The organism is Actinomadura violacea (assembly GCF_017573465.1).
Classification (GTDB): Bacteria; Actinomycetota; Actinomycetes; order Streptosporangiales; family Streptosporangiaceae; genus Spirillospora; species Spirillospora violacea.
This window is the reverse complement of the sequence record NZ_JAGEPF010000028.1, coordinates 56,708-112,734: the sequence shown is the minus strand read 5'-3', so window position 1 is coordinate 112,734 and position 56,027 is coordinate 56,708. Positions and strand designations below refer to the sequence as shown.

52 protein-coding genes and 1 pseudogene (2 of these 53 running past the window's edge) are annotated in these 56,027 nt (G+C 72.3%); 25 read left to right on the top strand and 28 right to left on the bottom strand.

The features are described from left to right. Positions 1–166, bottom strand: partial view of an MBL fold metallo-hydrolase gene (locus J4709_RS38970; RefSeq protein ID WP_208249061.1) — the 5' end (the start) only. It extends 767 nt beyond the left edge of the window; the window shows 166 of its 933 coding nt (coding positions 1–166); the start codon lies at positions 164–166; its stop codon lies off the left edge, out of view. A 42-nt stretch (positions 167–208) separates the two neighbouring features. After that, on the bottom strand, positions 209–895 hold the full coding sequence (locus tag J4709_RS38965) for a TetR/AcrR family transcriptional regulator (protein WP_208249059.1): 687 nt from the start codon (positions 893–895) through the stop codon (positions 209–211). 125 nt (positions 896–1,020) lie between these two features. Here J4709_RS38965 and J4709_RS54000 point away from each other — a divergent pair. From J4709_RS54000 to J4709_RS38940, 6 genes and pseudogenes are all read left to right on the top strand, one after another. Further along, positions 1,021–2,166: pseudogene (locus J4709_RS54000) on the top strand (MMPL family transporter); the annotation flags it as partial. Between the two features lie 289 nt (positions 2,167–2,455). Further along, positions 2,456–3,343, top strand: a complete 888-nt coding sequence (locus J4709_RS53995; protein WP_307801940.1) for an MMPL family transporter — start codon at positions 2,456–2,458, stop codon at positions 3,341–3,343. 7 nt (positions 3,344–3,350) lie between these two features. Beyond that, positions 3,351–4,628, top strand: a complete 1,278-nt coding sequence (locus J4709_RS38955; protein WP_208249057.1) for a sensor histidine kinase — start codon at positions 3,351–3,353, stop codon at positions 4,626–4,628. Continuing rightward, complete coding sequence (locus J4709_RS38950) at positions 4,625–5,311, top strand: response regulator transcription factor (protein ID WP_208249054.1); 687 nt, start codon at positions 4,625–4,627, stop codon at positions 5,309–5,311. Before J4709_RS38955 ends, J4709_RS38950 begins: the two co-directional genes overlap by 4 nt. A gap of 122 nt (positions 5,312–5,433) precedes the next feature. Then, positions 5,434–7,269: a bifunctional sugar phosphate isomerase/epimerase/4-hydroxyphenylpyruvate dioxygenase family protein gene (locus J4709_RS38945; RefSeq protein WP_208249051.1), complete on the top strand. Its 1,836-nt coding sequence runs from the start codon at positions 5,434–5,436 to the stop codon at positions 7,267–7,269. 102 nt (positions 7,270–7,371) lie between these two features. Then, a complete protein-coding gene (locus J4709_RS38940; protein ID WP_208249048.1) occupies positions 7,372–8,046 on the top strand; it encodes a TetR/AcrR family transcriptional regulator in 675 nt (224 codons plus the stop codon). A 17-nt stretch (positions 8,047–8,063) separates the two neighbouring features. Here the strand turns inward: J4709_RS38940 and pqqE are convergent, their stop codons facing one another. The 6 genes from pqqE to J4709_RS38910 all read right to left on the bottom strand — a co-directional run bounded on the left by pqqE (position 8,064) and on the right by J4709_RS38910 (position 13,659). Continuing rightward, complete coding sequence (gene pqqE, locus J4709_RS38935; RefSeq protein WP_208249045.1) at positions 8,064–9,182, bottom strand: pyrroloquinoline quinone biosynthesis protein PqqE; 1,119 nt, start codon at positions 9,180–9,182, stop codon at positions 8,064–8,066. Beyond that, a complete protein-coding gene (pqqD, locus tag J4709_RS38930) occupies positions 9,179–9,463 on the bottom strand; it encodes a pyrroloquinoline quinone biosynthesis peptide chaperone PqqD (RefSeq protein WP_208249042.1) in 285 nt (94 codons plus the stop codon). Before pqqD ends, pqqE begins: the two co-directional genes overlap by 4 nt. Then, a complete protein-coding gene (gene pqqC, locus J4709_RS38925) occupies positions 9,453–10,226 on the bottom strand; it encodes a pyrroloquinoline-quinone synthase PqqC (RefSeq protein ID WP_208249039.1) in 774 nt (257 codons plus the stop codon). The genes pqqD and pqqC overlap by 11 nt, the downstream gene beginning before the upstream one ends. Further along, positions 10,223–11,125, bottom strand: coding sequence for a pyrroloquinoline quinone biosynthesis protein PqqB (gene pqqB / locus J4709_RS38920; protein ID WP_208249036.1), 903 nt, complete (start codon positions 11,123–11,125; stop codon positions 10,223–10,225). Before pqqB ends, pqqC begins: the two co-directional genes overlap by 4 nt. Before the next feature lie 10 nt (positions 11,126–11,135). Beyond that, positions 11,136–11,291 (bottom strand): pyrroloquinoline quinone precursor peptide PqqA, encoded by a 156-nt coding sequence (pqqA, locus tag J4709_RS38915; RefSeq protein WP_208249033.1) that lies wholly within the window; start codon positions 11,289–11,291, stop codon positions 11,136–11,138. 67 nt (positions 11,292–11,358) lie between these two features. Beyond that, positions 11,359–13,659: an outer membrane protein assembly factor BamB family protein gene (locus tag J4709_RS38910; RefSeq protein ID WP_504740147.1), complete on the bottom strand. Its 2,301-nt coding sequence runs from the start codon at positions 13,657–13,659 to the stop codon at positions 11,359–11,361. A gap of 152 nt (positions 13,660–13,811) precedes the next feature. Between J4709_RS38910 and J4709_RS38905 the strand changes: the two genes are divergently transcribed. Continuing rightward, the gene (locus tag J4709_RS38905; RefSeq protein WP_208249020.1) at positions 13,812–14,801 is read left to right on the top strand and encodes a ThuA domain-containing protein; all 990 of its coding nucleotides are present in this window, start codon (positions 13,812–13,814) and stop codon (positions 14,799–14,801) included. A gap of 197 nt (positions 14,802–14,998) precedes the next feature. Here J4709_RS38905 and J4709_RS38900 read toward each other — a convergent pair whose 3' ends face one another. The 7 genes from J4709_RS38900 to J4709_RS38870 all read right to left on the bottom strand — a co-directional run bounded on the left by J4709_RS38900 (position 14,999) and on the right by J4709_RS38870 (position 24,095). After that, complete coding sequence (locus J4709_RS38900; RefSeq protein WP_208249017.1) at positions 14,999–15,766, bottom strand: ABC transporter ATP-binding protein; 768 nt, start codon at positions 15,764–15,766, stop codon at positions 14,999–15,001. Then, complete coding sequence (locus tag J4709_RS38895) at positions 15,763–17,622, bottom strand: branched-chain amino acid ABC transporter ATP-binding protein/permease (protein ID WP_208249015.1); 1,860 nt, start codon at positions 17,620–17,622, stop codon at positions 15,763–15,765. The genes J4709_RS38900 and J4709_RS38895 overlap by 4 nt, the downstream gene beginning before the upstream one ends. Next, positions 17,619–18,488, bottom strand: a complete 870-nt coding sequence (locus J4709_RS38890; protein WP_208249012.1) for a branched-chain amino acid ABC transporter permease — start codon at positions 18,486–18,488, stop codon at positions 17,619–17,621. Before J4709_RS38890 ends, J4709_RS38895 begins: the two co-directional genes overlap by 4 nt. 100 nt (positions 18,489–18,588) lie before the next feature. Further along, complete coding sequence (locus tag J4709_RS38885; protein WP_208249010.1) at positions 18,589–19,746, bottom strand: ABC transporter substrate-binding protein; 1,158 nt, start codon at positions 19,744–19,746, stop codon at positions 18,589–18,591. A 55-nt stretch (positions 19,747–19,801) separates the two neighbouring features. Beyond that, the gene (locus J4709_RS38880) at positions 19,802–21,622 is read right to left on the bottom strand and encodes a thiamine pyrophosphate-binding protein (RefSeq protein WP_208249007.1); all 1,821 of its coding nucleotides are present in this window, start codon (positions 21,620–21,622) and stop codon (positions 19,802–19,804) included. After that, positions 21,619–22,620 carry a zinc-dependent alcohol dehydrogenase gene (locus tag J4709_RS38875; protein ID WP_208249005.1) on the bottom strand — a complete coding sequence of 334 codons (1,002 nt, stop codon included), beginning with the start codon at positions 22,618–22,620 and terminating at the stop codon, positions 21,619–21,621. The genes J4709_RS38880 and J4709_RS38875 overlap by 4 nt, the downstream gene beginning before the upstream one ends. Then, positions 22,617–24,095, bottom strand: coding sequence for an aldehyde dehydrogenase family protein (locus tag J4709_RS38870; protein WP_208249004.1), 1,479 nt, complete (start codon positions 24,093–24,095; stop codon positions 22,617–22,619). Before J4709_RS38870 ends, J4709_RS38875 begins: the two co-directional genes overlap by 4 nt. A gap of 420 nt (positions 24,096–24,515) precedes the next feature. Between J4709_RS38870 and J4709_RS38865 the strand changes: the two genes are divergently transcribed. The 3 genes from J4709_RS38865 to J4709_RS38855 are packed head-to-tail and all read left to right on the top strand — an operon-like array spanning position 24,516 to position 27,362. Beyond that, a complete protein-coding gene (locus J4709_RS38865) occupies positions 24,516–25,307 on the top strand; it encodes an IclR family transcriptional regulator (RefSeq protein ID WP_307801937.1) in 792 nt (263 codons plus the stop codon). A gap of 43 nt (positions 25,308–25,350) precedes the next feature. After that, a complete protein-coding gene (locus J4709_RS38860) occupies positions 25,351–26,547 on the top strand; it encodes a CaiB/BaiF CoA transferase family protein (protein WP_232384710.1) in 1,197 nt (398 codons plus the stop codon). A gap of 26 nt (positions 26,548–26,573) precedes the next feature. Next, positions 26,574–27,362 carry a citryl-CoA lyase gene (locus tag J4709_RS38855; protein ID WP_208249000.1) on the top strand — a complete coding sequence of 263 codons (789 nt, stop codon included), beginning with the start codon at positions 26,574–26,576 and terminating at the stop codon, positions 27,360–27,362. A 212-nt stretch (positions 27,363–27,574) separates the two neighbouring features. Here the strand turns inward: J4709_RS38855 and J4709_RS38850 are convergent, their stop codons facing one another. After that, the gene (locus tag J4709_RS38850; RefSeq protein ID WP_208248998.1) at positions 27,575–28,843 is read right to left on the bottom strand and encodes an alpha/beta hydrolase family protein; all 1,269 of its coding nucleotides are present in this window, start codon (positions 28,841–28,843) and stop codon (positions 27,575–27,577) included. Positions 28,844–29,029: 186 nt separating this feature from the next. Here J4709_RS38850 and J4709_RS38845 point away from each other — a divergent pair, with 186 nt between their 5' ends. Continuing rightward, positions 29,030–29,980 carry an alpha/beta hydrolase gene (locus J4709_RS38845; protein WP_208248996.1) on the top strand — a complete coding sequence of 317 codons (951 nt, stop codon included), beginning with the start codon at positions 29,030–29,032 and terminating at the stop codon, positions 29,978–29,980. A 35-nt stretch (positions 29,981–30,015) separates the two neighbouring features. Here J4709_RS38845 and J4709_RS38840 read toward each other — a convergent pair whose 3' ends face one another. From J4709_RS38840 to J4709_RS38810, 7 genes are read right to left on the bottom strand one after another with little or no spacing between them, the layout of a single operon-like run. Beyond that, positions 30,016–30,702, bottom strand: a complete 687-nt coding sequence (locus J4709_RS38840) for a putative N-acetylmannosamine-6-phosphate 2-epimerase (RefSeq protein WP_208248994.1) — start codon at positions 30,700–30,702, stop codon at positions 30,016–30,018. Continuing rightward, positions 30,699–31,559 (bottom strand): ROK family protein, encoded by an 861-nt coding sequence (locus J4709_RS38835; RefSeq protein ID WP_208248992.1) that lies wholly within the window; start codon positions 31,557–31,559, stop codon positions 30,699–30,701. The genes J4709_RS38840 and J4709_RS38835 overlap by 4 nt, the downstream gene beginning before the upstream one ends. Further along, on the bottom strand, positions 31,556–32,497 hold the full coding sequence (locus J4709_RS38830) for a dihydrodipicolinate synthase family protein (RefSeq protein WP_208249229.1): 942 nt from the start codon (positions 32,495–32,497) through the stop codon (positions 31,556–31,558). The genes J4709_RS38835 and J4709_RS38830 overlap by 4 nt, the downstream gene beginning before the upstream one ends. Next, positions 32,494–33,510 (bottom strand): oligopeptide/dipeptide ABC transporter ATP-binding protein, encoded by a 1,017-nt coding sequence (locus J4709_RS38825; protein WP_208248990.1) that lies wholly within the window; start codon positions 33,508–33,510, stop codon positions 32,494–32,496. Before J4709_RS38825 ends, J4709_RS38830 begins: the two co-directional genes overlap by 4 nt. Next, on the bottom strand, positions 33,507–35,471 hold the full coding sequence (locus J4709_RS38820; protein WP_208248988.1) for a dipeptide/oligopeptide/nickel ABC transporter permease/ATP-binding protein: 1,965 nt from the start codon (positions 35,469–35,471) through the stop codon (positions 33,507–33,509). The genes J4709_RS38825 and J4709_RS38820 overlap by 4 nt, the downstream gene beginning before the upstream one ends. Further along, positions 35,468–36,427, bottom strand: a complete 960-nt coding sequence (locus tag J4709_RS38815; RefSeq protein WP_208248985.1) for an ABC transporter permease — start codon at positions 36,425–36,427, stop codon at positions 35,468–35,470. Before J4709_RS38815 ends, J4709_RS38820 begins: the two co-directional genes overlap by 4 nt. A 30-nt stretch (positions 36,428–36,457) precedes the next feature. Then, positions 36,458–38,053, bottom strand: coding sequence for an ABC transporter substrate-binding protein (locus tag J4709_RS38810; protein ID WP_307801935.1), 1,596 nt, complete (start codon positions 38,051–38,053; stop codon positions 36,458–36,460). A gap of 165 nt (positions 38,054–38,218) precedes the next feature. Here J4709_RS38810 and J4709_RS38805 point away from each other — a divergent pair, with 165 nt between their 5' ends. From J4709_RS38805 to J4709_RS38785, 5 genes are all read left to right on the top strand, one after another. Next, positions 38,219–38,956 (top strand): FadR/GntR family transcriptional regulator, encoded by a 738-nt coding sequence (locus J4709_RS38805; protein ID WP_208248980.1) that lies wholly within the window; start codon positions 38,219–38,221, stop codon positions 38,954–38,956. Between the two features lie 124 nt (positions 38,957–39,080). Then, positions 39,081–39,557, top strand: coding sequence for a hypothetical protein (locus J4709_RS38800; protein ID WP_208248978.1), 477 nt, complete (start codon positions 39,081–39,083; stop codon positions 39,555–39,557). Positions 39,558–39,646: 89 nt separating this feature from the next. Then, positions 39,647–39,901 (top strand): hypothetical protein, encoded by a 255-nt coding sequence (locus J4709_RS38795; RefSeq protein ID WP_208248976.1) that lies wholly within the window; start codon positions 39,647–39,649, stop codon positions 39,899–39,901. Continuing rightward, positions 39,894–40,883: a polyprenyl synthetase family protein gene (locus tag J4709_RS38790; RefSeq protein WP_307801934.1), complete on the top strand. Its 990-nt coding sequence runs from the start codon at positions 39,894–39,896 to the stop codon at positions 40,881–40,883. Before J4709_RS38795 ends, J4709_RS38790 begins: the two co-directional genes overlap by 8 nt. After that, positions 40,876–42,024 carry an oxygenase MpaB family protein gene (locus J4709_RS38785; protein WP_208248972.1) on the top strand — a complete coding sequence of 383 codons (1,149 nt, stop codon included), beginning with the start codon at positions 40,876–40,878 and terminating at the stop codon, positions 42,022–42,024. The genes J4709_RS38790 and J4709_RS38785 overlap by 8 nt, the downstream gene beginning before the upstream one ends. Before the next feature lie 78 nt (positions 42,025–42,102). On the opposite strand, the gene J4709_RS38780 is transcribed toward J4709_RS38785, so the two are convergent. Beyond that, a complete protein-coding gene (locus tag J4709_RS38780; RefSeq protein WP_208248970.1) occupies positions 42,103–43,257 on the bottom strand; it encodes an epoxide hydrolase family protein in 1,155 nt (384 codons plus the stop codon). 298 nt (positions 43,258–43,555) lie between these two features. Here J4709_RS38780 and hsaA point away from each other — a divergent pair, with 298 nt between their 5' ends. Both hsaA and hsaB read left to right on the top strand, forming a co-directional pair. Beyond that, the gene (gene hsaA, locus J4709_RS38775; RefSeq protein ID WP_208248952.1) at positions 43,556–44,719 is read left to right on the top strand and encodes a 3-hydroxy-9,10-secoandrosta-1,3,5(10)-triene-9,17-dione monooxygenase oxygenase subunit; all 1,164 of its coding nucleotides are present in this window, start codon (positions 43,556–43,558) and stop codon (positions 44,717–44,719) included. Positions 44,720–44,747: 28 nt separating this feature from the next. Then, positions 44,748–45,314 carry a 3-hydroxy-9,10-secoandrosta-1,3,5(10)-triene-9,17-dione monooxygenase reductase subunit gene (gene hsaB / locus J4709_RS38770; RefSeq protein WP_208248941.1) on the top strand — a complete coding sequence of 189 codons (567 nt, stop codon included), beginning with the start codon at positions 44,748–44,750 and terminating at the stop codon, positions 45,312–45,314. A gap of 118 nt (positions 45,315–45,432) precedes the next feature. Here hsaB and J4709_RS38765 read toward each other — a convergent pair whose 3' ends face one another. Continuing rightward, positions 45,433–46,053, bottom strand: coding sequence for a fasciclin domain-containing protein (locus J4709_RS38765; RefSeq protein ID WP_208248939.1), 621 nt, complete (start codon positions 46,051–46,053; stop codon positions 45,433–45,435). A gap of 52 nt (positions 46,054–46,105) precedes the next feature. After that, complete coding sequence (locus J4709_RS38760) at positions 46,106–47,722, bottom strand: molybdopterin-dependent oxidoreductase (RefSeq protein WP_307801932.1); 1,617 nt, start codon at positions 47,720–47,722, stop codon at positions 46,106–46,108. A 135-nt stretch (positions 47,723–47,857) separates the two neighbouring features. Here J4709_RS38760 and sigK point away from each other — a divergent pair, with 135 nt between their 5' ends. The 3 genes from sigK (at position 47,858) to J4709_RS38745 (ending at position 49,993) form a co-directional block, all read left to right on the top strand. Further along, a complete protein-coding gene (sigK, locus tag J4709_RS38755; protein WP_208248934.1) occupies positions 47,858–48,454 on the top strand; it encodes an ECF RNA polymerase sigma factor SigK in 597 nt (198 codons plus the stop codon). After that, positions 48,451–49,161: an anti-sigma factor gene (locus J4709_RS38750; protein ID WP_208248932.1), complete on the top strand. Its 711-nt coding sequence runs from the start codon at positions 48,451–48,453 to the stop codon at positions 49,159–49,161. Before sigK ends, J4709_RS38750 begins: the two co-directional genes overlap by 4 nt. 160 nt (positions 49,162–49,321) lie before the next feature. Then, entirely contained in the window at positions 49,322–49,993 is a 672-nt protein-coding gene (locus tag J4709_RS38745; RefSeq protein WP_208248929.1) for a GntR family transcriptional regulator, read from the top strand. A 22-nt stretch (positions 49,994–50,015) separates the two neighbouring features. On the opposite strand, the gene J4709_RS38740 is transcribed toward J4709_RS38745, so the two are convergent. Then, on the bottom strand, positions 50,016–50,831 hold the full coding sequence (locus J4709_RS38740; protein ID WP_208248927.1) for an ATP-binding protein: 816 nt from the start codon (positions 50,829–50,831) through the stop codon (positions 50,016–50,018). A 61-nt stretch (positions 50,832–50,892) separates the two neighbouring features. On the opposite strand from J4709_RS38740, the gene J4709_RS38735 reads away from it, so the two are divergent. Together J4709_RS38735 and J4709_RS38730 are read left to right on the top strand one after the other, a co-directional pair. After that, positions 50,893–51,849: a LysR family transcriptional regulator gene (locus J4709_RS38735; protein ID WP_208248924.1), complete on the top strand. Its 957-nt coding sequence runs from the start codon at positions 50,893–50,895 to the stop codon at positions 51,847–51,849. A gap of 82 nt (positions 51,850–51,931) precedes the next feature. Then, the gene (locus tag J4709_RS38730) at positions 51,932–52,600 is read left to right on the top strand and encodes a GntR family transcriptional regulator (protein ID WP_208248921.1); all 669 of its coding nucleotides are present in this window, start codon (positions 51,932–51,934) and stop codon (positions 52,598–52,600) included. Between the two features lie 33 nt (positions 52,601–52,633). Here J4709_RS38730 and J4709_RS38725 read toward each other — a convergent pair whose 3' ends face one another. Then, complete coding sequence (locus tag J4709_RS38725; RefSeq protein ID WP_208248919.1) at positions 52,634–54,058, bottom strand: aminopeptidase P family protein; 1,425 nt, start codon at positions 54,056–54,058, stop codon at positions 52,634–52,636. Between the two features lie 97 nt (positions 54,059–54,155). On the opposite strand from J4709_RS38725, the gene J4709_RS38720 reads away from it, so the two are divergent. Continuing rightward, positions 54,156–55,847 carry an ABC transporter substrate-binding protein gene (locus J4709_RS38720; RefSeq protein WP_208248916.1) on the top strand — a complete coding sequence of 564 codons (1,692 nt, stop codon included), beginning with the start codon at positions 54,156–54,158 and terminating at the stop codon, positions 55,845–55,847. After that, positions 55,844–56,027, top strand: the 5' portion of a protein-coding gene (locus J4709_RS38715) for an ABC transporter permease (RefSeq protein WP_208248914.1). 764 nt of this gene lie beyond the right edge of the window; only the first 184 of its 948 coding nucleotides appear in the window; the start codon lies at positions 55,844–55,846; the stop codon falls past the right edge of the window. Before J4709_RS38720 ends, J4709_RS38715 begins: the two co-directional genes overlap by 4 nt.

Genomic DNA, 56,027 nt, shown 5'->3' with positions numbered 1-56,027 from the left:
CGTCATCCGCGGGGGTCCAGAAGTCCGGGGCCAGCCACTCCTGGTTGTCGCGCCAGATTTCCTCGCTGCTGTCGGGGATGATGAAGCGCGCGGTGCGGATGGGGCCGGACCACTCGACAACGCGGGTGATCTCGACATCGCCGAGCGAAATGGTGTCTGCGGGCATGACGGATACTCCGAAGAGAGCCGGGTGCGGAATACGGGCGGCTCAGGCAGGCGGCGCCGGTTCGTGGGACGCAGGGGCGTAGCGGGCCAGGAAGCCGAGTACGGCTTCCTCGATCACCACCTCCGCGGAGGGCTGAACGGCCACCTCTTCCTCGAAGGCCATGACTCCCGGCCAGACGAGGAACTCCTGCACGAGGCCCATGAACTGGCGCGCCGCGAGGTAGGTGTCCGGGCACCGCAGGCGGCCGCTGCTGACCAGACCGTCGAGGCAGCCGACGAACGCGGTCACGACGGGTCCCTTGCCGATCCGGTAGAACTCGTCCGCGATCCACGGCTGGCGCCCTGACTCGGCCACCACGAGACGGGCGAAACGGATCTGGTCGGTCTCGGTCGCGAAGCGTTGGAGTGACCGGGCGAAGCCACGGAGAACCTCCTCGGCGCTCGCGCCGGCGTCGCAATCGACGAGGCTCCGGTCCGGGCCGGCGAACGCCGACCAGTGGTGGCGCACCATCTCTCGGAAGACCGTCTCCTTCGAGCCGAAACGGTTGTAGACGGTCTGCCGTGAGACTCCGGCGCGCTCGGCGATCCGTTCCAGGGTGACCCCGTCGTAGCGGTCGGCCAGGAAGAGTTCCTTCGCCGCTGCGAGGATCTTCTCGTCGGAGGCCGACCTACGGCGTCCGGGCTCCCTCCGCCGCACCCCCGGCTGGTCCGTGCTCGACCGTTCGATCACGTCACTCCGCTCCCTCAAAGTTAGACTTTACAGTACAGTCTAACTTAATCCGGGCTAGTGCGCAGGCACTAGGAGACCTGGGCGGCTGGTCCGGGTGCACCAGGGGAAGACGGCGGCAGGGGACGATGCCCCGCCAGGGCGCCGGAGGGAAGCGTTGGAGGCGCGCAAATCCCGCGCATTTCCCAAGCGGTGTCTGGAGTGATCGACAGGTGGCGACATTTCTCTACCGGGTCGGACGGTGGGCCTTCCGGCGGCGCCGGCTCGTGGTGGCCCTGTGGCTGGGCGTCCTGGTGCTCGCCGGGGTAGCCGCCGCCACGGCGCCGGCCGGGCAGGACGAGGACCTCTCCATGCCCGGCACCGAGTCGCAGAAGGCGTTCGATCTGCTGGACGAGCGCTTTCCCCAGAGCAACGCCCAGGGCGCCGAGGCCCGCCTGGTGTTCCAGGCCCCGGACGGGCAGCGGGTGACGGCCGGCACGAACAAGACGGCCGTCGAGGAGGCGCTCGGCTCGCTGAAGGACGGCGATCAGGTCGCGTCGGCAACGGACCCCTACGAGACCGGTGCCGTCAGCAAGGACGGCACCGTCGCCTACTCCACGATCACCTACACCGCGGACGCCGTCGACCTGACCGAGCCGACGAAGAGCGCCCTTGAGGACGCGGCGGGCAGGGCCCGGGACGCGGGGCTGACGGTGGAGATCGGCGGTTCGGCCCTGGACGCGGAAGAGGCTCCCGGTGGTACGACCGAGATCATCGGCGTGGTGGTGGCGGCGGTGGTGCTGGTCCTCGCCCTCGGGTCGCTGGTCGCGGCCGGGCTGTCGCTGCTGACCGCCTTCTGGGGCGTGGCCATCGCGTTCGGCCTGGTCACCGCGCTGGCCGTTCCGCTGGGCCTGACGTCCACCGTCGCCATCCTGGCGCTGATGCTGGGGCTGGCGGTCGGGATCGACTACGCGCTGTTCATCACCTCCCGCTTCCGCGACGAGCGCGCCCGGGGCGGCGAGCCGGGGGAGGCCGCCGGCCGGGCGGTGGGCACGGCCGGGTCCGCCGTCGTCTTCGCCGGGGCGACCGTCTTCATCGCCCTGGTCGGGCTGGGGGTCGTCGGGATCCCCGAACTGACGAAGATGGGCATGGCCGGGGCGGGCGCCGTGGCTCTCGCCGTCCTCGTCGCGCTGACCCTGGTCCCCGCGCTGTTCGGCTTCTTCGGAAGGCGGGTGCTGTCGCGCGCCGTCCGCAAGGCCGCCCCGGCGGGGAGCGGGCGGCCGGCGTCCGCCGCGGCCGGCCGGCCCGGGCTCGGTACCCGCTGGGCGCGGCTCGTGCTGCGTCGGCCGGTGACGGTGCTGCTGGTCGGCGGGCTCGGTCTCGGCGCCGTGGCCGTGCCCGCGCTGAGCCTCGAACTGGGGCTGCCCGGAGACGAGTCCAAGTCGGTGGAGACCACCCAGCGCCGCGCCTACGACCTGCTGTCGGAAGGCTTCGGCCCGGGCTTCAACGGCCCGTTGACCGTGGTCGTGGACATGTCGAGGTCCGCGGGACCCGCGGGCCGCCATCGACCAGGTCGTCAAGACGGTGCGGGGCCTGGACGGGGTCGCGTCGGTCGACCGTCCGGTTCTGAACCGGGCCGAGGACACGGCCGTCCTCACCGCCGTCCCGCGGACCGCGCCGGCCAGTGGCAGGACCAAGGACCTGGTGCACGCCATCCGGACGGCGGTCTCCGGCGTCGAGGCCCGGACGGGCACCGACATCCTGGTGACCGGCACCACCGCGCTGAACATCGACATCTCCGAAGCGATGTCCGACGCCCTGCTCCCCTATCTGACCGTGGTCATCGGCCTGGCCGTGCTCCTGCTGATGGTGGTCTTCCGGTCGGTCCTGGTCCCGGTCAAGGCCGCGCTCGGCTTCCTGCTGTCGGTCGGCGCCGCCTTCGGCGTCCTCGTCGCGGTCTTCCAGTGGGGGTGGGCGGCGGACCTGATCGGCATCGAGCAGACCGGGCCGGTCATGTCGCTGATGCCGATTCTCATCATCGGGATCGTGTTCGGGCTCGCGATGGATTACGAGGTCTTCCTCCTCACCCGGATGCGGGAGGCCTACGTCCACGGCGCGTCCCCCGGCGAGGCGATCGTCAGCGGTTTCCGGCACAGCGGGCGTGTGGTGGCCGCGGCGGCGATCATCATGATCAGCGTGTTCACCGGATTCGTCGGGATGAGCAACCCGACCATCCAGACGATGGGCCTCGGCCTGGCCTCCGCCGTCGCCTTCGACGCCTTCGTGGTCCGGATGGCGATCGCGCCCGCGGTCCTGGCGCTGCTCGGCCACCGGGCGTGGTGGCTGCCGCGTAGCCTGAAGCGCGTGCTGCCGAATGTCGACATCGAGGGCGAGGCGCTGAGCAGGCGTGCCCCGGCCGCCGCGACCGCACCGGACGCGGTGGTGCCGTCGATCTCCGTCGACGGGCGCTGAGCCGGCCATGACGAAGCCGGGCGACGGTGGCCCGCGGCCACGCGGCATGTGGTGGCGGGAGGGCGCGATCACGGCGGTCGCGTTCGCACTCTGCCTCCTCGGCGGCGCGCTGGCGGTCGACGACAAGTCGCTGACACCGCCGCCCGTCGCCGCCTATCTCATCGCCGTGGTGTGCTGTGCCGTGCTGCCGGCGCGGCACAGGACACCCCTGGCCGCGATGGCGGCCACGACCGCATGCGGCATGCTGGTGGCGCCTTTGGACCTTCTGCTGAGCCCGCCCATCGTGGCCCCCGCCGTGATCGTCGCCTACTCGCTCGCCGTGCGCACCGAACGGCGAGCGGCGGGCGCGGCGCTGCTCACCTCGGCGGCACTGCTGGTCGCCTCCAATCTCGTGGTCACGTTCGGAACGCTCTCCTGGCAGGACGCGAGCAGGATTGCGACGGTGGCGGCGTTCCCGCTGGTGGCGGGCATCCTCGGACACTCGACGCAGAACCGGCGGGCCTATCTGGCGGCGATGGAGGAGCGGGCCAGGCGGGCCGAGGAGACCCGGGAGAGCGAGGCGCGCCGGAGCGTGGCAGAGGAACGGTTGCGCATCGCCCGGGAACTGCACGATCTCGTGGCCCACCAGATCACCCTGGCCAACGCGCAGGCCACGGTCGCCGCCCACCTCTTCGACACCCGCCCGGAGCAGACCCGCACGAGCCTGAAGGAACTCGTCGAGACCACCGCCGACGCGCTCGACGAACTGCGGGCCACGGTCGGCCTGCTGCGCCAGACCGGGGACGCGGCCGCGCCCGCCGAACCGGCGCCCGGGCTGTCCCGGCTTCCCACGCTCCTCGAATCCTTCCGCCGCGCGGGACTGGAGGTGGCGGTGCATCAAGACGGCACGTCCAGGCCGCTGCCGCCGGGTCTGGACCTCACCGCCTACCGCATCGTCCAGGAGGCCCTGACCAACGTGACCAAGCACGCCGGCACCGGCAGCGCCCGAGTGCGCTTCACCTGGAACCACGACCGCGTGACCATCACCGTCACCGACGACGGACGGGGCGCCCGTACATCGCCGACTGGGGCGCCGGACCGTCCACCCGGTTACGGCCTGATCGGGATGCGCGAGCGTGCCACCGCCGTCGGCGGGCACCTCACCGCGGGCAGGCGTCCCGAGGGCGGCTTCCTCGTGTCAACCGAGCTGCCCCTCCCGCCCGCCAAGGACACGACGCGGAGGGCCGGCGGAACGGTGGCGGTCGAAGGGCGGACGGCCACCGCAGAGGCTGGGGACGCGCCGTGACGCTCCGAGTCCTGCTCGCCGACGACCAGGCCCTGCTGCGCGGTGCCTTCCGGATGCTCCTCGACACCGCCGACGACATCACCGTGGTCGGCGAGGCAGCCGACGGCGAGGAGGCGGTGAGACTCACCAGGGACCTGCGCCCGGACGTCGTGATCATGGACATCCGCATGCCCGACGTCGACGGTCTCACCGCCACCGCGGAGATCTGCGCGGACCCGGACCTGCGCGCGACCCGCATCCTGATCCTCACCACCTACGAGACCGACGAGTACGTCGCGCAGGCGCTGCGCGCGGGGGCCGGCGGCTTCATCGGCAAGGGCATCGGGGCCGAGGACCTGCTGGACGCCGTGCGGACGATCGCCGACGGCGACACCCTCCTGTCCCCCGCCGCGACCCGCTCCCTGGTCGCCCGCTTCCTGGCCACACCGGACGTCGCCCCGCCGCGCCACGCCGAACGGCTCGCCGCGCTCACCCCGCGCGAACGCGAGATGGTGGCCCTGGTCGCGACCGGCCTGTCCAACCAGGAGATCGCCGAGCGGGAGTTCCTCAGCCCCTTCACCGTCCGCGCCCACGTGCAGCGCGCCATGACGAAGCTGGAGGCCCGCGACCGGGCGCAACTCGTCGTCATCGCCTACCGGACGGGCCTGGTCCACGCCGCCCCCGGCGACGACCACCTGCCGTAGTCCGGTGACGGCGCCGCGGGCATGCCGCTGAGCATCCCGGCGGCGCCTGACCATGCCGTGGATCACATCGCGAATGTAAGCTAACGTACTAGTTCGTCCATAACGAAGGAGCACATCGCGGTATGCGCAGGTCAATCGCGACCGTGTCGCTCAGCGGCTCGCTGGCGGACAAGCTGACGGCCATCGGCGGGGCCGGCTTCGACGGGGTGGAGATCTTCGAGAACGATCTGCTGGTCAGCGGCCTGAGCCCCGAGGACGTACGGCGGCGTGCGGCGGATCTCGGGTTGGCCATCGAGCTGTACCAGCCGTTCCGCGACTTCGAGGCGGTGCCGCCCGACACGCTGGCGGACGGGCTGCGGCGCGCCGAGCACAAGTTCGCCGTGATGGAGCGGCTCGGCGTCACGCGGATGCTGGTGTGCTCAAGCGTGTCCCGCGCCGCGATCGACGATGACGCGCTCGCCGCCGAGCAGCTCTGGCTGCTGGCGGAGCGCGCCGCGGAACATGGAATCCGGATCGCTTACGAGGCGCTCGCGTGGGGACGGCACGTCAGCGACTACTTCCACGCCTGGAAAATCGTCCGGATGGCGGACCACCCCAATCTGGGGGTGTGCCTGGATAGTTTTCACATTCTGGCCCGTGATGTCGATCCGTACGCCATCCGCACGATCCCTGGCGAGAAGATCTTCTTTCTCCAGCTTGCCGACGCTCCGTCCCTGCCGATGGACGTCCTTTACTGGAGCCGCCATTACCGCTGCTTTCCGGGACAGGGCGACCTGGACGTGGCGGGGCTCGTCGCCCATGTGCTGCGGACCGGATACGACGGTCCGTTGTCACTGGAGGTGTTCAACGACATCTTCCGGCAGGCGGCCTCCATGCGTACCGCGCAGGATGCCATGCGCTCGCTCATCGCCCTGGAGGAGCAGGTGGGCCTGCGCATGGGGAGAACGGTGACGAGCCTGTCGTCCCCGCCGCCTCCCGTTGTGCCGACCGGCTTCGCATTCGCCGAAGTGGCGGCACCTTCCATGGGCGCGCTCGGGACCCTGCTGGACGCTCTGGGCTTCGCGCGGACGGGCGCGCACTCCGGTAAACCGGTGGAACTGTGGGAGCAGGGAGCGGCTCGTGTGCTGGTGAACAGCGGGAGCACGGAGAGCCCCGACGGTCCCGCGCTCGGCGCGATCGGGCTGGAATCACCGGACCCGGCCGCTTCGGTCAAGCGGGCCGAGGCGCTGCTGTCCCCCGTGCTGCCGCGCATGCGAGGGCCGCATGACGCTCCGCTGGACGCCGTCGCCGCGCCGGACGGGACCGAGGTGTTCTTCTGCCGGACGGCGCGTCCCGACCATCCGAGCTGGATCGATGATTTCTCGGAGGATCGCCGGAGCGCCGGCTCGGCCGGCGAGATCACTCATATCGACCATGTGGCGCTGACGCAGCCGTGGCATCATTTCGATGAGGCATCACTGTTCTACCGGAGCGTTCTGGGGCTTCGCCCTCACGAAAGCCTCGAATTGCCCGACCCGTACGGCCTCATGCGGAGCCGGGCCGTGTCCACCGAGGACGGCGCGGTACGCGTGGCGCTCAATGTCGCCAATGTCAGCGCGTACGACGGGTCGCACGACCTGGCCTGGCAGCACATCGCCTTCGCCAGCCGGGACATCGTGGCGACCGCCCGGCGGTTCCGGGCGGCGGGTGCCTCGATGCTCTCCATTCCGGAGAACTACTACGATGATCTCGTGGCGCGTTACGACCTCGGCCCGGAAAGGCATCGGCTCCTCCGCGAACTGAATCTCCTTTACGACCGGGACGAGCAGGGCGAGTTCCTGCATTTCTATACCGGGACGACCGGGCGCGTGTTCTTCGAGATCGTCCAGCGCATCGGCGGCTACCGTGGATATGGCGCCGTCAACGCGCCGGTCCGGCTGGCGGCGCAGCACGTCCGGCCGCGCCACCGGTCCGATTGAACCGGGGGCCGCCGCCCTGGGACCACTGCTGGTCAGCGCGCGGAGGCCGAGTCCGGGTCGCCATAGGATGTGTCCTCGTCCGCAACCGTCTCATGGAGTCACATGTCGCCGCAGTCCGTCACCCCCGCTTCGGGCGAGCGCCGGCGTGACGCCGACCGCACCCGCGCGGAGATCCTCGAGGTCGCGCAGCGGGAGTTCGCGCGGCACGGGTACGCCGGCGCGCGGGTGGACGAGATGGCGGCGCTCATGCGCACCACCAAGCGGATGATCTACTACTACTTCGGCGGCAAGGAGAAGCTGTACCTCGCGGTGCTGGAGAAGGCCTACAGCGAGGTGCGGAAACTGGAGTCGACCATCGACGTCCAGCATCTGGCGCCGGTGGAGGCCATCCGCACGCTGGCCGAGTTGACGTTCGACCACCACGAGGCGCATCCGGACTTCATCAAGCTCGTCAGCATCGAGAACATCCACGAGGCCGAGCACCTGCGCAAATCGGAGGCGCTGGAGAACCTCAGCGGCCCCGTGGCGGAACTGATCTCGCAGATCCTCGACGCCGGGCGCGCCGCCGGCGACTTCGTGGCCGAGGCGGACGCCATCGACGTGCACATGATGATCAGCTCGTTCTGTTTCTTCCGGATCGCCAATCAGCACACTTTTGGTGCGCTGTTCGGGCGGAACATGACCGCTCCGGAGCATCGGGAGCGTCACCGGGAGATGATCGGGGAAATGGTCGTCGCGTATCTCACGGGTGCCGGCCGCCGAGCCGCCCGCCCCTGATCGCCTGCCGACGTGCGTCAACCCTCCTGGTCCGCGGTGGCGCGCCGGGCGCCACCGGGTCTCCGGTAGACGAAGTCCGGCGCAGTTCCCGCCTCGCCGCCGGCCAGGGCGGCACGGTCACGGACCAGGTGGTGGTCGGGCGACAGTGCGCAGGCCGGGTCCGTACGGGAGGCGTCGCCGGTGAGGGCGAACGCCTGGCACCGGCATCCGCCGAAGTCGGTCTCGCGGCGCGGGCATTCACTGCACGGTCCGCTCATCCATTCGGTTCCGCGGTAGGCGTCGAAGGCCTCGGACCGCTGCCAGATCCACGCCAGTGAATGGTCGCGCACGTTCGGCGGACGCAGGTCCGTCATGGCGTAGGCGGCGGGGCACGGCAGGGCGGTGCCGTCGGGCGCCACGGTGATGGAGCGGGCGCCCCAGCCGCCCATGCACGGTTTCGGCACTCCTTCGTAGTAGTCGGGAAGGACCCACACGAGTTCCGGGCCCCGGGACTTCGCGCGGTGGTCGGCCACCGTCCGCTTGGCGCGGTCGAGTTGCTCTTTGCTGGGGAGCAGCGCTTCCCGGTTGCGGAGGGCCCATCCGTAGAACTGGGTATTGGCCAGTTCGATCCGGTCGGCTCCCCAGCTTTCTCCGAGTTCGATGATCTGGGCCAGCCGGTCGAGGTTGTGCCGGTGCAGGACGACGTTGAGCCCGAAAGGCAGTCCTGTGGCGCGAATGATCCCTGCGGCCCGTTCCTTGGCCGCGAACGAAGTGCGTCCCGCGATGAGATCCGAGTTCTTCCGGTCGGCGTCCTGTACCGAGAGCTGCACGCTGTTGAGTCCCGCGCCGACCAACGCGCCGAGCCGGTCGGCGGTGAGCGCGAGGCCGCTGGTGACGAGCTGGGTGTAGACGCCGGCATGGTGCGCCGCCGCGACGATCTGCTCCAGGTCGGAACGCAGGAGCGGCTCGCCGCCGGAGATGTGCGCCTGGACGATCCCGAGGTCGGCGGCCTCGGTGAAGACACGCGCCCACTCGTCCGCCGCCAGTTCGGTGCTCCGGCGGACCAGTTCGAGGGGGTTGGAGCAGTAGGGACAGTGCAGGGGGCATGCATGGGTCAGCTCGGCGAGCAGCGCCCACGGTGCGGCGGGTCCGGTCATCGCAGCCACCCTTCGGCGCGGACTCTGTCGATGAACTCGGGCACGTCCCGTTCCAGTGGGGCGTGCGGATGGTCGACGGCGAGAGCGGCGATGATGTCCGCGATCGTGCGGTGGCCGTCGCACAGGCGCAGGATGCGGCCCGCTTCCGGGCTGAGCAGGACGGCGCGCTCGGGCATCAGCAGCAGGTCAGCGCGGCGGACCCGGTCATAGCGGAGCATGACCGCGGGGACGAGCGCCGGCCGGCCGGTCGCCGCCATCGGTGGAGCGGGCTCAGTGCGCATCCGCGGATCCAGGGTTCAGGGCGACCGCGTGCTCGACCGCGTCCAGCAGGGACCAGAGCACATCGCATTTGAACGCGAAGGCGGCCAGCACCCGTTCCTGGTCGGCGCGCGTCTCCGCCCACCGGTGCACCAGCGCGAGGGCTTCGTCGGCGTCGCGGCGGCCCTGCCGCACGCGGACCTGGAAGTAGCGCAGCCCGTCCGGTTCGATCCATGGATAGTGGCGTTCCCAGGCGCCGATTCTCGTGACCATCAGGTCGGGCGCGAAGAGCTCGGTCAGGGACGAGGCGATCGCCTCCAGCGGTGTGCCGAGGCGGCAGAAGTTCACATAGCCCTCGACGGCGAGGCGCACGCCCGGCAGGACGCCCTCTCCCGACAGCAGCAGGACCCGGTCCAGGCCGACCGCTTCGCCGAGGCGCAGCCACCGCTCGATCCCGCCGGCGTCGCCCGGACCGTTCGCGTCTGCGTCCCGGCCGTCGTGGTCGTGGATGCGCCGGATCCAGTCGCGCCGCAGCTCCCGGTCGTCGAGCTTGGCGAGGATGAGGGCGTCCTTGATCGGGATGTGCCGCTGGTAGTGGAAGCGGTTCAGCGCCCAGCAGCGCAGCTCCTCCGGCGAGAGCAGGCCGTCGTGCATGCGCAGGTTGAACGGGTGCCGGTGGTGGTAGCGCTCGGCGGCGAGCCCGCGCAGCCGGTGCTCCAGCTCGTCGGGCGTCCAGGGCCGGGGGCGGGTGCTCCGGTGCGGGGCGTGCGCCGATGCCGCGTTCACAGTTCGATCACCAGGCCTTCCGATGCGACCTCGATGCCCATCCCGGCGAGGGTGCGGTGGCCGTCGTGGCCGGGGTCGACGAGGGGGTTGGTGTTGTTCAGGTGGGTGTACAGGCGCCGCGCGGCGGGGAGCTTCCGGAGCCGTTCCGCCGTGCCGTCCGGGCCGCTGATCGGCAGGTGTCCCATGCCGGTGGCGGTCCGCTCGGTGAACCCGGAGCGGCGCGGTTCGTCGTCGTCCCAGAACGTCCCGTCGACGATGACGCAGTCCGCGGCCGCGAGCGCGCGGTCGAGTGCGGGCGGCCAGCCGGCGACCGCCGGTGCGTAGACGAGGCTCTTGCCGCTGCGCCGGTCGGTGATGTGCAAGGCCACCGACCAGGCACCGTCGCCCATCGCGAGGTCGGCCGCATAGCGGGGGCGCTTGCCCGAGACTCCGACGGCCCGGAACTCCACGTGTTCGCGGTCGTCGAGTAGAACGGGGCCTTCCTCCGTGAGGTCCGTCCAGGTGAGCCCGGCGTACGGGGCCAGCACGCGGTCCAGGCGCAGTCCGCGTGCCAGTGCGTCGCGGACGGTGGCGGTCGCGATGGCGTGCAGGCTCGGCGCCTCCCGCAGCCGCGGCAATCCGAGCGTGTGGTCGAGTTCGGCGTCGGTCAGGACCACTCCCGCCACCGGGCTCTGCCTCAGGCCCGGTCCCGGGCGCAGTTCCGTGCTCGTCTCGATCTGCTCGGCGATGTCCGGCGTCGCGTTCACCACGTACCAGCGTCCCTCGGACGCCTCGACCGCGATCGAGGCGTGGAGGCGGCGCCGGGACGGGTGCGCGCGGGCGGCGGCGCATCCCTCGCATGCGCAGTTCCACTGGGGAACGCCGCCGCCCGCGGCGGTGCCGAGTATCCGCACCCTCATCGGCGTGGGATCAGATCTCGGCGCCGAAGTAGGCGGTGACCTCCAGCGAGGTCTCCACCACCTGGTAGTCGGGTGTGGTCCAGGAGGCGGTCCGCTGAGCGGCCGCGTCCTGCGCCTCGGGGACTTCGGTGTGCGCGGTCTCGGCGTCGGGGATGTGCAGGGTCATCTCTGCTCCTTCCGTGGGGGGACTGCCGCGGGAACCGGCAGGGCCCGGGGCTCACCGGCCCCGGGGGTCATTGGACGACGATCTTTCCGGTGCTCTGCGGGAAGACCGGGTCGTTGTAGAAGTACTCGCCGCGCTTGGTGAAGGTGTGCCGGTAGGACTCGCCCGGCTTGAGCCGCCCGGAGTTGAACACGTGCTCGAAGAACGACGCGGCGCCGTGCGAGTGCTCGTTGCCGGACGGGTTGACGAAGGTGACCTCGGTGCCCACGGGAACGGTCATGTTCTGCGGCGACATCGCGTTCTGCGCGACGGTGTTCTCCGCGTCGCCGGGGGCGCCGGCGGCGGAGTTCCAGATCCGGCCGAGGGTGATCGTGTTGTTCGCGTCCGCGCCGGCGACGGCCGCGGTGCGGATCTGGTTGCGCTTGGACGGCGGGGTGGGCGCGGGCGCCGGGGCGACCTTGCCGTGCAGCTTGAACGCCCACAGGTGGTCGCCCTTGGGGATGTCGGGGTAGGGCAGCCAGCTGCCGCCGGCGAAGACCGCGACGTACTGCTCGCCGTCGATCTCGTAGCTGATCGGGCTGGTGTGGACGCCGGCCCCGCACTGCCAGCTCCACAGGTCGCGGCCGGTCGCGTCGTCCATCGCGTGCAGCACCCCGTCCGGCCCACCCTGGAACATGACGCGTCCGGCCGTGGTGAGGATCCCGTTGCCGTGGGCGAGCGACCACTCGCCCTCCTTGCGCCAGACGGGCTTGTTCGTGCGCGGGTCGACGGCGACGATGCCGCCGGAGAAGTACTCGCCGAGTGGGCGCGCGGTGTTGACGCGGCCGCCGTTGGTGTTGGAGTAGGAGGAGTTGACGAGCCCGTATCCGACGTAGACGAATCCCGTGTGCGGGCTGAACGACATGTACGACCAGTCGGCGCCGCCGCCGGCGCCGGGGAACAGGATCGTCGCGTCGTCCCAGAAGGGCGTGAAGATCTCGCCGGTCGGGTAGTACGGGACGGGCCGGGTGGTGTCGTGGAAGCTCGGCGACTGGTGGACGAACGGCTCACCGCCCGGGAACGGCTGCGTCGGCCAGGTCTTTTGCCGCGGCTCCTGCGGGACGGGCCGCTCGGTGATGCCGTGCACGCCCTTCCCGGTCTCCCGGTCCAGGATGTAGAACATCCCGACCTTGCTGCCGTATACGACGACCTTGCGCTTGCGGTGCCCGATCTTCAGGTCGATCAGCACCGGTGCCATGACGTTGTCGAAGTCCCAGATGTCGTGGTGGACGGACTGGAAGTGCCAGCGCCGCTCGCCGGTCTTGGCGTCGATGGCGACCAGGCAGTTGGCGAACAGGTTCGTCCCGCCGCGGGTGGAGCCGTTCGTGCGGGGATAGGGGTTGCCGAACGTCCAGTAGACGAGGCCGAGCTCGGGGTCGATCGCCGGATGGATCCAGCAGACGACGCCGCCGGTCTTCCAGGTGTCGCCCTCCCAGGTGTCGTTGCCGTACTCGCCGGGTCCGGGTGGGCCCCAGAACGTCCAGGCGATCTCGCCGGTGCGGGCGTTGAGGGCGTAGGCGCGGCCCCGGGCGCCGGCGGTGCTGCCCTCGGTGCCGACGTAGATGAGGCCGTCGAAGTAGACGATGGCGCCGGCGAGGCCGCCGCGGTTGCCGCCGCACTGCCCTTCCTGCGGGTCGCAGTTCGGGTCGCCCTCACCGGCGACGAGCAGTTCGCGCTGCCACACGACGGCGCCGGTCTTCTGGTCCAGGGCGTAGACGATGTTGGAGCCGGAGGTGGTGAAGACCAGCCCCTCCCCCAGTCCGACGCCGCGCATGTTGGTCTGCTGTGAGCCGACGTTGGTCTTCCACTTGGCCTCGCCGGTGCGGCCGTCGACGGCGAAGACGTTCTGCTGGGCGGTCTGGACGTAGAGCACGCCGTCCTGGGCGACGATCGTGCTCTGCTGCGAGCGCCCGGAGGTGCTGCCGCCTTCGAGGTTGACGTGCCATGCGCCGCCGAGGTGCCTGACGTTGCCGCGGTCGATCGTCCGTTGCGTCGAGTGGTTCTGGTTGCCGAGGTTCCCGCAGACCTTGGGGAAGTCGCGCCCAGTGGCACCGAAGGCGGTCGGCTGCGGCGGGACGGGCAGGGCGAGGCGGGACGAGGCGGCGTCGGCGTTGGCCGCCGGGGCGCGCAGCGGCGTGAAGGCCACGGTGCCGCCGACGACCGCGGCCGCCCCGGTCAGGAAGTTCCGTCGATCCATGCTCTCTCCCATTCCGTGGTCCACTAGACGGACTCTATGGTCCGATCGACGGACGACACGGTAAGCCGCTCGCAGCGCCCTGGCAATAGCCTGCGCCTCGAACGGCTTCCGCACATCGGTAATTTCACCAGTCATGACGGGGAGCATCTCCGCGACTCCGCACCATCGGGTGATGTCCGGGTATTGCCGACGGCAGATCGGCGTGAGATCGTCCAAGAACCTCTAGACGGTTCTTTTGGTCCACTAGATGGACCAGCACTGGAGAATGCCGGAAAGGAACCCACCCCATGAGAAGAATCCCGTTCCCTGTGCGCACCGCGATCGGCACGGCGATCGGCACGGCGGCCGTACTGGCCGCCGCGACGCTGTCCACCGGACTGCCGGCCACGGCCCGCCCGATCGCCCAGCCGAAGAACACCGGCGCCCAGGAACTCGGCGACCCGGTCTACGGCGTCTGCCGGGGCACGAACCCCCGCTGCTACCACGACTGGGGCAACTTCGACCCCGCCAAGGGCTACAAGATCCTCGTCTACAGCCGCACCGCCGGCCCCCGGCACGCCAACCTCGGCCCGGCGCTCGGCGCGGGCATGAACCCGCCGCTCAGCGACGCCAACGTGGCCCAGAAGGCCCTGGTGAAGATGGGGCAGGACAACGGGTTCGGCGTCGACTGGACCGAGGACGTGTCGCAGCTCGCCTCGCCGTCGACGCTGTTGCGCTACAACGCCGTCGTCTTCATGAGCACAACCCGCGACACCCTCGACGACGCGGCGCAGACGTCGCTGCGCCAGTACGTCCGCGGCGGCGGCGGGTTCGTCGGCATCCACAACGCCTTCGGCACCGAGTACAACTGGCCGTGGTACGAGGGCCTGCTCGGCGGCGCCAACTTCTACGACCACGGGCGCGCGCAGCCCGGGACCGTCCAGACCGTCGACCGCAAGGACGTCTCCACCGCCGGGCTGCCGGGCCGGTGGAACTTCAGCGACGAGTGGTACAACCTCGTTCCGTTCCCGAGCGAGGTGCGGTTCCTGGCCACCGTGGACGAGAAGACCCTCACCCAGGGCGTCGCGGGCAACATGAACCACCCCGGACACGGCTCGTTCCACCCGGTGGCCTGGTGCCAGTACTACGACGGCGGCCGCGCCTGGCTGACCACGCTCGGGCACGACGCCAAGGCCTTCACCGACGACGGCACGGGCTTCGCCGGGGCGAAGCAGTTCCAGAGCCTGGTGCTGAACGGCATCGAGTCCGCGGCGGGGATGAAGCCCTTCTGCCGCTGACCCGCACCCCTCGGGCGCCCGCATCCTCCGCCCGCCGGCCGGCCGGGACGTCCCCGGCCGCCGGCGGGCTTTCGCATGACCACCCGATCGGCGTCCGCGCCTGTACGACGGCCCGAACAGGGCACCGCACACCGCCGACGGGACGAGGGGGCCGCGCCTCATCGGCGCACGGCGCGGCCCCTGGACCGCGCCGCCACCTAGAGCCCCAGGTAGATGCGCCGGACCTGGACGTCGTCGCGCAGTTCGCGGGAGGTGCCGGTCATCGCGACCTCCCCGTTCTCCATCACCACGCAGTCGCTGGTCGCCTCGAACGTCAGCTTCGCGTTCTGCTCGACCAGCAGCAGGCTCAACCCCTCCTCCCGCAGCCGCACCAGCACGGCGAGGATGTCCTCGACGAGCTTGGGCGACAGCCCCATGGACGGCTCGTCCAGCAGGATCAGCCGCGGCCGGGCCATCAGCGCCCGGCCGACGGCGAGCATCTGCTGCTGCCCGCCGGACAGCGCGCCGGCGAGCCGCGACCGCATCTCCCCGAGCACCGGGAACAGCTCGTAGACCTCGGCGAGCGACCCCTTCGTCTCAGTGCTGCGCCACGGACGGGCGTAGGCTCCGAGCATCAGGTTCTTCTCTACGGTGAGGCCGGGGAAGACGTGCCGGCCCTCGGGAACGTAGCCGATGCCGTGCCGGACGATGTCGCGCGGCTTGACCCTGGTCAGGTCCGTGCCGCCGAAGACGATCCTTCCCGCGCTGCGCGGGACCAGCCCCATCAGGGCCTTGAGCGTCGAGGTCTTGCCCGCACCGTTCGCCCCGATGATCCCGACCGACCGGCCGGGCTCCACCGTGAAGCCGATCGAGTTGACCGCGCAGACCCCGCCGTAGTGGACGGAGAGGTTCTCCACGGTCAGGGTCGCCGAGGCCGCGCCGGACTCGGTCCTCTCGCCGCTCCCGGCGGTCGTGTCGGCGTTCATGAGCTCACCTCGGTGCTGTTCGGAAGCGGCATGCCGGCCATCGCGGAGTCCCCGAGGTAGGCCTCGATCACCGCGTGGTCCGCGACGACCTCCGCGGGCGTCCCCTCGGCGATCACCGACCCGCCGGCCAGGACGGTCACCCGCTCGCACAGCGACATCACCAGGCCCATGTTGTGCTCGATGAGCACGACCGTGACGCCGCTGTCGCGGATGGACCGCACGATCTCCGAGAGCTGGCGCACCTCCTCGCCGTTGAGGCCGGCGGCGGGCTCGTCGAGCAGCAGCAGGCGCGGCGACCCGGCCATCGCGCGGGCGATCTCGATCCGGCGCTGGATGCCGTAGGGCAGGGAGCCGGGCGCCGCCGCGGCGAACTCGGCCAGCCCGAAGCGGCGAAGCAGGTCGTCGGCCTGCCGGTGCAGGCGGCGCTCCTGCCGCCAGACGCCGACGGGCCACAGCGCGTACCGCCAGATCGCATGCGTCCGGGACCGGTCGAGGGCGACCAGCAGGTTGTCCCGGACGGTCAGCTCCCCGAACAGCCGCAGGTTCTGGAAGGTGCGGGCCAGACCGTGCCGCGAAAGCCGGTACGGCCGGACCCCGGAGACGGTCTGCCCGTCCATCAGCACCCGCCCGCCGGAGGGCCGGTAGAAGCCGCTGATGACGTTGAACAGCGTGGTCTTCCCCGAACCGTTCGGGCCGACGATGCCGCGGATCTCGCCGCGCTCGACCGTGAGCGACACGTCCTTGAGCGCCTTGAGGCCGCGGAACTGCTTGGCGATGTCGCTGATCTCGAGCATGGGGCGCGAGCCGCCGGCCGCCGGATCGCCGGCCTCCCGGGTACCGACCGCGGCGGGCTCGTAGGGTTCGAACGGCCGCAGGACGGACCGTTCCGCGGTCCTGCCGAGGCGGCGGTCCAGAAGCGCCTTGGCGCGGGCGGGGATTCCCGCGAGCCCGGTGGGCGCGAACACCACCATGACGACCACGACGATGCCGAAGCCGAGCTGCGCGTAGGTGGGATGGTCCACCAGCTGCTCGCGGATCAGGGTCAGGCCGACGGCGCCGACGACGCAGCCGACGAGGCTCTGCCGGCCGCCGATCACGACCATCGCCAGCAGCAGGAACATGTTGGAGATGTTGAAGGTGTCGGGTGCGATGTAGCGGATGAGGCCCGCGTACAGCACGCCGGCGAGGCCGCCGAACACGCTCGACAGCATGAACGCCGTCATCCGCAGCAGCGGGATCTCCGCGCCGACCGCGCCGGCGGCGAGCGGGTCGTCGCGCATCGCCATCAGCCGGCGGCCAAGACCGGTGCGGACCACGAACAGCCCGAAGGCCAGGGCGAGCGCGAACACGACCACTTCGAGGTAGTAGTACAGGTACTCGCTGGACAGGTCGACGCCGAACATCGGCGGGACGGGGATCGCCGAGATGCCCTCGGCGCCGCCCGCCACCTCGGCGTTGGTCGTCCAGTTGATGAAGCCCAGGGCGAGCCCGAGCGTGACGATCCCGAGGTAGTGCGACTGCATCCGCAGCGCCGGGACGCCGACCAGCAGCCCGATCAGCGCGGACGCGATTAGCGCCAGCACGGCGGCGGGCCAGAACCCGAGCCCGTTGTGGGTGGTGAGGATCGCGGTCGCGTAGGCGCTCACGCCGAAGAAGGCGATCTGCGCCAGGTTGATCTGCCCGGCGATGCCCATGGCCAGGCCCATGCCGATCGCCAGCAGCGCGAACACCAGCGCGATGTCGACGACGTGGATGGCATAACTGCCGACCGTGTAGGGCAGCAGCCACGCGATGACGACGAACACCGCCAGCGTCCCGAGCTTCGGGGCCCTGCGGTTCCTGAGGAGAGCGTTCATGCCCGGCTCACCGTCGTCTCGCCGAACAGGCCCGTCGGGCGGATCATGATGGCCACGGTGAAGACCAGGAACACCACCAGTTCGGAGTAGCCCTGGAAGTGGCCGGCGGCGAAGGAGTCCAGCACCCCGATCGCGAAGCCGCCGACGATGGCCCCCGGGATGTTGCCGCAGCCGCCGAGCATCGCCGCCGCGAAGCCCTTGATGCCGATGGTGCCGCCCATCGTCGGGTTCACGTACAGCAGCGGGCCGACGAGCCCGCCCGCGAGCGCGGCGAGCCCGGCTCCGATCGCGAACGCGATCGCGTTGCTGCGGCCGACGTGGATGCCGACCGCGGTGGCCGCCTCGTGGTCCATCGCGACCGCCTGCATCGCGGCGCCCATCTTGGTCCGCTGCAGGAACGCGACCAGGAGGAACACCGCCACCGCGGCGATGGCCAGCACGACCAGGTCGTAGGTGCGGACGCGGAGCCCGAAGAACTCCAGCGGCGCGCCGCCGACCGGGGTCCGGACGGCCCGTCCGGTCGCGCCCCAGATCAGCACGGCCACGGCCTGCAGCACCATCCCGAACCCGATCGTGCCGATCAGCATCAGGGTGAAGTCCTTGTTCTCCAGCGGGCGCAGCACCCGCTCGATGAACAGCCCGATGAGCCCGGTCACCGCGATGGCCAGCACCATCGCCAGGGCGAAGGGCAGCTTGGTCGACATGTAGAAGGTGGACGCGGCGTACGCGCCGATCATGAGCACGTCGGCGTGCGCGAAGTTGACCAGGCCCATCGTGCGGTAGACGAGGGAGAACCCCATCGCCACCAGGGCGTAGATCGCGCCGAGGCTCAGCCCGCCTATCAGCGTCTGAAGGAAGACCTGCATGGTTCTCTTTCTGCGCGGCCGGCCCGCGGACCGGCGGGGACGAGGGCGGGCGGCCGGGCGCGGGGCCCGGCCGCCGTCGGTCGTCCGGGGCGTCCGCCGGTCAGCCGCCGGCCTTGACGACGGTCCCGTTCTTCATGATCCCGATGGAGGTCGCCTTGATCCCGACCCCGGTCTCGTCGTAGTGGAAGTCGCCGAGCAGCCCCTGGTACTGCACGGCGCGGATCGCCTCGGCCAGCTTCTTGCCCGTCGCGACGCCGCTGTTCTTCAGCGCGGTGAGCAGGATCGAGGTTCCGTCGTAGGCCTTGGCGCCGTGCAGTTCGGCGTCCTCGCCATAGGCGGCCTTGTAGGCGGCGGCGAACTTCTTGGACGCGTCGCTGACGTCGTTGCTGAGGTAGGGCGAGCTGACGATGGTGCCCTCGACGTTCTTCACGCCCGCGGTGTCGCGGTAGACGGGGGTGCCCTGCGGGGCGGCGCCGGCGAACGGCGCGTCGATGCCGAGGTCGCGGGCCTGCTTGACGATGAGGCCGGACTCGACCTCCTCCGAGCCGATGAAGACGACGTCCGGCGACTTCTGCCGGATCTTGGTCAGCTGGGCGCTGAAGTCCTTCTGGTCGGTGGTGACGGTCTCGTCGGCGACCGGCTTGATGCCGCGGTCGGTCAGCGCCTTGAGGAACGCGTCGTGCTCCCCCTTCCCGTAGGAGCCGTTGTTGCTGATCATCGCGATCTTCTTCATCTTCCTGGTGTCCACGACGTACTTGGCGAGCGTCTCGTCGTAGGTCGTGGACGTGGGCCCGTTGAGGAACAGGAACGGGCTCTTGAGCGCCACCATCCCGTTGGACTGCCCCGAGGCGATGTTCGGGATCCCCTCCTGGCGCAGGGTCGGCGCCATCGCGATGGTGACGGCGCTCTCCGCGGTGCCGATCATCGCGATGTAGTGCTGGCTGCCGATCTTGCGGGCGATGTTCGTGCCGACGGTCGGGTCGCCCTGGTCGTCGAAGACGTCGAGTTTGACGGTGCGGCCGTTGATGCCGCCGGCCTTGTTCCATTCGTCGACGGCGAGCTTGGCGCCCTTGTACTCCCACTTGCCGAGCGAGCTGAGCTGCCCGCTCTGCGCGTCGACCACTGCGATCTTGATGGGGCCGCTGCCGCCGGAGCCGGAGTCCTTCGACTCACCGGGGGCGCCGCAGGCCGCGGTCAGGCCCGCAGCGAGGACTCCGGCGGCCAGGGCGGAGACACGGAGTCGGGGGGTGGTGCGCATGGATTCACCTCGGTGGGTGGGGATGTCGGGGTGGATGGGTGCCCGGAAGGCGGGCTCAGGCGGTGGACGGCGAGGGGTGGCCGCTGTCGTCGGGGAAGACACCCTGGTAGATGTCGTTGATGTTCCAGTGCCCGGGTGTGGGCACGGGCTCGTTGACCATCGGGACGTCCAGGACGGCCGGGCGGCGTGCGGCGATGGCAGCGCGCAACGCCGGCAGCAGGGCGTCCGTTGCGGTGATCCGGTGTCCGTCGGCTCCGCACGCCTCGGCGTAGGCGGCGAAGTCGGGGCTGTAGGGGCGGCCTTCGGGATCGCGGAACTCGCAGCCGTGGCTCGCACCGAAGTTGGCGGCCTGCAGGTCGGCGATCGTGCCGTGGGCGCGGTTGTTCATCACCACGAAGATCACCGGCAGTCCCTGCTCGACCGCCATGGGGACCGCGGGGAGCTGCGCGCTCATCCCGCCGTCACCGACGAGCGCGACCACGACGCGGTCCGGGGCGCCGATCTGCACACCGACCGCCGCCGCCGGGCCGAAGCCCATCGTGGACGCGCCGCCGGGCGTGATGAAGCGGCCCTCGGCGGGCAGCTCGTAGCACTGGGCGACGCCGTTCTTGTTCCAGCCGACGTCGGTGACCAGCACCGCGTCGGACGGCAGCGCATCGCGGAGGTCGGCGAGGATGCGTTCGGGGCGGAGCGGGAAGTCGGCGGCGCGGCCCCGCTCCCGGCTCTGCTCGAACAGCTCGGTGCGGGCGATGCGGATCCGTTCGCGCAACTGGGGGCGGTCGACGGGGTCGGGGTGGACGTCCAGCATGGCCTTGCCGATCGCCTCGACCGCGAGAGTCACGTCGGCGACGGCGCCGATCTCGACCGGGTAGTTGCGCCCGATCTCCGCGGCGTCGATGTCGATCTGGATGAGCCGGCCCGACGGCTCCGGGGAGTCCAGGCCGCCGATGTTCCAGGTGTAGCGGTCGTCCCAGGAGCTGGCGTCGGTCTCGGCGAACCTGGTCGCGAGGGCCAGGACGACGTCGGCGTCGCGCGCGTAGTCGTTGGTGGTCCGCAGTCCCCAGAAGCCCGGCATGCCGAGCAGCAGCGGGTGGTCGTCGGGGACGGCGCCCTTGCCCATCAGCGAATGGACGATCGGAACGTCCAGATGCTCGGCGAGGGACAGCAGCGCGCGACGGCCCGTCTCACCCCGCAGCCCGCCGCCGAGGTAGATCAGCGGACGCTCGGCCTCGGCGAGGCGCGCCGCGATGCGCTCGGCGGTCGAGGCCGGCAGGTCGGGGATGGACTCGTACGCGGGGAGCGGATGGTCCGCAGGGGTGACCGGGCGGGAGAACAGGTCCATGGGGACGTTCAGCAGAACCGCCCCGGGACGTCCGGAGGTGGCGGTCCAGAACGCCCGCTCGGTGAACCGCCCGAGGTCCTCGGCGCGGTGCACATGCCAGGCGCGCTTGACGAACGGCCGGTAGATGGCGGTCTGGTCCGCGTCGTTGTGGAGGTTGACCTCCTGGTGCGGATGCCGCCCCCGGTAGTAGGACGGCACGTCCCCGGCGATGGCGACCAGCGGGACGGAGTCGAGCGCGGCGGTCGCCACGCCGGTGACGGCGTTCATCATGCCGGGCCCGACGTGCACGAGCAGGACGCCCGGCCGTCCGGACGCGCGGGCGTAGCCGTCGGCGGCGTGCGCGGCGGCCTGCTCGTGCCGGGCGATGACGAACTCGATCGGGCTGCGGCCCAGCACGTCCAGCAGGGCGATGTTGGTGTGGCCGCAGGTCCCGAAGACGTACTCGACGCCGTAGCCTTCGAGCTGCCGGACGAGCGCCTCCGCCGCGGACACCGCCACCGCGGGGTCGCTCTGGGGCCGGACGTCCACGGTCATGAGGGCATCTCCTCGGTTCGGGGCAGGCTGATCCAGGTCTTGCCGGCGATCTCGGCGGCGCGTGCGAACGCCTTCGGCGCCTCGGCGAACTCGAAGCGTTCGCGCAGGACACGGCCGGGATGCAGGTCGTGCTCGTCGAGCATCGCGATGGTGCGGCGGAAGTCCGCCGGGTGGTCGTAGATGAGGCAGCCGCGGACGGTCAGCCGCTGCTGCACGAGGGTGAAGGTGGTGAGCCGGGCGGGGCGCGGGCTCTGGCCGACGGCGATGAGGGAACCGCCGGGCGCGGTGCGTTCCAGTGCCCGTTCGAACGCCTCCGGTGCGCCGGAGGTCTCGATCACCGCGGGGAAGGCCGTCGCCGCGGCGAGCGAGCCGGCATCGTGCGCACCGAGTTCGAGCGCCAGGGCGCGGCGTCCTTCGTGGGGCTCGATGATGTAGGGCTCTCCACCGGCGTGCGCGACGGCCAGGGAGACGAGCAGCCCCTGCGAGCCGGCGCCGACGACCAGGCATCTGTCGCCCCTGGCGAGGCCGCTCATGCGGACGGCGTTGAGCGCGACCGCGAACGGCTCGACGCACACCGCGTCGGCGTCGTCCCAGGATTCGGGAACGGGCCAGGTGAACCGCGCGGGGACCGCGACGCGTTCGGCGAGCAGTCCGGGCTCGGTGATGCCGACGGCTCGGCGGCGGCGGCAGCCCGCCGTCGCAGCGGTCCGGCAGTCCGAACATTCCAGGCAGGGATAGTTCGGTTCGATGACGACGCGCTGCCCCGGCGACCGGTCGGCGACCTCGTCGCCGGTGGCGACGACGACGCCGAACGCCTCGTGCCCGAGCACCCAGGGCAGGGCGGGCACCGGGCGGCGCCCCGAGACGACGGCCAGGTCGGACCCGCAGAGGCCGACACCGTGGACGGCGACGACGACGTCCCGCGGGCCGCAGGACGGCTCCGGCCGGTCGTCGACCACGGCGACGTCGTCCGGCGCGAGCAGGACGGCCGCCTTCACGCGGTGCCCCACAGGGAGGTGCCGCGCAGCATCATCGTCTTGACGACGGTGTAGTCGTCGATCATGCACCGGGGCGACTCGCGCCCGAAGCCGGAATCCTTGACGCCACCGAACGGCACGTGGTCCAGCCGGAAGTTGGACGACCCGTTGACGACGAGCCCGCCGACCTCCAGGTCGCGCCACGCGGTGATGATCCGGTCCATGTCCCGGGTGAACAGGCCGGCCTGGAGCCCGTACCGGCTCTCGTTGCACTGCTCGATCGCCTGGTCCAGATCGTCGAACGGGAGCACCGCGACGAGTGCGCCGAAGGCCTCCTCCCTGACGACCGAGCAGGTGGCGGGCGGGTCGGCGACGATCGTGGGCATCGCCGTGGCACCGTCGCGCTTGCCGCCGAGCAGCACGCGGGCGCCCGCCTCGGCGGCCTCCGCGCTCCACCGCACGACGCGTTCGGCCGCGTCGTCGTCGACCATCGAGCCGACGTCGGTGCCGGGGTCCAGGGGGTCGCCCACGGTCAGCGACTCCACGTGGCCGGTGAACAGGTCGAGGAACTCCTCGAACCTGGACCGGTGCACGTACACGCGCTGGACGGAGATGCAGCTCTGGCCGGAGTTGCTGTAGCCGGTGCGGGCGCAGATCCGGGCGGCTTCGGCTATGTCGGCGTCCTCGCACACGATCGTCGCGGCGTTGCCGCCCAGCTCCAGCACCAGGCGCTTGGCCCCGGCCGCCCTCGCGACCGCGTTCCCGGTCGCGGCACTGCCGGTGAAGCTGATGACGGCGACCTCGTCCGCGGCGCACAGCTCGGCGCCCACGGCCCCGTCCCCGTGCAGCAGCTGGACGGCCTCGTACGGCATCCCGGCCTCGACCAGCAGCGCCACGATCGCCGTGGACACGGCGGGCGCCTGGGGCGGTGCCTTGACGATCGTGGTGTTGCCGGCGGCGAACGAGGCGCCCAGCTTGTGCGCGAGGAGGTTCGCGGGGGCGTTGAACGGCGTGATGGCCAGGGCGACGCCGGCCGGGGCCCGGTAGGTGAAGGCGGTGTTGCCGGTGCCGCGCGCCCATCCGGCCACCGGCAGGTTGTCCCCGCCGATCCGCCGGGCCTCGGCGGCGCACACGGCGAACGTGTCGGCGACCCGGTCGATCTCGCCGCGCCCGTCCTTGAGCGGCTTTCCCAGTTCCAGGGCGAGGAGCCGGGCGAGCCCGTCGCGGTTCTCGGTGGCGGCGCGCGACGCCTTCTCCAGCACCTCGGCCCGCGACGCCGGCGCGAGCCTCGCCACCGTGCGGGCGGCCGAACGCGCGTGGTCGCGGACCGCCCGAACGTCCGCGGCGCCCGCCGCCGGCGCCTGGCTGACCGGGCTGCGCAGGTAGGGCCCGATGCGCTCGTTCTGCGGCCCCTGCCGCTTCCACCGGCCACCGACCAGTGCCGCCGCCTGCACCGGCTCGCCCTCGGCCGCCGCCGCGAGCACCGCTTCAAGCATCCGTGCCTCCCGATCCGCTAAGCGGACTGTTAGTGCCATTGTGCGGACTTCGAGTCAACGTACGGGGCCGCACCGACGGCTGACAAGGGCCCTCCGCGAGAAAGTTGCGGCGACCGACCCCGCGGATCTCCCGGCCGGGCACCCGCACCACCTCCCCGGCACGCGCTTAATGTTCGAACCAGTGAGTTAGTTATAGGTGACGTGGCTCACCAGGGGAAGGGGAGGGTCGAAACTTCCCGCACACGCCTCAAAAGACCGACTGACGGTCCAACTAGACCGCTGTATGGACTGCGTGTAACGTACGAGCCGTCCCGACCGCATCGGGGGCCGCGCGCCGCCCCGGCGTTCTCCCGCCGCGGCCGGGCGAAGTGCGCCAAGCTTTCCGGACGTTACCGCCGACATCGGGGAGACCGAGGACCAGTGAGCCCAGCGAAGAAGGCCGGCGCCGAGCCGGCGGCCGACGCCCAAGGCGTCCGCAGCGTCCAGCGCGCCGTCGAGATCATGTCGCTGCTCGGCGAGGAACGCCCCGTGATCTCGATCCGCGAGATCGTCGAGGCGACCGGCCTGGCCAAGACGACGGTCATCCGGCTCGTGCAGACGCTCGAGCAGAACGGGCTGCTGTGGGCGGCGCCCAACGGCTACCTCCCCGGCCCCGGCCTCTGGCGCTGGGCCCACCTGGCCCGCAGCAGCTGGGAACTGCCGCCCGAGACCCGCAAGTTCATGCGCGACCTCGGAGCCCGCCGCCGCGAGACGGTCAACCTCTACATGCTCCGCGACATCTACCGGGTCTGCGTCGCCCAGCAGGAGAGCCCGCAACCGCTGCGCCACGTCGTCCACATCGGCGACGAACTGCCGCTGTGGGCCGGAGCCTCGTCCAAAGCCCTCCTGCGCGACGCCCCCGACACCCTCCTCAAGCGGATCGCCGTCAGCTCCCCCTACGGGGAGGGCCACGTCAAGCGGCTGCGCGAATGGATCGACGAAGCGGCCCACCGGGGATGGGCCGTCAGCCACGGCGAACGCGAGGACGGCCTGTCCGCGGTCGCCGTCCCGGTCATCGGACGCTCCGGCGCGGTCATCGCGGCCCTGTCGCTCAGCGGCCCCACCGTCCGGTTCCCCGACGACGTCGTCGAGCAGTACGCCGCCGACCTGCGCCAGGTCGCCGAGGAGATGTCCGAACGCGGCTTCGACCACCCGCTCAGTCCCGCGCGCTGACCCGCGCACCGGACGCCCGCCGTGACCTGAAGGAGCAATGCGCATGCCCAAGCGACCGCTCAGCGGCATCCGGGTCCTCGACCTCACCAACGTGCTGGCCGGCCCGTACTGCGGCTACCAGCTGATGCTGCTGGGGGCCGAGGTCGTCAAGATCGAGGTTCCGGGGCACGGCGACCTCGCCCGGCACCTCGGGCCCGACGCCGAGCTGAACCGGTCCGGCCTCGGCGCCTCCTTCCTGGCGCAGAACGCGGGCAAGAAGTCCGTCGAGATCGACCTCAAGGACGCCTCCGGCCGCGCCGGCTTCGAGGACATGGTCCGCGGCGCCGACGTCCTCGTGGAGAACTTCCGCGCCGGCGTCCTCGCCAGGCTCGGCTTCGGCTGGCCCCGCCTGCGCGAACTGAACCCCGGGCTCGTCTACTGCGCCATCTCCGGCTTCGGGCAGACCGGTCCGATGAGCCAGGCGCCCGCCTACGACCAGATCATCCAGGGCCTCTCCGGGATGATGAGCATCACCGGCACCAAGGAGACCGCTCCCCAGCGCATCGGCTTCCCCGTCTGCGACACCGTGGGAGGCCTGACCGCCGCGCTCCACATCTCCGCCGCCCTCGCAGGCCGTGCGCGCACCGGAAAAGGAACGTTCCTTGACGTCTCCATGCTGGAGTCCGCGGTCTCGGCGATGGGCTGGGCGATCTCGAACTACGTCGTCAGCGGCGTCCCGCCCGAACCGATGGGGACCCAGAACGCCACCGCCGCGCCCTCGGGCACCTTCGAGGCCGCCGACGGCCCGCTCAACATCGCCGCCAACCGCCAGCAGCAGTTCGAGACGCTGTGCGACCTCCTCGGCCGGCGCGAGCTCCGCACCGACCCCCGGTTCGCCGACCGGGAACAGCGCAAGCTCCACCGCGACGAACTCACCGAGGAGCTGAACCTCGCCCTGCGCCGCCGCACCGCCGCCGAATGGGAGCGGATCCTCAGCCCCGCCGGCGTCCCCGCCGCCCGGGTCGTCACCGTCCCCCAGGCCGTCGAACTCGACCAGCTCGAACACCGCGGCTTCTTCACCGAACTACCGTTCCCCGACGGTTCCGAACGCGTCCTCAAGGTCGCCGGCAGCGGCGTCCTGCACGACGGTGAACCGCTGCGCCCCGCCGCTCCCCCGCCCCTGCTCGGCCAGCAGAACACCGAACGCACCGCCCTCGCGCACCGCTGGAACGGCCAGGCCGACATCACCGCCACCTCATGACCGACAGCCCAGCGCAGGAGGCTCCCATGAACGACATCGACCCGACGGGCGCCGTCGCGGACTGGTGGGCGACCGGCATATCCCGCATGGAGCCCGGCGTCATAGAACTGCGCGGCCGTCCCGTCCAGGACCTCATCGGCACCACGGGCCTGACGCCCATGATCTGGCTGATGCTGCGCGGCGACCTGCCCACCGCCCGCCAGGCGGCGCTTCTCGAAGCGGCGCTCGTCGCCGCCGTCGACCACGGCCCACAAGCCCCCTCCATCGCCATCGCCCGCATGGCCGCCACCTGCGGCGTCGGCCTCAACAACGCCGTCGCCAGCGCCGTCAACACCCTCGGAGACGCGCACGGCGGGGCGGGCGAGCAGTGCGTCCGGCTCCTGGACGCCGTGCTCCAGCGCGAAGCGACCGGCCTGGACCTGCGCACGGCGGCCGAGCGGACCATCGCGGACTGGCCCCGCTACCTGCCCGGCTTCGGTCACCGCTTCCACCCCCGCGACCCCCGCCGCGACCCGCTCCTCGCCCTCGTCGAGGACGCCGTCCGCGACGGCGTGGTGCCCGGCCGCCATCTCCGCGCCGGCAAGTCCCTGGAGGCCCTCCTCGCCGAAGGCCGCGACAAGCCCGTCCCGATGAACATCGACGGCGCCACCGCCATCATCTACGCCGAACTCGGCTTCCCCGCCCCCCTCGCACGCGGCCTGTTCGTCCTCAGCCGCAGCATCGGCATCCTCGCCCACGCCTGGGAGGAGACCCAGAGCGGGCAACGCAACAAAGGCCCGATCCCCCGCACCGTCCTCCCCACCCACCGCCCCTGACCCCCCGGCCCGCACCCTGCGGACCACCCTGAGAGCCCGCAGAGCGCACAACACGGTCAACGTCCGCCGGATCTTCCCGCAACCGCCCTCGTCGCCTGACCGCTCGGGACGGCCTGCCGCCTGCAAGCCGTCCAGCGAAGGCACCGACCACGGCCGTGACCCGCTTCCGCTCCACCTCTCTCACGGCCCTCTCGCCCGGACGGTTGAGGTTGTCAGGCGGTGAAGCGCATCTCGGGGAAGCGGGGGGACGCGCCGTCCAGCAGGTGGTCGTCCCGGCCGCGCAGCCAGCGGTCGAAGAACGAGGCGACATAGGCGCGTTCCGCCGCGATGGCGCGCGCGGGCCGGACGGTACCGACCGCGCCGGTCAGGCCGCCCTGCGGGACGATGCCCTGCTCGGCCAGCGGCGGGAGCAGCGCTTCGGCGTCGGTGTAGGTGGCGTGCCGCGAGCCCGTCATCGTCACGTCGCCCTTCCAGCCGCGGGTGTTGCGCCAGAAGGCGTTCCAGGACGGCTGCTTGGTGTGGTCACCGGAGCCCTCCGCGTCGGTGCCCATGAGCAGCAGCGGACGGTCAAGGCCGTCGCGTGCGACGGTGCTGAGCTCGCTGCCGTCAGGCTTGCCGCCGGTGTAGTCCATCTGGCCGTCCATGTTGACACCCGCGCGGACGCGCCGGTCGTCGTGCATCGTCTGCGCGGCGGTGAACCCGCCGGCCGACTGCCCCGCCATGCCCACGCGGCCGAGGTCGAAGGCTCCGCCGAAGCGGCCTCGGCTGATGCCCGGCAGCCGGTCCAGGACGAACCGGGCGTCGGCGACCCGCGCGCTCATGGTCTTCTTCAGCAGTGCGGTGACCTCCGCGGGGGAACTCGGCGGGCCGCCCTCGGTCAACCGGCCGGTGACGAGCCGCCCGCCGGGGAACTCCACCTCGGAAGCCTCAGCGGTGTGGTCGATGGTGACCACGGCGTAGCCGCGGCTGGCCAGATCCTCCACCAGAGTGGTGTTCCACGTCCGCGGGTCGGCGAGTCCGGACGAGTAGAGGACGACGGGCAGCCGTCCGGCCTTCCGGGCGACGGGCGCGTCCGCCGTGGCGTGCGTGCGCACGGCGCCCCAGTCCGCCTTGCCGGGCGGCATCCCGAGGTTGGACGTCGCCGCGCCCTGCTTCGAACCGAAATGCGCGGCGGCCTTCGCCGTCATCTGCGGAACGTACTTCTTCCCTGACGAGGCGCTTGCGGGATACCAGACGCTGACCATCAGCTCCCTGGCCCGCGACGGCGTCCACGGGTCACGGCGGCCATGGTCGACCAGATGCAGGGACGTCGTACCGACCTTGTACGGCCCGGTCGGAGGGGGCAGCGCCACCTGCCCGGCCACGGTCGGCCGACCGGCCGACGCCTTCCCGCCGGACGATGGGGTCGCGCTCTCCTGGCATCCCGCCGCGACCGTTACGGCCAGCAGAAGGACGGGCAGGGCGGAACGGCGGAAACGCAACTCGACTCCTCGGACGCTTGGCGGGCATTGCGTCTCCAGGCTGGTGTGCCGACGGCTCGTTCCGCGTCCCACACCGGTATCCGAATTCGGTTGGCACCTCGGTATGACTCGGTCGTGCCGAAACTCGATGCCGCTCCCAAGGTCCCGCCCTGTAGGATGTCCTACGTCCCATGAGGGGGCCTTTCCGTGAGCACCGGTTTCGACCCCGCCATCGCCGAGTGGCTGCGGCGCCGCGACGCGGACACGACCGCCGCGGACACCTCCGTCGAGGGCGCGCGCCGCCACTCGCTGGCCGTGAACGAGCGGTCGCTCGCGCTGCTGCCCGACCCGCCGGTCCCGTTCGCGGAGCACGCCGCCGTCCTGGAGACCGCGTCCGGGCCGGTCCGTGTGCTCGTCGTCGAGCCGGCGCCGCGTCCCGCCGAGGGCGCGGTCGTGTTCTTCCACGGCGGCGGATGGATCGCCGGCGACCTGCGGACGCACCGGCAGCACATGCGCCGCCTCGCGGTGGAGGCCGGCGCGGCGGTGATCGGCGTGGACTACCGGCTCGCGCCCGGGCACCCGTTCCCGGCCGCGTTCGACGACTGCCTCGCCGCGACCCTGCACCTCGCGGAGACCCGTCCCGGGCCGTTCGCCGTGGCGGGCGACAGCGCGGGCGGCCAGCTCGCCGCGTCCGTCGCGCTCGCCTGCCGCGATCGGGGCGTGCCGCTCGCGGGCCAGCTGCTGGTCGTGCCGGTCACCGACGTGACCGGAGGATACGCCGATCCGCACGTGAACGCGCTCTACCCGTCGCGTGCCGAACGCGCCGAGGGCTACGGGCTGACGATGGCCGGGATGCGGTGGTTCACCGAGCTTTACGATCCCCCCGGCCGCGGTGACGACTGGCGGGTGTCGCCGCTGCGCGCCGCGGACCTGTCCGGCGTGGCGCCCGCGGCGATCCACACCGGCGGCTTCGACCCGCTGCGGGACGAGGGCAACGCCTACGCCGCCGCGCTGAACACCGCAGGCGTACCGGTCGTCCACCGCGAGTGGCCGACGCTCAACCACGGCTTCTTCGGACTCGGTGGTGTCTCCGCGACCGCGGGCCAGGCGGCCCGCCAAGCCGCCGCCGACCTCCGCACCCTCCTGTCCTCTCGTTGAGCGGCGGCGTGCCGCCCTCATCCGGCCGCCGGCGCTCAACGCAGGGCGGCGGCGAAACAGGCGGTGATCCAGCGCGGGTCGGTGATCGCCGTGCCGACGACCACGCAGGTCGCGCCCGCCTCGATCGCCGCGGCGGCCGATGCCGGCGAGTGGTACCGGCCCTCGGCGACGATCAGCGCGTCGGGGAGCCGATCGCGCAGCGCCCGGACGAGGCCGAGGTCGGGGCCGTCCGGCGGCGTGCCGGGGACGGTGTAGCCGGCGAGGGTCGTGGCGACCAGGTCGGCGCCCGCCTCGGCGGCGGCGACGCCCTCGTCCAGGGCCGCGACGTCCGCCATGAACAGCGCGCCCTCCTCGTGCACGGCCTTGATCGTCTCGGTGAGCGGGCGGCCGTCCGGGCGCGGGCGCAACGTGGCGTCGGCCGCCACGACCTGTGCGCCCGCCCGGACGACGGCGCGGGCGGCCTCGACGGTCGGGGTGATGAACACGCCGTCGGTGCCGTCCTTGGTGAGGCCGATGACCGGGACCTCCACGGCGGCGGCGATGGCGGCGACGTCGGGTGTCCCACCGACCCCGCCGCAGCGGATCGCGGCGGCCCCTCCCCCGGCGGCGGCCTCGGCCATCCGGACGAGCGCGCCCGTGTCGCGCAGCGGGTGCCCGTCCGGGGCCTGGCAGGACACGATGAGCCGTCCCGCGACGGCGGCGGCGAAGGTCTCGGCGTTCAACGGGCGCTCCCTGGCGGTGGTGCGGACGCGGCGAGCAGGGCGGCGCCGACCAGCGGCGCGTCCGTGCCGAGCCGGGCGGGGACGATCGGGGTCGCGCGCAGCGGCGGGAGCGCCTCGTCCCGGAACGCGGCGGCGACGGCGTCCAGGTAGGGCGGGCCGATCTGCGCGACGCCGCCGCCGATCACGACGGCGTCGGGGTCCACGACGGCGAGCAGCCCCGCCAGCGCACGACCCAGCAGCGCGCCGGCGCGCGGCGCGTCGCCGGTGGCGGCGATGGCGGGGCCGGACGCGACGGCCTCCAGGTGGTCGCGCCGGCCGCAGCCGCACGGCACCGGCCCCTGTTCGGGGACGAGCAGGTGCGCCAGTTCCCCGGCGGTGCCGTGCGCGCCGTGGTCGAGGTCGCCGCCGGTGGTGAGCGCGCCGCCGACGCCGGTCCCGACCGATACGTGCAGGACGCGGTGGTACCCGGTCCCGGCGCCGGCCCGGGCCTCCCCGTAGGCCATGGCCCGGACGTCGTTGACCACGGCGACGGGCAGCCCGGTCGTCGCGGAGAGCACGTCCCGCACGGCCGTCCCGGCCCAGCCGGGCAGGACGCCGGTGGCGGAGGCGACGCGTCCGGTCGCGGCGTCGATCACTCCGGGTGCTCCGACGCCGACCGCCCGGACGCCCCGGCCGGCGAGCCCGCCGGGGCCGGCGAGTCCGGTGAGGAGGGCGGCCGCCGCCGCGAGGACGGCGTCCCCTCCCCCGGCCGGCGTGGGGACCCGGCCGCGGCAAAGGACCGTTCCATCCGGGTCGGCCAGCGCCGCCGCGATCTTGGTGCCGCCGATGTCGAGGGCGGCGAGGGTCCCCTCGCTCACAGCAGTCCGGCGGCGGCAAGCGTGCGGCGGACGTGCTCGGTCTCGCCCGCGTCCAGCTGGATCTGCGGCGGCGCGGTGACCGGGCAGTCGATGACGCCGCGCAGGTGCAGGGCCGCCTTGAACGAGCCGAGCGCCGACGAGCCGCGCCCCATCCGGGCGGTGCCGCCCGCGTTGACGATGTCGAACAGGCGCAGCAGCCGCTCCTGCTCGGCGCGCGCCTCGTCCCAGCGGCCCTCGCGGCACAGCCGGTAGAGCCGGACGTACCCGCCGGGATCGACGTTGCCGAGGCCGGGGACGACGCCGTGCGCGCCCATCGCGAGCGCCGAGTCGACGGTGAGCTCGGAGCCGGTCAGCACGCTGAACCCGCCGGTCCCGGCGTCGCGGAGCGCGACGAGCAGGGAGCGCAGCCCGCCCTCGTCGCCGCTGGAGTCCTTCACGCCGGCGAGCACGCCCTCGTCCGCCAGGCGCAGCAGCATCGCCGCGTCCAGCTTGGAGTGCACCGAGACCGGCAGGTCGTAGGCGTAGACGGGGACCGGGACGGCGGCGGCGACGCGGCGCAGGTGCGCCTCGATCTCCGCGGGATGGGTGCGGGTGTAGAACGGCGCGGTCGCGACGACGCCGTCGCAGCCGAGCTCGGCGGCGGCGCGGGCGTGCTCGATGACCCGCAGCGTGGTCATGTCGATCGCGCCGGCGAGCACCGGGACCTGCCCGGCGACGTGCTTGACCACCGTCTCCAGCACCGTGCGGCGGTGCGCGTCGGGCAGGAACGCGACCTCGCTGGTGGAGCCGAGCACGAACAGCCCGTCCACGCCGGCGCCGACGAGATGGTCCACGAGCCGTTCGAGGGACGCGGCGTCGACGTCCAGGTCGGGGGTCAGCGGCGTGCAGACCGGGGGGACGACGCCTCCGAGGGGCGGTGCGGTGGGAGCGGCGGTCACGGGATCTCCTGGGAAACGGGGGAAAGGGCGAGGTCGGACGGGTCGGTGACGGGGTGCAGGCAGCGGTGGGCGTGCCCGGCGTCGCCGGCCGGGGTGAAGCCGGGCATCGCCGCGCCGCACTCGTCGGTGGCGCGCCAGCAGCGGGTGCGGAACGGGCATCCGCTCGGCGGGTGGACGGCGGACGGGACGGGCCCGTCCAGCCTGATCGGCTCCATCGGGTCGAGAAGGCTCGGCGTGGCCGACAGCAGCGCCCGCGTGTACGGGTGCCGGGTGCCGCCGCGCGCGACGACGGCGGCCGGGGCGTCCTCGACGATGCGGCCGAGGTACATGGTGACGACCCGGTCGGACATGCGCCGGACGGTCTGGATGTCGTGCGAGACGAACACCATCGACAGTCCGAGCCGGTCCTTGAGGTCGAGCATCAGGTTGAGGATCTGCGCGCGGACCGACACGTCCAGCGCGGACGTCGGTTCGTCGGCGACCAGCAGCGACGGTTCGAGCGCGAGCGCGCGGGCGATGGCGACGCGCTGGCGCTGCCCGCCCGACAGTTGCCCGGGCAGCGCCTCGGCGAGGTGCGGCGGCAGTCCGACCAGCGACATCAGCTCCCGGACGCGGGCGTCGCGTTCGGCGGGGGCGCCGCGCCGGTGCACGTCGAGCGGGTCGCGCAGGATCGCCCGGACGGGCAGCCGCCGGTTCAGCGCGGTCGCCGGGTCCTGGAAGACCATCCCGACGGACGCGCCGAGCCGCGCGGACCGCTCGCGGGACTTCAGAGCGCCGAGGTCGTCGCCCTCGAACAGCACCGTGCCCTCGGTCGGCCTGGTCAGCCCGACCAGCACCTTCGCGAGCGTGGACTTGCCGCAGCCGGACTCGCCGACGATCCCGACGGTCTCGCCGCGCGCGATGGCGAGGTCCGCGCCGGTCAGCGCGTGCACCACGTCCCGGCGGAGCGGGTTGCCGCCGCGCACGGGCAGCCGGACGTGCACGCCGCGCAGTTCCATGACGGGTGTGGTCATCGCGGTTCTCCCGCCTTGGCGGTGAGGGGCGCGTCGGCCGCGCCGATCGGGTGGTGGCAGGCGAACGCGTGCCGGCGCGGCTCGCCGGACGCCTCCGGACGGGTCGTCGCGCACACCTCGGTGGCGGCGGCGCACCGGTCGGCGAACCGGCAGCCCGCCGGGAAGTGCGCGGGCGAGGGCACGACGCCGGGGATCTGCACGGGCCGCTCCCCGGCGGCCTCCAGCGACACGACCGCGCCGAGCAGGCCGCGCGCGTAGTGGTGCCGGGACGCACCGACGAGCTCGGAGGTGACGCCGGCCTCGGCGACCTGCCCGCCGTACATGACCACGACGCGGTCGGTGACGTCGGCGACGAGCGCGAGGTCATGCGAGACGAGGATCAGCGCGAACCCGAGTTCGGCGCGCAGCCGCAGCAGCAGCCGCATGACGGCGGCCTGGACGGTGACGTCGAGCGCGGTGGTCGGCTCGTCGGCGACGACGAGCTTCGGGTCGCGGGACAGCGCCATGGCGATCAGCACCCGCTGCCGCTGCCCGCCCGACAGCTCGTGCGGGTAGGAGCGCAGCGTCCGCCCGGGGTCGAGGCCGACGAGTTCGAGCAGCTCGGCGGGGGTACGGGTGCCGCCGCGGCGGGTGAGCTGACGGAGCTGGGCGCGGATCGTCATCGCCGGGTTCAGGGAGGACAGCGCGTCCTGGTAGATCATCGCCATGTCGTGGCCGAGCAGCGCGCGGCGCTCCTTGGCGGGCATGGTGCGCAGGTCGCGGCCGTCGAACAGCAGCCGCCCGCCGATCGCGGCGCCGCGCGGCTCCAGCCCCATGATCGCGAGGCTGGTGAGGCTCTTGCCGCAGCCGGACTCGCCGACGAGCCCGACGACCTCGCCGGGCCGCACTTCGAGGGACACCCGGTCGACGACGTCGACGTCTCCGTAGCGTCCGGGGAAGCCGATGGTGAGGTCGTCGACGCGCAGCAGCGGTTCGCCTCCAGGGAGGGGGCGGGCGCGGCCGGCGAGGCGGCGTCCGGCCTCGCGCAGGTCGCCGTCCACGCGGGCGGCGGACGGCGCCGAGACCGCGGCCGACCGGGCGACGGCCACGGGCACGGGCTCGGCGCCGGGCTCTTTGCCGGCGTCGGTGTCGGCCCGGCCTGCGGGGGCCGCCCACGCGTCCGACACGCCCTCGGACAGGACGTTCAGCACCAGCACCGTGACCAGGATGAACAGGCCGGGGAAGAACGTCGCCCACCAGCCGCCGGCGAGCACCAGCGTCTTGCCGTAGGCGATCACGCTGCCCCAGGACGGGTCGGGATCCTGAACCCCGGCGCCGACGAACGACAGGCTCGCCTCGAAGACGATCGCGTTGGCGACGACGATCGTGACGAACACCAGGATCGGCGCCGCGCAGTTGATCAGGACGTGCCGCCACAGGATGTGGCCGCGCCGGGCACCGAGGACGCGTTCGGCCGCCACGTAGTCCTCGCCGTACTGCGACAGCACGTTGCCGCGCACGACCCGCGCGATCTGCGGGACGTACAGGAACGCGATCGTGCAGATCAGTACCGGCAGGCTCTTGCCGAACACGGTGACCAGGACGGCGGCGAGCGCAACGGCCGGGAACGCCATGACAACGTCCAGGCAGCGCATCACGACCTCGTCCACGACGCGGTGCGTGGTGGCGGCGATCGAGCCGAGCACCGCGCCGGCGCCCAGTGCGAGGAACGCGGCCCCGAGACCGATCGCGAGCGACCAGCGCGCCCCGAACAGGACGCGGGCGAACACGTCGCGGCCGACGCGGTCGGTGCCGAACCAGTGGGCGCCGGACGGTCCCTGTCCCGCGATCCCGGTGGTCAGCGGGTCGTGCCGGGCGATCAGCGGCGCGGCGAGCGCCGCGACGACGATCACCAGCAGCACGCCCAGCGCGATCCGGGACGCGGGCCGCAGCCGCCGCCATCCCCGAACGACGGCGTTCATCGCGCCGCTCCCCTCAGCCGCGGGTTCGCGAACAGGTACAGCACGTCCACGAGCAGGTTGACGACCAGGAACGTCAGCGCGATGCACAGCACGACGCCCTGCACGAGGGCGGGGTCGCCGGCGGTCACGCCCTGCATGATGAGGGTGCCGAGGCCCGGCAGCCCGAAGATGGCCTCGACGACGACGGCGCCGCTGAGCAGGTAGCCGATCTGCAGGCCGAGCACGGTCAGCGGGGTGATCAGCGCGTTGCGCAGCACGTTGCGGCCGACCACGACGATGCGCGGCAGCCCGCCGCCGATCGCGGTGCGCACGTAGTCGCGGTCGAGCTCCTCGACCATCGCGGTCCGCACCACCCGGGCGAGCAGCGACCCGACCGGGAACCCGACGGCGATCGCGGGCAGCGCGAGGCTGCGCAGCCAGCCGCCGACCGAGTCGCCCGGGTTGACGTACCCGCCGGTCGGGAACCAGCCCAGCCGCAGCGCGAACCACTGGATCAGCAGGATGCCGAGCCAGAACGAGGGCATCGCGACGCCCGCCATGGACAGCACCCGGATGGCCTGGTCGGGCCAGCGGTCCCGCAACAGCGCCGCGGTGACGCCGAGCACCACCGCGAACACCACGCCGACCAGCACCGACAGCAGCGTCAACTGGAGGGTGAGCGGGAACGCCGTGCCGATCGCGTTCGTGACCGGCCTGCTCGGCGGGGCGGTCAGCCCGAGGTCGCCGTGCAGCAGGTCGCCGAGGAACCGGACATAGCGGACCGGCAGCGGGTCGGTGAGCCCGTGCGCGGCCGCGTAGGCGTGCCGCGCCTGCGGTGTGGCGCCCTCACCGAGCGCGTTGTAGGCGGGGTCGTTCGGGGAGAAGCGCAGCACGACGAAGACGAACAGCGTGATCCCGAGCACCATCGGCACGAGGGTCAGCAGCCGTCCGAGCGCCATGCGCAGGATGGTCGCCATCCGGGTGGTCCCTTCTTCGGTCCGGGACGGTCAGGCGCGGCCGACGTTCAGGAACGACAGGCCCGTGGTCGCCATCGGCCGGAACCCGGGCAGCTCCTTGCCCTTCCAGCCGGTGTCGAGCCTGCGGTGGAAGATCGGGTACAGCGCGGCCTGCTCGGCGACGATGTCGATGGCCTGGCTCCACAGCCTCTTGCGGTTCGCCGGGTCGGCCTCGCGGGCGGCCTGGTCGAGCAGCTCGACGACCTTCTTGGCCTCGGGGGTGCCGGAGTTGTAGCTGCGGTGCTCGGGCCAGGTGCCGACGTAGAACCAGCGCATGAGCAGGTCGACGTCGTTGCCGAACACCGACGGGTCGCCGGGCGCGACCATGACCTGGTACTTGCCGGTGTCGACGCGGTTGGAGTACTGCCCGCCGGACTGGCCGATGTTCAGCGTGGTCGCGACGCCGACCGCGTCCCAGCTCTGCTTGATCAGCGGTGCGCAGTCCTTGACGAAGTCGGTGTCGGTGAGGATCAGCTCGATCTTCAGCCCGCTCACCCCGGCCTGCGACAGCAGCTGCTTCGCCTTGGCCGGGTCGTAGCCGTAGACGGTCGACGCCTTGACGTAGTCGGGGTGCTCGGCGTGCAGGAAGCTCGTCGCCGCGGCGGCGTTGCCGAGCAGCGCCGTCTTGATCAGCTTGTCGGTGTCGAGCGCGTAGTGCAGCGCCTGCCGCACCCGCACGTCGTCGAACGGCTTGATTTTGCAGTTGAACATCATGAACAGCAGGCCGAAGCTCTGCACCGCCTCGACCGTCGCGGACTTCTTCAGCTCGCCGGCGTTCAGGTACGGGACGGCCTCGATCGCCTGGACGCGTCCGGACTGCAGCGCGGTGACCCGGGCGGACGGGTCGGACAGCAGCAGCCAGGTCATCTTGGCGGCCTTCGCGGGCCGCGGGCCGTTGTAGGCGTCGGCCTTGGCGAACGTCAGCCCGGCGGTGGCGCTCGCGGAGGTGAGCTTGAACGGCCCGGAGCCGACGGGCAGCGCGTCGAACTTCTTCTGGTCCGCCTGGACGATCTTCTTCGGCACGATCCGGACGACGGCGAGCCGCTCGGAGAACAGCGCGAACGCGTACTTGAGCTTGAACTCGACGGTGCCGTCGTCGACCTTCTTCACCTTGTCGAGGAACGGCAGGAACTGCACGAACAGCGAGGCGTTCTTCGGGTCGAGGATGCGCTCGAAGCTGAACACGACGTCGTCGGCGGTGACCTTCGAGCCGTCGTGGAAGGTGGCGCCGTCGCGGATCCGGACGCGGTAGGTGGTGTCGTCCACCTTCTCCGGAGCGGCCTTGGCCAGCGCGTTGTAGGGCTGCCGGGTCACCGGGTCGAGGTCGACCAGCGACTCCAGCACGTGGAAGTTGGCGGCCACGGCGACGGCGCTGGAGGAGGTCATCGGGTCGAAGCCGCCGGACAGGGCGTAGGCGAGCGCGGCCTGGATCGTGTCCTTGGAGCCGCCGGACCCGCCGGATCCGGTGGAGGACGGGCCGCCGCACGCGGAGACCCCGGCGGTGATCGCGGCGGCCGCGCCGAGCAGCCCGGTGTAGCGGAGGAAGTCGCGGCGGTGCAGGCCGCGGCCCGGCTGGAGATCGGTCACGTCGTCTCCTGGAAGGAAGGGGTGGGGCGGTCGCAGGGTAGGCGACCGCAGGTGGGAGGGGAGGTAGGACATCCAACGTCGTTCGTCGGTGTACCGTAGGCTCCGGCACCGGCCAGGTCAAGTGGCGGGTCCCGGAGACCGATCGAGGATGGGGAGCGTGAGCCGATGACCGCAGCTCGGACGCGGGGACGTGCGACGCGCGGCCGCAGCAGCCGCACCGAGGAGGTGCAGCAGGCCGTCAAGCAGCTGATCCTGGAGCGCGGGCTGGCCTCGGGCGACCCGATGCCCACCGAGTTCGAGCTGGTCGAGGAGCTGGACGTCAGCCGCAACTCGCTGCGCGAGGCGCTCAAGGCGCTGCAGGCCGTCGGGATCGTGGAGATCCGGCACGGCTTCGGGATGTACGTCGGCAGCATGTCGCTCGACGCGCTGGTCGACGAGCTGACCTTCCACGCCCGCATGTCCAAGCGGCAGGGCCGCGACGACCTCGCGCACCTGGTGGACGTCCGCGAGGTCCTCGAACGCGGCCTCGTCGAGCAGGTCATCGACCGCGGCCTGGCGTCCGACACCACCGAGCTGGACGAGATCATGCGCCGGATGGACGCCGAGGCCGCGGCCGGCCAGGTGACCCCGGAGACCGACCGGCTCTTCCACGAGCTGCTGTACCGGCCGCTCGCCAACCCGATCGTCAACCAGCTGCTCGGCGCGTTCTGGGACGTGTACCGGACGCTGCAGCACGACCTCGCGCCCGTCCGGCAGGAGGCGGCCGACGTGGCGCAGCGGCACCGCGACATCTACGAGGCGCTGGTCTCCGGCGACCGCGCGGCGGCGGCCACCGCCATGGCGGCGCACTTCGGCGGCATCCGCGAGCGCCTGGACGCGGCGCACGACGACCCCGGCGCGTGACCCGGACACCCGGGACCTGACGGCCCCGGCCGCCCTTGCCCCCGTTCGCCGCGGCCGACGCACCATCGGCGACCAGCACGGAAACCGACCGTCTTCGTCACGTCACGAGTGTGATCATGAGCCGGTGGACACCGTGGTGCAGTGGGTGCGCGTCTACTGGACGAAGGACTCCCGCGGAGGGGCGGGAGCCGTCCGGCGCAGCGCGCTCCCCGAGGCGTTCCCGCTCCCGGATGCCGAGCCGCCGTTCGTTCATGAAGTGCAGATGCTCGAGTGGAACGAGTTCTCTCCCGGCATGACCGTCACCAGCGGACTCCCGCCGCAATCGCGAGTCGAGATCATCGAGGCCGACGGGCACCTGCACGTCCTCCCGGTTCGGACCGCACCCGAGTGGGCGAGCAACGGACTCGACCTCGCCTGGCGGCCGACGGCCGTGACCATGCGGCCCCGGCAGACCCTGCGCTGGCAGATCGACCACCGCCTCACCACCGAACGCGGCCGGTACTACCGGCTCGACACCCTCAACGTCTCCTACGGCCACCGCACAGCCGAAGTCTTCCTCCACCCACCGACTCACCGGGTCGACGAACGTTCACACCGATAGTCCTGCCTTCCTGCGTCGAGCGTTTCGAGGACGAGGCGCGAGACCTCGTGTTACTACTGTCGGTGTCGCCTACGGAACGGTGAGTGCCGATGAGTCGTGATGAGACCGCCAAATCGCACGACGAGGTGGTGTATCTGGCGGCGGGGGTCGCCGACGTGGTGCTGGGCGGCGCGCGGAGCGTCCTGCGGCGGCTGCCCGGGCTGGGAGAGGTCCGCCGGGAGCTGCGGGCGCGCGGTGAACTGGCATGGGGCCGGACGGCGCCGGTGTCCGAGTCCCATATGGAGGTGCTGGCCCGGCGGGCCGGCGAGCGCGGGGCGCCGCGCGTCAGTGATGCCGGTGAGTGATCTCCAGGCCCGGGTGGACCGGGCGCTGGAGGAGTTCCTGGACGGTGAGGTCGCCGAACTGGTGGCGCTGGACGCGGACCTGGCGCCGGTCGCCGAGCAGGCGCGGGTGTCGGTGGCGGGCGGCAAGCGGATCCGACCCGCGTTCTGCTACTGGGGGTGGCGGGCGGCCGGGCAGCCCGACGCCGAGTCGATGGTGCGGGCCGCCGCGGCACTGGAACTGGTGCACGCGGCCGCGATCGTCCACGACGACATCATCGACCGCAGCCCGCTGCGGCGGGGCCGTGCCACGGCCCATGAGCGGCTCGGCGACGGGCTGGCCATCATGGTCGGGGACCTGCTGCTCGGCTGGGCCGGGCAGCTGTTCCACGCCTCGGGGCTGCCGCGCGCGTTCCTGGCGCGCGCGGTGTCGCTGTGGACGGCGATGGGCCGGGAGCTGATCGCCGGTGAATGCCTGGAGCTGCTGAGCACCGGCGGGCCCTCCGACCTGCGGCGATCGCTGCGGATCGTCCGGTTCAAGACCGGCTCCTACACCGTGGAATGGCCGCTGCGGATCGGCGCGGTGCTGGGCGGCGCCGCCCCCGCGACGGTGGAGGCGCTGGCCGGATACACGCGCCCGCTGGGCGAGGCGTTCCAGCTCCGCGACGACCTGTGGGGCGTGTTCGGCGACCCGGCCGTCACCGGCAAGTCCGACCTGGACGACCTGGCCGGCCGCAAGCCGACCGCACTACTGGCCCTCACGCTCGAGCACGCCGGCCAAGCCGACCGCGAGGAGCTGCGGGACCTGCTGCTCGGTGCGGTCGGGACGGCCGAAGCCGACCGGATCAGGCAGATCATGCTCCGGTCGGGTGCCGCCGACCAGATCCGGCACATGATCGGCGCACGCGCCGGCACCGCGCGGACCGCACTGGCCCGCCTCCGGCTGCCGCCCGATGCCGTCCACGCCCTGACCCTGCTGATCGATGAGGTGACCGCGGATGCCTGACAGCTATGACGACGCCTTCATGGACGCACTGCGCCTCCAGGGCGACGAACTGGCCGACGCGACCGTGGAAGCGCTGTTCACCGGCGGCCACGTCGCCCGGTTCAACACGCTGATGCGCTGGTTCACCACATCCGGGCAGCCGCTTCCCGACGGGCTGCCCGAGCCCGCACGCGACTACCTGAACGCCACCGCGACCGCACCCGACTGGGTCGACTGGACGATGATGGAGGAGGCCCGGCGGTTCTTCATCGACAACGACGTGCACATCTCCACCGCGCTGTCGTTCGCGTCCATGCCCGCCTGCTACATGGTCCCGCACGTGGCGCGACTGCTGTCGGCGACGCACTCGCTGGACTACCCGTCACGCCGCATGGCCGAAACCGGGCAGTTCACCGTCTACCTGATGCAGCCGGACGCGTTCGAGGCCGGCGGACGGTTCCTGCCGTCCGCGCAGAAGGTGCGGCTCCTGCACGCCTCCATCCGCCGCCACCTGCGCACTGCCGGCCGCTGGCCCGAGCCCGTCGCGATCTGTCAGGAGGACATGCTCGGCGGACTGATGATGTTCAGCATCCAGGTCCTGGACGCCCTGCACCGCCTCGGCATCCACATGACGGAGCAGGGCGCGGAGGCCTACTACTACGCCTGGCGCGTCGTGGGGGCGATCCTGGGCTGCGACCCTGCCGTCATCCCGCCGGACCTGCAGGCCGCCCGCGAGTTCTCCGACCGCTACATGCTGCGCCACATGGGACCGTCCGAAGAGGGCGCGCACCTGACCCGCCAGCTGATCGACCTGTACGAGGAAGTCGTCCCCGGCACCCTGCTCGACCCGGTGGTCCCGGCGCTGATCCGGTTCCTGGTCGGCGATACCGCCGCCGACTGGCTGCGGGTCCCCCGGTCCCGCTGGGACGACGTCATCAAGGTCGCCCCTGCGCTGCTCGGCGTCATCGAACGCTTCGAGGACCGCGGCCCCTGGGCCGCCCAGCTCTCCGACCGGCTCGGACGCCTGGTCACCAACCTGGAACTGACGTCCCTGACCCGCGGCCGGGTCATGCACTACGCCATTCCCGAGGAACTCAAACCCGACCACGGCGTCCCCGCGACGAACCGATGGGCCCCGCCACCACCCATCGTCACCTCATGACCACCGAAGAGAGCCTCGCTTCCCGCTCCGCGGGGAGGCGCCGGTCCGCGGAGGGACCGGCGCCTGGACCATCGGGCGTCAGGCGACCTTGCCGAAGAACTCCTGGATGTCGCCGAGGAGCAGGTCGGTGGCGTCGTGCGCGGCCCAGTGGCCGCCTCGGTCGTAGTCGTTCCAGTGGACGATGTTGGCGTGGTCGCGCTCGGCGAACTTGCGGATCGGCTTGAAGTCGAAGGCGAACGAGGCCAGGCCGATCGGGACGGAGGTCCGGCCGCCCTGGCCGTCGCCCTGGTGGGTGGCGAACCAGTCGCGGTTCTCGAAGTAGAACCGGGCCGAGGACGCCGAGGTGTTGGTGAACCAGAACAGCGAGGCGATGGTCAGCAGGTCGTCGGGCTCCACCGCGTCGCCGAGGAGCTGCCCGATCCAGGCCAGCTGGCCGGACGGGGAGTCGGCGAGGGCGTGCGCGAGGGTCTGCGGCTGGTTGGCCTGCGACCGGTCGTGAATCGCGTGCTCGATGAACGCCTGACCGAACCGCAGGTAGCCGACCTCCGCCTCGGTCAGCCCCTCGAACTCGCCCGGTTCACCCTTGGGGAACGAAAAGATCTGGTTGACGTGCACGCCGATGACGTGGTCCCGGTCGAGCTCGCCAAGGATCGGCGCGACGATGGCGCCCGCGTCGTTGCCGTGCACGCCGTACCGCTCGTAGCCGAGACGGCTCATCAGCTCGGCCCACGCGGCGGCCGTACGGGCGGCGTTCCAGCCCCTCTCCCGGGTCGGCCCGGAGAAGCCGAAGCCGGGGATGGACGGGATCACCACGTGGAACGCCTGACCGCCGGCCTCCGGCTCGGTCAACTGGTCGACCAGCCCGAGGTACTCGGTGAACATGTTCGGCCAGCCGTGAGTGAGGATCAGCGGGATCGCACCCGGCTCGGGTGACGTCACGTGCACGAAGTGGATGCGCTGGCCGTCGATCTCCGTGGTGAACTGCGGGTACCGGTTGAGCTCGGCCTCCTGCGCGCGCCAGTCGAACTCGTCGCGCCAGCGCTCGACCAGGGGCCGCACGTACGAGCCCGGGACGCCGTACTCCCATCCGGGCGGGGTCGGGATCCCCTCCAGCTTCCCGGCGAACTCCTCGGCGGGGAGCTCGTCGGCGAAGCGGGTGCGCGCGAGCCGGCTCTTCAGGTCGTCGACGTCCGCCTGCGGGATCTCGATGCGGAACGGCTCGATCTCGGTCATGCTCTACCCCTCTGCCGAACGGAACGTTCTGTTCCCAGAATAGCAGAACAAATCATTCCGTTCCAAGCTCAGACCTCGACCTGCAGTGCCGCACGTTGCCGTGGGCCACCGCCGTCGCCGGCCCCGTGGACGCGCGGCTGGACTACGGGCGTGCGACCAGGAAGCTATGCAGGACCGGGTATAGCGCCGACGAAAAGCGGCATTACCCCTCCCCCATACCGGTATCCCACTATCAGGTGCACCACCCGCGGTCTCCACGAGACCGGCCGCCGTGTTCCGAGAGAAGAGGGATTCCCCCATGAGCGATCAGGTCCTCGAAGCCGTGCAGGCGCTGCTGCCGACGTTGCGGGAGCGCGCCCAACAGACCGAGGACGCCCGGCGAGTCCCGGACGACTCGGTCCGGCTGCTGCGCGAGGCGGGGTTCTTCAGGCTGCTCCAGCCCAAGCGGTACGGGGGGTATGAGGCGGACCTGGTGCCCTTCTACACCGCCGTGAAGGCGATCGCGAGCGTGTGCGGCTCCACCGGCTGGGTCGCCTCCGTCCTGGGCGCGCACGCCTGGCACCTCGCCACCTTCCCCGAACGGGCACAGGACGACGTATGGGGCGACGCGCCCGACACCCTGGTCTCCTCCGCCTACGCGCCGGTCGGACGGGCCGTCCGCGTGGACGGCGGCTACCGGCTGTCGGGCACGTGGAGCTTCTCGTCGGGGGTCGACCATGCAGGTGCGGCCATCGTCGGCGGGCTCGTCCTTGACGCCGGCGGCAAGCCCACCGACTGGGTCGCGTTCCTGGTCCCGGCTTCCGACTACCGGGTCGACGACGTGTGGCGCACCGTCGGGCTGCGCGGTACCGGCAGCAACGACATCGTCGTGGAGGACGCGTTCGTCCCGGCGCACCGGGTGCTGCCGTTCGGCGACTCGTTCGCCTGCACGTGCGCCGGCCAAGAGGTCAACACCGCAGCCCTGTACAAGGTGCCTCTGTATTCGCTGATGACGACCACCATCACAACCCCGCTGGTGGGGATGGCCACCGGCGCGTACGCCGCGCACGTGGACCACCAGCGCGCCCGGGTGCGGGCTTTCGGCGGCGGGAAGGCGAAGGACGATCCGTTCGTCAAGGTGCGGGTCGCCGAGGCCGGCAGCGAGATCGACGCCGCCTGGCTGCAGCTCACCCGCAACATCAGCGAGGTGCTCGACACCGCCAAGGCGGGACGGCCGATCCCGATCTCGCTGCGGCTGCGACTGCGCCGCGACCAGGTGCGCGCGGCCGAGCGCTCGATCGCCGCGGTGGACCGGCTGTTCGAGAGCTCGGGCGCGTCCGCGCTCGCCGAAGGCACCCCGATCCAGCGGTTCTGGCGGGACGCCCACGCCGCCCGCGTGCACGTGGCCAACGACCCCGAGGCGGCGCTGAAGCTGTTCGGCGACGGCGAGTTCGGCGAGCAGGTCACCGCCGGCATGTTGTGACCACACCGCCCACGCACAGGAGGCGGCCATGAGCCACCCGACCGATCTCGCCCTCGACCCGGCCGACACCGCTACGTTCCGCCACGTCCTCGGACACTTCTGCACCGGAGTAGTCGTCGTCACGGCGATGGACGGCGACAGCCCCGCCGGCTTCGCCTGCCAGTCGTTCTCGGCGCTGTCCCTGGACCCGCCGCTGGTGCTCTTCTGCCCCGCCAGCACCTCCCGGACCTGGCCGGTGATCGAGCGGGCCGGGCACTTCGCGGTCAACGTCCTCGCCCATTCCCAGCGCGAGGTGAGCACGGTGTTCGGCCGCAGCCGGCCGGACAAGTTCACCGCGACCGGCTGGCGGCTCTCGCCCGGCGGCGCACCGGTGCTCGACTCCGTGCCGGCCTGGCTGGACTGCATTCTGGAGGCCGTGCACGACGGCGGCGACCACGTCATCGCCGTCGGCCGGGTGACCGCCCTCGGCACCGGCCCGTCCGACCGGCCGCTGCTGTTCTACCGGGGCGGCTACACGGTGACCGAGAGCGCGCCGGTCCCCACCGTCCCGCACGAGGAGTTCATCACCTGGGTCCGCCCCGGCGACTGGCTCTGACCTCCGAAAACGCCGACTGAAAGGTCGGCGACCGGCTCGGTGGCACATCCCCTCAACAAGCCGTACCCCGGCGGCCGGACCCGTGCGTTTCGGGGCCCGGCCGCCGTGTCGGCCGGCATCACTTGGGAGGCATCAGCACGCTGTCGATGATGTAGACGGTCGCGTTGGCGGTGTGGACGTTGCCGCACACCACATGCGCGCCGTCACCGATCGTGAACGACTCACCGGAGCCGCTGGTCTTCAGCATGGCGCCGTTAAGGGTCTTGAAGTCACCCGACGACAGCCGGCCTGGGGCGATCGGCTGGCCGACGACGTGGTAGGTCAGGATCCCGGTGAGGGTCTTCTTGTCCGACAGGACCTTGTCGAGCGTCGCCTTGGGGATCTTCTTGAACGCGTCGTTGGTCGGCGCGAACACCGTGATGTTCTCGCCCGAGTTGAGCGTGTCGGCCAGGCCGGCCTTCTTCACCGCCGCGACCAGCGTGGACAGCACCGGGTTGTTGGACGCGGCGGTCGCGACCGGGTCGGTGGACATGCCGGTGAAGCTGCCCTTGCCGGACGCCGGGACGGCCGAGCAGGCGGGGCCGAACGGCTGGTCGCCGGACGGCGCGCTGCTCATGGTGGTCGCCGGGGCGGCGGCGGTGCCGCCGTCCTTGCCGTCGTCCTTGCTGGAGCAGGCCGCCGCTCCGGTGGTGACGGCGACCGCGGCCAGGACGCCGACAGCGATGCGGGTGCGGTGCATGGTGAACTCCTTGCTTCGGTTAAGGATGGGTTCTGAGTTCGTGCGAGCCGGGTCAGGTGACGGTGACCACCACCGAATGCCACCCGGTCGCGCCGTCCGGGAACGGCGGTGTGCGGTGTTCGGGCTGGGTGTGGCCGGTGCCGTCGGTGGCTCGGCAGCGCAGGGTGTGGGAGCCGGGCGCGGCGTCCCACTCGGCGACCCATTGGCGCCAGGTGTCGAGACCGGGGACGGGTGCGAGGAGCGCCTGCCGCCAGGGGCCGTTGTCGACCTGCCATTCGACGGCGTCGATGCCGCGGTGCTGCGCCCACGCGGTGCCGGCGACGGCGACCCGCCCCACTCTGACGGTGGCCAGCGGCTTGGGCACGTCGATGCGGGAGAACGTCTTGACCGGCGCCCGCTCGGCGTAGCCGCGCCTGGTCCAGTAGGCCCGGTCGGTCGCGAAGCGGGTGACCTTGAGGTCGACCACCCATTTGGTGGCCGACACGTAGCCGTACAGACCGGGGACGACGAGCCGCGCGGGGAAGCCGTGGACGATCGGGAGCGGCTCGCCGTCCATCCCGACGGCGACCATCGCGTCCCGTCCGTCCAGGATCGTCTCGATCGGAGTGGACAGCGTCATCCCGTCGGACGAGCGGGACAGGATCTGATCGGCGCCGCCGCGGACCCCCGCCCGGCGCAGCAGCGGCGCCAGCGGCGCGCCGAGCCAGCGGGCGTTGCCCGCCAGGTCGCCGCCGACCTGGTTCGACACGCACGACAGGGTGATGTCGCGTTCGATCAGCGCCTGCCGCAGCAGGTCCTCGAAGGAAAGCTCGACGGGCCGGGCGACCATGCCGTGGATCCGCAGCGTCCAGTCACGCGGGTCGACCTGCGGCAGGGTGAGCGCGGTGTCGACCCGGTAGAAGTCCCGGTCGGACGTGCGGAACGGTGTCATGCCCGGTGCCCGAACCTGCGCACCCGCCGGCACCGGACGGGCCGGGCTGGCCGGGCGCGGCAGCCGCACGTCCGCCCGGGCCGACGAGACGTCGCCCCGGTGCAGCAGTACCCGCCCCGCTGCACCGCTCGCCGCGGCGACACCGACCACACCGGCGCCGGTCAGCAACGCGCGGCGGCGGTCGATGCAGGAACCCGGTTCGGTGTCCTTGGGGCGGCGTTGCGGCCCGCCCTTGGCGTCGGAGACCTCGATTGCGCCGCCATCGCCGGGGGTAGCGGTGCTCTGGGCGGCTTCGCCCATGGCGGGAGGCGCGATGAGGAACGGGCGGGCGCTGCGCGCCAGCAGGGTCAGGGCGGCCATGCCGGCGAGCGCGCCGACCCCCGAAGGCACCGCGTCGACCGGTTCGGCGACCGGTCTGGTCAGCGCCGCGATGACCCCGATGGCCCCGAAGGCGGCGAGCCCTGCCAGGCCCCAGGCGAGCCGGATCCGGCTCACCAGCCCGATGACCAGCGCTGCGATGGTGATCCCGGCTCCGAGCCCGATGAGCAGGACGGCCTTGTCGTTGCCGCCGAAGTGCCGGATCGCGAAGTCCCTGAGCCACACCGGAGTGAGGTCGATGAAGCCCGCGCCGACGGCCGGCAGCGGTGACGATGACGTGCGTCCGAGCACACCGGCCGCCAGTTCCGCGATCCCCATCGCGGCCGCGGCTGCCAGGAGCCCGCACAGCGCGGCGGTCACCCACCGCAGTGGTCCTGTCGCTCGTTCGCCCGTCACATCCGGTGTTCGGGGCCGGACGGGCGGCGGATGGGTCGAATCTCCGCCGCGTTCCGGACCCATCCTTCGCCCCGCCGGCACCGAACCACCTAGGTGGAGATGAACGAACCGGTCGACGGACCGCGGCCGCGCGGAGCAGGGGCGGTCGGCGCGGAACCCCCGGACCTGGCCGAGTTGCTGGCCCGCGTCGCGCGTGGTGACCAGGACGCGTTCGCGCAGGTGTACGAGCGGTTGTCCGGGCCGGTCTACGGGGTCGCGCTGCGGGTCGTGCGCGACCCGGCGCAGGCGGAGGAGATCGCGCAGGACGTGCTGGTCGAGCTGTGGCGCAAGGCGTCGCACTACCGCCCGGACCGGGGCGGCGCGACGTCATGGGCTCTGACCGTGGCGCACCGCCGCGCGGTCGACCGCGTCCGCTCCAGCCAGGCCGACCGCGATCGGGAGGGGCGCGCCACCGCACCGTCGCGCGAGTACGACGAGGTCGCCGAAGAGGTCGGCACCCGGCTGGAGCACCAGCAGGTGCGCCGCTGCATGCGCGGGCTCACCGCGACGCAGCGCGAGTCGATCACGCTCGCCTATTACGGCGGCTACACCTACCGGGAGGTCGCGGAGTTGCTCGGCGTCGGCCTCGCCGCCGTCAAGACCCGGATGCGCGACGGACTCATCCGCCTGCGCGACTGCCTGGGAGTGCAGCCATGACCCACGACCCGCTCGACCTGACCGGCCCCTACGTCCTGGACGCCCTCACCGGTCCGGAACGCCGCCGCTTCGAACGCCACCTGTCCGGCTGCCCGGCCTGCGCCGGCGAGACCGCCGGACTCCGCGAGACCGCGGCCCGGCTGGCGGCCGCCGCGTCTCGCCGCCCGCCGGAGCGGTTGCGCGGACGCGTCCTGGCCGAGATCGCCCGGACCCGGCAGTCGCCCCCGCCGCTCACCCGCCGCCTGCCCTCGCTCCGCACCGGCGGGCTGCCCTGGCTCGCCGCCGCGGCGTTCCTGGTCCTGGCGCTCATCGGCGGCGGCGCGGCGTGGCGCTCCCACCGGGCCGCCGAGCATGCACAGGCCCTGAACCGGCAGGTCACCGCCGTGCTGACGGCACCGGACGCCGACACCTCCAGCACTCGCGCGCAAGGCGCCGCGACCGTCACCGTCGTCTCGTCGCGCTCGCTCGGCAAGGCCGTCGTCACCACGTCCGGGCTGCGGCATCTGCCGCCGACGAAGACCTACCAGATGTGGTGGCTCGGCCGCACCGCGCCGCGCTCCGCAGGAACGCCAGACCTGACGGGCAAGGCACGCACCGTCATCACACCGGGCCTCGGCGACGCGCGGCGCCTCGGCGTCACAGTCGAACCCGAGGGCGGCTCCCCTCAGCCGACCAGCGCGCCGATCCTGACGGTCGCGCTGGGCTGAAGCGGGCCCTCGTGGCCGGTAGCGGCAGCGCCGGCTCTTTCGCTGTTGCTCATCGTCCGCTATGTCTTCGTGCAGCACTGCATGTCTTCTGACGTCCACGGTGGCGTGGACGGCGGAGGCGGGACGAGGCGGGCGGCCTGCCCGGACGGGAGAGCGAATCATGGAGCTTGAGCCGCCGACCGGTGCGCGCCCGAACGTGCGCGAGCAGGTCGCCCGCGCGCTGCGGGCGGCGATCGTCACCGGGGAGATGCGGCCGGGCGTGGTGTACTCGGCGCCGCTGCTGGCGTCCGGGTTCGGCGTCTCGGCGACGCCCGTCCGCGAGGCGATGCTCGACCTGGCGAAGGAGGGCCTGGTCAGTGCGATCCGCAACAAGGGGTTCCGGGTCACCGAGCTGTCCGACCGGGACCTCGACGAGATCACCGAGGTGCGCGCGCTGATCGAGGTGCCGACGGTGGCGCGGGTGGCGCGGACCGCGCCGCCCGGGCGGGTCCGGGAGCTGGCGCCGCTCGCCGGGCGGATCGTCGAGGCCGCCGGCCGCCGCGACATGCGCGGCTACATCGAGGCGGACCACCGCTTCCACCTGGAGCTGCTGTCGCTGGCGGCGAACGCGCAGCTGGTCGGGCTGGTGGGCGAGCTGCGCCGCAAGTCCCGGCTGTACGGGGTGCCGCGCCTCGCCGAGCGCGGCGAGCTGGAGCCGTCGGCGCGCGAGCACGAGGAGCTGCTGGAGCTGGTCGCGGCGGGCGATGCCGAGGCGGCGGGCGCGCTGATGCGGCGCCATCTGGAGCACATCCGCGGGATCTGGGCGGACCACCCGGAGCGGCACCGGTCCTGACGGCGAAGCAGGCGGACGGTCGTCAGGCGCCGGGCCGCGGGGCCGGGACGACGGCCGCGGCCTTCTCCTCGTGCCAGCGGACGATCTGCTCGGCGACCTCGACGGCGTCGGCCGCCGGGTGGCCGACGGGCGCAGAGCCCGGAAAGGTGCACGTCAGCCGGCCGGTAACGACGCGGCAGGACGGCCCGTCCGGGACGCTCAGCTCGGTCGCCTCGGGCCCGCCGGTCAGGACGGGCTCAAGCCCGCGGGCCACGAGCAGCGCGCCGATCCGTTCGGCGGGGCGCAGTCCCGCGAGAGGTCCGGGGGCGGCGCCGTCCGGGAGCGGCAGGGAGAAGAAGACGGCCTTGCCGGGTGCCGGCCGGGCGCCGAGCCGGGACCGAGTCGGGTGGCCGCCCCAGCGGCCGCCCGCCGCGGCGGTCAGTGCGTCCACGACCTGGAGTCCCCGGCCGCCGAGGGCACCTGGCGGGGCGGAACGCGGCGCCGCGAAGACGCCGGGTCCCGGCCACGGGCCGGGGTCGAACACGGTGACGACGATCTCGGGCCGCGTCCGCCACCGCAGATGGGCCCAGAGCTCGAGCCCGCCCGCGGGCGGGAGTCCGCGGGCGCGGCCGGAGTGCAGGACCGCGTTGGTGGCGAGCTCGGAAACGATCACCTTCGCGTCGTGCGCCGCGTCCGGCGGCATGCGGAGTTCGGTGAGGAGGGCGCGCACGGCGGCGCGCGCCGCGGCGGGCGCGCCGTCGCCGGACGGCAGCGGCAGGCCGGGGAAGCCGCCGTCGCGCAGGCGGCAGGTCCTCGCCCGGGCCGACCATGAGGTTCCCGGCAGGGTGGTTCCCGACATGACCGGCAGTATCAACGCGAAATAGGGCCAAAAAACATCGGCTCGTGCATAATTTTTGCCTATGGATCTCGATATCCGGCATCTCCGCATGATCTGCGCGATGGCGGAGACGGGCAGCGTGACGAGGGCGGCCGCCCGGATGGGCATGTCCCAGCCGGCCATGACCAACCAGCTGCGCAGGGTCGAGGAGCTGGTCGGCGGCGCGCTGTTCGTGCGGAGCAGGTCCGGGCTCGAGCCGACGCCGCTCGGCGCCCAGGTGATCGCGCGCGCCCGGATGGTGCTGGCGGAGATCGACGCGCTCTTCGGCGACCTGCACGCCGACTCGGGGGCGGGCGAGCCCGTCGCGCTCGGCTCGGTGCACACCGGCTGCGTCGCCGGCATCGTCGGGATGCTCGGCGAGGCGCTGCCCGGCCGGGAGGTGTCGCTGCGCATCGAGCCGTCCTCGGCCCTGCTCGCCGACGCGCTGGCCCGCGGGCACCTGGACGCCGCGCTGATGGGGATCATGGAGGGCTTCGACGTGCCGCTGGCGCAGCCGGTGGTCAGCCGCACCCTCGTCCCCCGCTACCCGATCTTCATCACGCTGTCGGCGGGCCATCCGCTGGCCGGCCGGGACGAGGTGGCGCTGACGGACCTGCGGGACGAGCCGTGGGTGGCCCCGCCGGGCTCCGACGACGGCTCGCTCGCGGCGCTGCGCGCGTCCTGCCGGGCCGCCGGGTTCGAGCCGCGGCTGCGCTACGAGGCGCCGAGCGGCGCGGCGTCCACGCTGGTCGCGGGCGGGCACGGGGTGCGGCTCGTCGATCCGACGTGGCCGCCGCACCCGGGCACGGTGGTGCGCCCGCTGGCGGGCGAGCCGCAGGTGGCGCGGCTGATCGTGGCGTGGCGGCGGGACCGGCTCGGCGAGCGGGACGCCGCGGCCCTCTACCGCGGTCTCGCCGAGGCGTTCACCGCGCACGTGGACGACAACCCGTCTTTCGGCGCGTGGTGGCGCGCCCATCCCGAGGTGCACCCTCTCCTCTGACCCCGGGACGCGCGGCGGCGCGGCCGGCGGGCCCTGTCCCGGCGGGCCGGAACGGTATCCTGATGCCCGGTGAGGAGGGCTTATGGATCCGGTGGCCGCCGCTCATATCGGCCTGCCGGGCCTCGGCGAACGCGACAGCCTGCGCGCGCAGGTGACCGCGGCGCTGAGGTCTGCGCTGCTGAGCGGAAAGCTGCAGCCCGGCGTGGTGTACTCCGCCCCCGCGCTCGCTGAGGAGTTCGGGGTGTCGCCCACTCCGGTCCGCGAGGCCATGATCGACCTGGTCCGGGACGGGCTGTTCGAGGCGGTGCGCAACCGCGGCTTCCGGGTCGTCGCGCTGTCCGCCCGCGACCTGGCCGAGCTCACGGAGATCCGCGAGATGGTCGAGGTGCCGGCGGTCACCCGGCTGGCGGGCGCGCTGCCGCCCGACGCGGTGGACCGGCTGCGCGCGCTGGCCGGCGAGGCCGCCGACCGGGCCGGCGACGGCGACGTGGGCGGTTACCTCGACGCCGACCGCCGGTTCCACACCGAGCTGCTGGAGCGGACCGGGAACCGCACGCTCGTCCGGACGGTCCTCGACCTGCGCAGCCGTTCGCGCATGTACGGGCTTGCCACGGTGTCGCCCGGGACGGAGCTGGTCGCGGCGGCCGCCGAGCACGGGGAGCTGCTGGACGCGCTGGTCGCGGGCGACGCCGCGCGGGCCGAGGAGATCATGCTGCGGCACCTCGGCCACGTGCGCGGCGCCTGGACCTGACCGGGCCCTGCCCGCCGGACGGCGGGGCGGGGGTCAGGCGAGCCCGCCCATCCACGCTTCGATCTCCGCAGGGTGGCGCGGCAGCCCGGCCGACATCAGCCGCGCACCGGTCTCGGTGACGACGACGTCGTCCTCGATCCGCACGCCGATGCCGCGCAGCTCCGGGGGCAGGGTGAGGTCGTCGGGCTGCAGGTAGAGGCCGGGTTCGACGGTCAGGACGTGCCCGGGCCGCAGCACCCCGTCGAGGTACTGCGATGCGCGCGCCTTCGCGCAGTCGTGCACGTCCATGCCGAGCATGTGCCCGCTGCTGCACAGGGTGTAGCGGCGGTAGGTCCCTGATTCGAGGGCCTCCTCCGCGCTGCGCAGCACGCCCCATTCCTCGAGGCCCTCGGCGATGACGCGCATCGCGGCGATGTGGAACTCGCGGAAGCTGCGGCCCGGGCGGACGGCGGCGAGGCCCGCCTCCTGCGCGTGGTACACGAGGTCGTAAACCTGCCGCTGGCGAGGGGTGAACCAGCCGCTGACCGGCAGGGTCCGGGTGACGTCGGCGGTGTAGAGGGTGTCGGTCTCGACGCCGGCGTCCAGCAGGAGCATGTCGCCCATCCGCAGCACGCCGTCGTTGCGGGTCCAGTGCAGGACGCAGGCGTGCGCGCCGCTCGCGGCGATGGTGTCGTAGCCGGTGCCGTTGCCCTCGGCGCGGGCGACGCGGTCGAAGGTGCCCTCGACCCACCGCTCGCCGCGCGGCCGGGCGACGAGTCCGGGCAGCGCGGCGGCGACCTCGGTGAAGCCGCGGGAGGTGTGGTCGACGGCGCTCTGCAGCTCGGCGAGCTCCCAGGCGTCCTTGACGAGCCGCAGTTCGGCGGCCGCGGCGGCGAGCTCGCGGTCCAGTTCGGGGTCTTTCACCGGCACAGCGGCGTCCACGTCCGGGTCGGCGCCGCGCAGGACCCGGGCGGGCCCGCCGGCGCGCAGCGCGCCGGCGAGGTCGCCGCGCGGCGCGCAGTCGATGCCGAGCCTGCTCTCGGTGACGGCGAGCGGTTCGCGCGGCCCGACCCAGAACTCGCCGTCGCGGCGGTCACGGAAGAACCCGTCGTCGCCGCGCGCGGAGGGTGGGCGGCGGTACAGCACGGCGTCGTGCCCGGAGGCGGACGGCTCCAGGACGAGCACGGCGCCGGGTCCGGTGTCGGCGGCGGTGTCGCCGGTGAGGTGCGCGTAGGCGGTGTGCGGGCGGTAGCGGTAGTCGCAGTCGTTGCTGCGCGCCTTCGGCGTTCCGGCCGGGAGGACGAGCCGTTCGCCGGGGAAGCGCTCGGACAGGGCGGCGCGGCGGCGGGCGGCGTGTGCGGCGACGGGCAGTCGCGCGGGGGCGGGCGGGCGCGGCGGCGCCCAGTCCCGGGTCATGGACGCGGCGAGTGCGGCGGACACCGGGAGGTCGTGGCTGCCGGTGGCGAGGCGGTCTTCCATGTGGGTCCCTGATGGAGATTCGGTAACGGGTCGGGAGGGTACAATTTTACTGTACTATTTTATATGGCACTTCAACGACGACGTCGGGAGTTGCCGCATGAAACGCCCTCCACGCACCCGCCTCGCCCTGCCCGCCGCCCTGCCCGCCGTCCTGGCCCTCGCGGCCGGCGCCCTGTCCGCCTGCGACTCCGGCGGCTCGTCCGGATCGGGAGGGCGGGGCGGCTCGAACGGCGGCACGCTCACCGTCCTCTACACCAAGGACATGGAGCACCTGGACCCCCAGCGCAACTACGTGATGTTCGCGATGGACTTCGGGACCCGCCTCCTCTACCGGACGCTCACCACGTACGCCGCCGCCTCCGGACAGGCCGGCACCAAGGTCGTCCCGGACCTGGCCACCGACACCGGCCGGACCGGCGACGGCGGCCTCACCTGGACGTTCCACCTCAAACAGGGCCTGAAGTACGAGGACGGCTCCCCCGTCACCAGCCAGGACGTCAAGTACGGCGTCGAGCGGTCGTTCGCCCCCGACCTGCCCGAAGGCCCCGGCTACGCGCGGACGATGCTGGCCGGCGGCGACGAGTACCACGGGCCCTACAAGGATCCGAAGGGCCTGGACTCGATCGGGACCCCCGACGCCCGGACGATCGTCTTCCACTTGAGGAGACCGTCGATGGAGTGGCCGCAGATCGCGACGCTGCCGACCTTCGCGCCGGTCCCGAAGGCCAAGGACTCCGGCGTCGACTTCGACAAGCGGCCGTTCTCGTCCGGGCCGTACAGGATCCAGACCTACGACCGCGGCAAGCGGCTGCTGCTCGTCCGCAACCCCTACTGGAGCAAGGCGACCGACTCCGTCCGGCAGGCCCGGCCGGACCGGATCGACGTGCAGGAGGGGCTCGCCCAGGCCACCATCGACCAGCGGCTCATCGCCGACCAGGGCGCCGACCAGCGCGCGATCACGCTCTACAGCGTGGCCGCGTCGAGCATGGCGCGGATCCTCACCCGGCCCGACATCAAGAGGCGGTTCACCAGCGAGCTCGGCCTGTGCACCCGATTCCTGGCGATGAACACCGCGAAGCCGCCGTTCAACGATCCGCGCGTCCGGCAAGCGATGCAGTACGCGGTGGACAAGGACGCCTACCGCACGGCGCACGGCGGCAGCGGCATCGGCGCGCCGGCCGGCTCCTACCTCCCGCCCACGCTGATGAACGGCCAGACCCTCGACGTCTACCACGCCCCGCCGAAGGGCGACCCGGCCAAGGCCGAGCAGCTGCTCACCGCTGCCGGCAAAGGCGCAGGATTCTCCATCAACCTGACCACGACCAGCACCGAGCAGGGCAAGGCCGAAGCCGAGGCGGTGCAGCAGGGGCTCGCCCGCGTCAGGGTGAAGGTGCGGATCAACCCCGTCTCCAACAGCGTGTACTACAGCACGATCGGCGACGTCCGGAAGGAGGACGAGCTGGTCTTCTACGGCTGGTGCGCCGACTACCCGTCCGCGTCCTCGTTCGTCCAGCCGGTCTTCGACGGGAACAACATCACCCCGAAGGGGAACACCGCCGTTTCCCAGCTCGACGACAAGGTGCTCAACACCAGGATCGAGACCGCGGTGAAGGACGGGAGGTCGGCGGACTGGCAGGGCGTCGACCAGGCGCTGATGCAGGCGTCGCCGATGATCCCGCTCATCTACGACAAGCTGCCGTTACTGCGCGGCTCCAAGGTCACCGGTGCGATCGGTCACCCGATCTGGGAGGGCGAGTACGACTTCGCCACCATCGGAGTGAAGAGTTGAGCGCGCTCCCCCTCACTCCCGGCAGGCATGCCGCGCCGCCGCCGGCCGGCCGCTCCCCTTGGCGGCTGGCCGGCGCCCGGCTGCGCCATGACCGCGCCGCGCTCCTCGGCCTGGCCATCGTCGCGCTGTTCGTGCTGATGGCGCTGGCCGCCCCGCTGCTCACCGCGCTCAACGGGCACG

Excerpts from the sequence above, each read along its gene's own strand:
- J4709_RS38955 (WP_208249057.1), top strand. The coding sequence starts at position 3,351 with ATGACGAAGCCGGGCGACGGTGGCCCGCGGCCACGCGGCATGTGGTGG.
- J4709_RS38945 (WP_208249051.1), top strand. The coding sequence starts at position 5,434 with ATGCGCAGGTCAATCGCGACCGTGTCGCTCAGCGGCTCGCTGGCGGAC.
- J4709_RS38940 (WP_208249048.1), top strand. The coding sequence starts at position 7,372 with ATGTCGCCGCAGTCCGTCACCCCCGCTTCGGGCGAGCGCCGGCGTGAC.
- pqqE (WP_208249045.1), bottom strand. The coding sequence starts at position 9,182 with ATGACCGGACCCGCCGCACCGTGGGCGCTGCTCGCCGAGCTGACCCAT.
- pqqD (WP_208249042.1), bottom strand. The coding sequence starts at position 9,463 with ATGCGCACTGAGCCCGCTCCACCGATGGCGGCGACCGGCCGGCCGGCG.
- pqqB (WP_208249036.1), bottom strand. The coding sequence starts at position 11,125 with ATGAGGGTGCGGATACTCGGCACCGCCGCGGGCGGCGGCGTTCCCCAG.
- pqqA (WP_208249033.1), bottom strand. The coding sequence starts at position 11,291 with ATGACCCTGCACATCCCCGACGCCGAGACCGCGCACACCGAAGTCCCC.
- J4709_RS38910 (WP_504740147.1), bottom strand. The coding sequence starts at position 13,659 with ATGACTGGTGAAATTACCGATGTGCGGAAGCCGTTCGAGGCGCAGGCT.
- J4709_RS38905 (WP_208249020.1), top strand. The coding sequence starts at position 13,812 with ATGAGAAGAATCCCGTTCCCTGTGCGCACCGCGATCGGCACGGCGATC.
- J4709_RS38900 (WP_208249017.1), bottom strand. The coding sequence starts at position 15,766 with ATGAACGCCGACACGACCGCCGGGAGCGGCGAGAGGACCGAGTCCGGC.
- J4709_RS38895 (WP_208249015.1), bottom strand. The coding sequence starts at position 17,622 with ATGAACGCTCTCCTCAGGAACCGCAGGGCCCCGAAGCTCGGGACGCTG.
- J4709_RS38890 (WP_208249012.1), bottom strand. The coding sequence starts at position 18,488 with ATGCAGGTCTTCCTTCAGACGCTGATAGGCGGGCTGAGCCTCGGCGCG.
- J4709_RS38885 (WP_208249010.1), bottom strand. The coding sequence starts at position 19,746 with ATGCGCACCACCCCCCGACTCCGTGTCTCCGCCCTGGCCGCCGGAGTC.
- J4709_RS38880 (WP_208249007.1), bottom strand. The coding sequence starts at position 21,622 with ATGACCGTGGACGTCCGGCCCCAGAGCGACCCCGCGGTGGCGGTGTCC.
- J4709_RS38870 (WP_208249004.1), bottom strand. The coding sequence starts at position 24,095 with ATGCTTGAAGCGGTGCTCGCGGCGGCGGCCGAGGGCGAGCCGGTGCAG.
- J4709_RS38860 (WP_232384710.1), top strand. The coding sequence starts at position 25,351 with ATGCCCAAGCGACCGCTCAGCGGCATCCGGGTCCTCGACCTCACCAAC.
- J4709_RS38855 (WP_208249000.1), top strand. The coding sequence starts at position 26,574 with ATGAACGACATCGACCCGACGGGCGCCGTCGCGGACTGGTGGGCGACC.
- J4709_RS38825 (WP_208248990.1), bottom strand. The coding sequence starts at position 33,510 with ATGACCACACCCGTCATGGAACTGCGCGGCGTGCACGTCCGGCTGCCC.
- J4709_RS38820 (WP_208248988.1), bottom strand. The coding sequence starts at position 35,471 with ATGAACGCCGTCGTTCGGGGATGGCGGCGGCTGCGGCCCGCGTCCCGG.
- J4709_RS38815 (WP_208248985.1), bottom strand. The coding sequence starts at position 36,427 with ATGGCGACCATCCTGCGCATGGCGCTCGGACGGCTGCTGACCCTCGTG.
- J4709_RS38805 (WP_208248980.1), top strand. The coding sequence starts at position 38,219 with ATGACCGCAGCTCGGACGCGGGGACGTGCGACGCGCGGCCGCAGCAGC.
- J4709_RS38795 (WP_208248976.1), top strand. The coding sequence starts at position 39,647 with ATGAGTCGTGATGAGACCGCCAAATCGCACGACGAGGTGGTGTATCTG.
- J4709_RS38785 (WP_208248972.1), top strand. The coding sequence starts at position 40,876 with ATGCCTGACAGCTATGACGACGCCTTCATGGACGCACTGCGCCTCCAG.
- J4709_RS38780 (WP_208248970.1), bottom strand. The coding sequence starts at position 43,257 with ATGACCGAGATCGAGCCGTTCCGCATCGAGATCCCGCAGGCGGACGTC.
- hsaA (WP_208248952.1), top strand. The coding sequence starts at position 43,556 with ATGAGCGATCAGGTCCTCGAAGCCGTGCAGGCGCTGCTGCCGACGTTG.
- hsaB (WP_208248941.1), top strand. The coding sequence starts at position 44,748 with ATGAGCCACCCGACCGATCTCGCCCTCGACCCGGCCGACACCGCTACG.
- J4709_RS38765 (WP_208248939.1), bottom strand. The coding sequence starts at position 46,053 with ATGCACCGCACCCGCATCGCTGTCGGCGTCCTGGCCGCGGTCGCCGTC.
- sigK (WP_208248934.1), top strand. The coding sequence starts at position 47,858 with ATGAACGAACCGGTCGACGGACCGCGGCCGCGCGGAGCAGGGGCGGTC.
- J4709_RS38750 (WP_208248932.1), top strand. The coding sequence starts at position 48,451 with ATGACCCACGACCCGCTCGACCTGACCGGCCCCTACGTCCTGGACGCC.
- J4709_RS38745 (WP_208248929.1), top strand. The coding sequence starts at position 49,322 with ATGGAGCTTGAGCCGCCGACCGGTGCGCGCCCGAACGTGCGCGAGCAG.
- J4709_RS38740 (WP_208248927.1), bottom strand. The coding sequence starts at position 50,831 with ATGTCGGGAACCACCCTGCCGGGAACCTCATGGTCGGCCCGGGCGAGG.
- J4709_RS38735 (WP_208248924.1), top strand. The coding sequence starts at position 50,893 with ATGGATCTCGATATCCGGCATCTCCGCATGATCTGCGCGATGGCGGAG.
- J4709_RS38730 (WP_208248921.1), top strand. The coding sequence starts at position 51,932 with ATGGATCCGGTGGCCGCCGCTCATATCGGCCTGCCGGGCCTCGGCGAA.
- J4709_RS38725 (WP_208248919.1), bottom strand. The coding sequence starts at position 54,058 with ATGGAAGACCGCCTCGCCACCGGCAGCCACGACCTCCCGGTGTCCGCC.
- J4709_RS38720 (WP_208248916.1), top strand. The coding sequence starts at position 54,156 with ATGAAACGCCCTCCACGCACCCGCCTCGCCCTGCCCGCCGCCCTGCCC.